Source organism: Rhodovulum imhoffii (assembly GCF_003046545.1).
GTDB lineage: Bacteria > Pseudomonadota > Alphaproteobacteria > Rhodobacterales > Rhodobacteraceae > Rhodovulum > Rhodovulum imhoffii.
On the sequence record NZ_QAAA01000012.1, the window covers coordinates 1 to 55,738 of the forward strand.

A 55,738-nucleotide genomic window follows, 5' to 3' on the forward strand; every position below is an offset into this window, starting at 1 on the left:
TGCCCTCAGCGACGCAAGCGCAAATCCGTTCCCGAAGGTCCAAAGAGTAAGGTTTGCCCATGATCCACCTCCCAACAGAAGTGAACCGGAGAAAATCGGCCTGTGAATCCCAAGCCGAGTCAAATCAAACGCAAACCGCTTTAGTGGAGCGTTACCTCATACCTTGCGTTACAAAGTGGCAGCACAAATGTAACACAAAATGGTCAATAAGCCTCTGTTTTACTTGATTTTTATTTATCTCAGGGGACTGTGTTGGTGCGGTCGAGAAGACTCGAACTTCCACGGGAGTTACCCCACAGCGACCTCAACGCTGCGCGTCTACCAATTCCGCCACGACCGCACGTGATCAGGTAGTGGCCGGGTTCATAGCGAGTCAGAACGCGGTTGTGAAGGGGGAAGAACAGGGTTTTTTTCCTTTCCGCCAACTCGGTGCATAATACCGCCCGGACCCTTGCCCCCGCACCCCCGCCGAGAGAAAAGGGCAAGACAGGAAAATGAGGCAAAAATGGTGGAATGGCGCGTTTCAGAGGGGTTGACCCCTTACCCAGAGGCCGAAACCTGGATGGAAGATCGTGCTGCGGGCATTGCCGCCGGAGCAGCCCCGGAAACCATCTGGCTTCTCGAACATCCACCGCTTTACACCGCCGGAACATCCGCCCGGCGCGAGGATTTGACGGAACCGGATCGGTTTCCGGTTTTCGAAACACGCCGTGGGGGGCAATACACCTATCACGGCCCCGGACAACGCATCGCCTACACGATGCTGAATGTCGGCGTGCGCGGGCATGATGTTCGACGCTTCGTGTGGCAACTGGAAGAATGGGTCATCGCCACGCTCGCCGAATTCAACATCAAAGGTGAGCGTCGTCAGGGGCGCGTGGGGGTGTGGGTGGTGCGCACCGATAAACCCGCTTTACCCGACGGTACAGCGCGCGAAGACAAGATTGCCGCGATCGGCGTCCGGTTGCGCCGCTGGGTCAGCTTTCATGGCCTGTCCCTGAACGTTGACCCGAATCTCGAGCATTTCGGGGGAATCGTTCCCTGCGGCATCCGCGACCATGGCGTAACCAGCCTCGTCGACCTCGGCCTGCCCGTCACGATGGCGGACGCAGACCTCGCACTGAAGCGCAGCTTCACGAAGGTATTTGGTTAAACATTGATATTGTTCAGTTTTTAACCTGACATTCGCCGCATACTGCGGCATGCAAAAAAGCTTTGCGTTTGAGCGAAAGCTTTGCAACACTCCCCGTGCGACAACATGTTGCTACCTGTGGGAGGAAACCCGGCAGGAAGGGAGGCAAGCGCGCCGTCTGGCGCCATCCTGACGGGGATTGGCCACATCGGGTCGCACGACCAGGGAGAAGAACGCGGGACCGCCCCCATACGGCCCGCGTTTCTTTTTCCGAAGTCTTCGGGAAGGATTCAGCTTTTGTTGGTCTCCGGCGCCACTTCGGCGTCCGGGACATCTTTCATGACCCTCGCGCCCTCAATCATCAGATTGGGGTCCTGATCGGCATGGCGGACTTCCTGAAGCTCGTGCTCATACTCCTCGGCTTTCAGGCGGAAGAACCGCTGGGCGAGATCCTGGTACATTTCGCGCGCCACCAGCAACCCCAGCACCAGTGCGGTGATGAAAAAGATCGCGTGCTGGTAGATAAAAAAGGCGGTGAACAGATGCACCCCGATCAGGACAAGGGCCGCTCCGCGCAGGATAACGGCGGGCCATTCCTCAAGTTTTATGTTCTTCATCATGTTCAGCATCGGGAATCTCTGCATTGGGATCGGGACGGTTCTAGGCCTCAGCATAGGCCCGGCACAATACCATGTAGAGGGTATAAAGCGCCGCGCCGGAAATGATCTTGCGCAAAAACCACAAAAGGCGGGATTATCACCACATCACGACAGGCGTTTGCGGACCTGCGGCCCAACGGCGGCGAAATCCATCCTCCCGTTGTATTTTTCCTTCAGCACCCCCATGACCCGCCCCATGTCGCGGATGGTGCGGGCCTCTGTTTCCTCCAGCGCCTGCGTGATCGCCATCTCGACTTCCTCCTCGCCCAGCGCCCGCGGCAAGTATTCCTGAAGTACGGCGATTTCCGCGCGCTCACGCTCGGCCAGGTCCAGGCGCCCGCCCTCCTCATAGGCACGCGCACTTTCCTGGCGCTGTTTGACCATCCGGCCCAGGATTGCCAAGACATCTCCATCGGTCACACCGTCCTCGTTGCCCTCGGTACGCAGGGCAATATCCTTGTCCTTGATCGCAGCGTTGATCAGGCGCAGCGTGGAGAGACGCTCAGGCTCCCTGTTCTTCATCGCTTCTTTCAGAGCGGTGGAAATGCGGGCTCTCATGTCCATCGGGATCTCCTTTGATGCCGGTTGGGCACCATACTTTGCCCCGTGCCGCCATGCAACTGCCCGAAAGAATTGCAAGAGCCTGTTTTCAAATGGAAAGGCAATTTGCCTCTGCCCTTGAGTCTGACCGCGCACGGACATATTGTCCCGCAAATCCGAGCCGATGGAGAGCCGATGCCCGCCACCCCGCCCAAATCCCGCCCAACCGCCTGCCTGGCCCTTGCCGACGGAACCCTGTTCTACGGCCACGGGTTCGGCGCCACCGGTGAAACCGTCGCCGAATTGTGCTTCAACACCGCGATGACGGGCTATCAGGAAATCATGACCGATCCGTCCTATGCCGGACAGGTGGTGACCTTCACCTTCCCCCATGTGGGCAATGTGGGCGTCACCCCGGAGGATGACGAAGCCGCAGATCCGGTTGCGGCCGGAATGGTCGTGAAATGGGACCCGACCGCACCTTCCAACTGGCGCGCGGCGGATCACCTGGCAAGCTGGCTGAACAGACGTGGGCGCATTGGAATCGGCGGGCTGGACACGCGGCGCCTGACCCGGACGATCCGTCAGCAAGGCGCCCCCCACGTCGCGCTGGCCCATGACCCGGAGGGAAATTTCGATATTGAGGCATTGGTAGCAAAGGCCCGCGCCTTTCCAGGGCTTGTGGGGCTGGATCTGGCGAAGGACGTCACCTGCGCCCAAAGCTACCGCTGGGATGAAATGCGCTGGGCATGGCCCGACGGGTATGCAAGGCGCGCGGCCCCCGGCCACAAGGTTGTCGCCATAGATTACGGCGCAAAGCGGAACATCCTGCGTTGCCTCTCCTCCGCGGGGTGTGACGTCACCGTCCTGCCCGCCACCGCAAAGGCGGAAGATGTGCTGGCACTCACCCCTGACGGGGTCTTTCTGTCGAACGGGCCCGGCGACCCGGAAGCTACCGGCAAATACGCGGTTCCGATGATCCGCGGCATTCTGGAGACAGACCTGCCCGTATTCGGCATCTGTCTGGGCCACCAGATGCTGGCTCTGGCATTGGGGGCCAGAACGGTGAAGATGAACCACGGCCACCACGGCGCGAACCACCCCGTGAAGGATCTTGAAACCGGAAAGGTTGAAATCACCAGCATGAACCACGGCTTTGCGGTGGATAGCCAGACCCTGCCTGAAGGCGTTAGGGAAACTCACGTATCGCTGTTCGATGGCTCCAACTGCGGGCTGAGGGTTGAGGGCCGCCCGGTTTTCTCAGTCCAGTACCACCCGGAGGCCAGCCCCGGCCCCCAGGACAGCTTTTATCTGTTCGAGAGATTCTCTGAGGCCATGGCTGCCCGCGCCGGTTAACACCATATTAACCAAACTTGACCAGGGTCTGTGTGGCCAAACACACAGACCCTGTCATGCTACGCACTGTCCCCTCGCGAATCATCCCCGTCCCTGACACTGACAGGGATTGGCCTTCCCTTGCCGATACGCTGCTGTCTCTGGAACTGGTCGCGGCAGACGCCCTCTCCCGCGCGCGGGAGAAGGCCATGCTTTCCGGCCGGCCTCTGGCAGAGATCCTGCGCACGGGGGCGTTTTTGTCATCTGACGCGCTGGCCCAGGCGCAAGCCGCGCGCTGCAAGGCCCGCATCGTGGACCTGACAACCGAACCGCCCGACCCGCGGCTCGTCGCCCGGATGGGGGCTGTAACCTGTATGCAGCTGGGGCTTTTACCGTGGCGGCGGCAAGGCGGTGTAACGGTGATGGTCGCCCCGGAGCCGGACCGCCTTCCCCCCCATTTTCCGCGGCTGGAGAAAGTCTTCGGGCCGCTGACGCTGGCCATTGCGCCGCTTGAGGATATTCAGAATGCGCTTGGCCGTCAGTTCGGACCGGTTCTCGACGCGGCCGCGCGACTGCGAACGCCAGAGTCCGAAAGCTGCCGCAGCTGGCACCGTCGCACACCCGGCAGAATCCTCGCGCTGCTGTGCCTTGTCCTTGCCGTCGTCCTGCTGAGCGCACCGCTGGGCACACTGACCGTTCTTACGTTATGGGCTGTGGGCACGCTAACCTTGTCGATGGTCCTGAAGGCGGCGGCCCTGATTGCCTCTTGCCGCCCCTTTCCGCCCCCGCCCGAACTGCCGCCCGATATCCCCTCGATCTCCCCCCTGCCTGTCGTGTCTCTCCTGATTCCCCTCTACAAGGAAGCCGATGTCGCAGACCGGCTGATCCGGCGCCTGTCACGTCTCGATTACCCGCCGGAGCAACTGGACATCTGTTTCGTCACGGAATCGGACGATGACCTGACCCGCTTCATGCTGGCCCGTGCCGACCTTCCGCCCTGGATGCGCGTGATTACCGTACCCGACGGCCCCCTGCGCACCAAACCGCGGGCACTTAACTACGCGCTGGATATCTGCCGGGGCAGCATCATCGGAATCTACGATGCCGAAGACGCCCCCGAAACGGACCAGATCCGCAAAGTCGTGCGCCATTTCCGCTCAAGCCCGCCGGATGTCGTCTGTTTGCAGGCGGCGCTGGATTATTACAACCACAGCCAGAACTGGCTGGCACGGTGTTTCACCGCCGAATATGCGGGCTGGTTCCGGGTCATGATGCCGGGGCTGTCGCGGCTGGGCCTTGCGCTGCCGCTTGGGGGGACGTCGCTTTTCATCCGCCGCCCGGCGCTGGAAGCTCTGGGCGCCTGGGACGCCTATAACGTGACCGAGGATGCCGACCTCGGGCTGCGACTCGCCCGACACGGGTACCGGACTGCGATGCTTCCCTCCGCAACCCATGAAGAGGCCAACTGCAAACTCTACCCATGGGTGCGGCAACGCTCGCGCTGGCTGAAAGGCTATGCAATGACATGGACCACACTGATGCGCCACCCCTTGCGGCTGATCCGGCAATTGGGTGTGTGGCAGTTTCTTGGCGTGCAGGTTGTCCTGTTCTGCGCGCTGTCGCTGTTCTTCCTGTCGCCACTTTTGTGGTCGTTCTGGCTTTTGGCGCTGGGATTGGAGCATCCGCTTTCCCGGATACTCCCGACCGGCGCCCTGATCGGGATCGGGGGGCTGTTTGCATTGTCCGAGGTGCTCAACGTCACCATTGCCGCGATCGGGCTGCGCCGTGCCGAAAAGGCCTGGTTGTGGCCTTGGCTGCCAACGCTGCACCTTTATTTTCCACTGGCGAGCCTGGCCGCTTACAAGGCACTGCACGAGATGATCTTCAGGCCGTTCTACTGGGACAAGACCCACCACGGCCTGTCCGACACGACACGGGACCCTTGATCCGATTACAAGGGCTTGTCCGCGTAGGAGACGGCATCAAGCCGCAGGCGCGTCTCGAACGCGACCGAAATGTGGGATTTGAGCGCCGCGTAGGCCCCATCCCCATCCCCCGCTTCGATGGCGGAAACGATGGCATTGTGCTCGGCCAGGGCATTCTGGCCTCGCCCCTCGGCGGCCAGAGAGGTCGTCGCCATCAGGGCCATGGTCCGGTGCACCAGATCGAGCTGCTGCACAAGGTAACGGTTGTGGGAGGCAAGATGCACCTGCTTGTGAAAGCGGCGGTTCGCACGGGCCAAAGCGTGGGGATCGTTCAGAAGCGCGCGATCCTCATCGACCATTGCACGCAGGACGCGCACCTCTTCCTCGGTCGCGTGGCGCGCCGCAAGGCGCGCGGCCAGCCCCTCAAGCTCGGAGCGCACGACGTAAAGCTCCGCCATCTGATCGTGGCTGAGCGACGCGACGATGAGGCTGCGGCCGTCGCGCGTCAGCAGAGACTGGGTTTCGAGCCGTTGCAAGGCCTCCCGGATCGGGGTCCGCGAGACGCCGAACTGCTCTGCCAGTTCGCTTTCGACCAGCCGGTCTCCCGGACGATAGGTGCCAACATCTATGGCCTCCAGAATGAGGTCATAGGCATCCTTGTTCGGCAGTTTCGCGGGTTTCATCACGTGCTCCGGCATACGATGGTCTACAATAGTATTTACCGGATTCGGTTTTCAACCCGCGCCATTGAAGAACATGCTCGCCGGGCCTAATTTGATACCATGTCTGCTGCGGCATTTTCCCACGTGACCGGCTGGGTCTTCGACCTGGACAACACGCTTTACCCACCCGAAGCACGTCTGTTCGATCAGATCGAACAACGGATGACACGTTTTGTCATGACGGCGCTGGGAATCGATGCCTCGGCGGCGAATCGCCTGCGCCAGACCTATTGGGCGCGCTACGGCACCACGCTTGCGGGACTGATGGATCTGCACGGGGTCGATCCCGCCCCTTACCTGCACGAAGTGCACGATATCTCACTGGACAGCCTGATGCCCGACCCGGCCCTGCGGGTACGGATCGGGGCGCTTCCGGGGCGGCGAATCGTCTATACGAACGGCTCCGCCGAATATGCGGAACGGGTTCTCGCGGCACGCGGACTGGCCGGGCTCTTTGATGCGGTCTATGGCGTGGAACAGGCGAATTATCGCCCCAAGCCCGAACGCGCAGCCTTCGAAGCCGTGTTTGAAACCGACGGACTGCGCCCCGAAACCGCCGCCATGTTCGAGGACGACGCCCGCAACCTTGCCGCTCCGCATGCGATGGGGATGCGGACCGTGCACGTTTCGGAACAGCCGCGGGATGCCCCCCATATTCACTTTCATACCCGTGACTTGAAGGCATTCCTGGGACGCCTTCAGGACTAGCTTAAAGTGCGGCAGTTTGACGCATTACGCACTTTGCCGCACCCGGATAGGCAACCGAAAACGGAGGTTCCGCATGCAAACGAATACTATCGCATCCCGCCCGCTCTGGCTCCGCACCATACTTGCCACCCCCTTTATAGGGTGGATTCTGCGCGACCTGATGTTCGGCGACAAGAACAACATCTGGTACCTGCTGGGCGCGCTGGCCTGCCTGTGGGCCGTGGCCATCCTGACCTGGGGCGTGCCGGCACTGTACCTGCCCGCCGTGGCCGCCGTGCCGGTCATCATGCTGATCCTTATCCTCATCACACGCGGGTGATGCCTTGCCGCCTTGCGCCATGCGGCCTATGGCTTAGCTCAAACGCAAGGAGGCTTCGGGATGACGCGCATCACCACTGATATTCTGATTTCCGGCGGCGGGGTGGCGGGCCTCGCCGCCGCTGCGGCTTTTGGCAGCGCCGGGTTCAGCATTTTGTGCGTCGATCCGGCCGCCCCTGTAACCGAAGAGGCGGCAGAAGGTGCAGATCTCCGCACCACCGCCTTCCTGCAACCCTCACGAGAGGTGTTGGAGGCTGCCGGGCTTTGGGCGCGGCTTGCCCCCCATGCCAGCAACCTTCAGATCATGCGAATCGTCGACGCGGGCGGGAAAACCCCCGCCCCGCGCCTGACGCGGGATTTCAACGCCTCGGAAATTTCCGACCAGCCTTTCGGCTGGAACCTGCCAAACTGGCTTTTGCGGCGGGAAATGCTGGCCCGGCTGGAAGAATTGCCCAACGTCACGTTCCGCGCCGGCGTCGGCACGCGCGATGTCCTGACCCGGACAAGCGAAGCGCGCATCACGCTGACGGACGGCACACAGGTTTCCGCCCGGCTTCTGGTGGCCGCAGACGGGCGCAACTCCCCGGTGCGGGAAACCCTCGGCATCGGGATACGCACGATGCGCTACGGGCAGAAGGCGCTTGCCTTCGCCGTCACGCACCCGCAGCCACACGACAATATCTCGACCGAGATCCACCGCTCCGGCGGGCCATTCACCCTGGTTCCCCTGCCCGATCGTAACGGCAAGCCCTGCTCCGCCATCGTCTGGATGGAACGCGGCCCGCAGGCCCTGCGCCTGGCCGCCCTCCCAGAGGCCGAATTCAACGCCGAAATGACGGCCCGCTCCGGCGGCGTCTACGGACCGCTGGTACTGGCCTCCCGCCGGACAGTGTGGCCGATCATCAGCCAGATCGCGAAAACCTTCCACGGACAGCGCACAGCACTAATCGCGGAAACCGCCCATGTCGTTCCCCCGATCGGCGCACAGGGGCTGAACATGAGCCTGGCCGATATCCGTGTGTTGCTGGAGCTGGCGCAGGCCAATCCCGCCGGGCTGGGCGACGAACGCATGCTGGAAACCTATACCCGTCGCCGCCGCCCCGAGGTGCTCGCCCGGGTCACCGGCATCGACATGCTCAACCGCGCGTCGATGCGGGGGGAACCCGTACTGCGCAACATGCGCGCAACGGCGATTGCCGCATTGTATTCCCTGCGCCCGGTCCGCAAGACATTGATGCGCGCCGGGCTGGGGGCCAAGGGGGCCTAAAGCACAACGTCCAGCGCGGCTTCCAGCCGCGTGACCGTGCCCTCCACGTCCCGGAGCTTGTCAAATCCGAACAATCCGAGCCGGAAAGTGGAAAAACCCTCCGGCTCATCGCATTTCAGCGGAACGCCGGCAGCAATCTGAACGCCCTGCGCCGCAAAGGCCCGACCAGACTGGATTTCCGGGTTGTCGGTGTAGCTGACCACGACACCGGGGGCGCCGAATCCTTCTGCCGCGACCGGGGCGACCCCGCGTGCCGCCAGCGCCGCGCGTACGCGATGGCCAAGTTGCCACTGGGCATCGCGCAAGGCCTCAAGACCGAACGCCTTCATTTCCATCATCGTGTCGCGGAAAACACGCAGGGCATCGGTGGGCAGGGTGGCATGGTAGGCGTGCCCTCCGGCCTCATAGGCCGCCATGATGTTGCGCCAGGTTTTCAGGTTCAGGGCGAAACTGTCGGATTCCGTCTGCTCGAGCTTTTGCGCCGCGCGCTCCGACAGCATCACCAACCCGGCAGAGGGCGGGGCGGACCAGCCCTTTTGCGGGGCAGAGATCAGCACATCCACCCCGGTCTTGCCCATGTCCACCCACGCACAGCCGGAGGCAATGCAATCAAGCACCATCAGCGCGCCCACTTCGTGCGCCGCTGCGGCAAGCGCGGCGATGTAATCTTCCGGCAGGATAACCCCGGCAGAGGTTTCCACATGCGGGGCAAAAACGATCTCAGGGCGCTCATCGTGGATCCGGGCGATGACCTCTGCAAGCGGGGCGGGGGCAAAAGGCGCCTTGGGCGCATTGCCCGCCCGGCGGGCCTTCATCACCGTGGCCTCGGCGCTGATCCCGCCGGTTTCCAGGATCTGGCTCCAGCGGTAAGAAAAGAACCCGTTGCGCACCACCAGCACGCGACGCCCGGAAGCGAACTGCCGTGCGACGGCTTCCATCGCATAGGTGCCACCGCCCGGAACCACGGCCACGGCAGACGCTGCATAAACCTCACGCAAGGTTTCGGAAATGTCGTACATCACGGCCTGGAAGGCGGAACTCATGTGATTGAGCGAGCGATCCGTGAACACCACCGAATATTCCAGCAAGCCTTCGGGATCGATATCGTCACGCAGGGCGGGCATATAGGTCTCCTCTCCGAACTGTCGGGGAGAGTTTCCAGATATCGACGCGGAGAGCAAGGCACGGCTTAGCCAAGCGGACCGGGGCGACGCTCCTCGGAAAGCATTACATTGGCCTCGACATGGCCAACCCCCGGCAAGGTCATGATCCGGCGGCGCAGGACACGCTCGAAATCCGGCAGATCGCGGGCCACGATGCGCAGGCGGTAATCGTAAATCCCCAGGACATGCTGCACCGTCTGCACTTCGGGAATCGCGGTAACCGCACGCTCAAACGCATCGAGGCTGACCTGCCCCTTGGTCGCAAGCTTGACCCCCAGAAAAACCGACACGCCAAACCCAAGCGCCTCCTGATCCAGAGTCAGCCGGCGCCCCGCCAGAACACCCGCCTCTTCAAGCCGGCGGATGCGCCGCCACGCCGCGGGCTGCGACAGACCAAAACGCCGCCCCAGCGCCCCCGCGCTTTGCGTTGCATCCTCGGCAAGGGCACGCAAAATCTTGCGGTCGGTTGCGTCAAGATCGGTCACAGCGGCAGCACCTCCTGGCGCCGGATGTCGGCCACATGCATCAGGGCCTCGATATCCGCGATATGCGGCAGGGTCAGGATACGGGTTCGATAGAGATCCTGATAATGCGCCATATCACGGGCCAGAAGCGTCAGGCGCAGGTCCACCCGGCCAAGAAAGGTCTGAATCTCCAATACCTCGGGAACCTCACGCGCGGCCGCGATAAATTCATCGAATGCGCGCGGGTCGGTCTTGTCGAGGGTAAAGCGCAGGCTGACCTCCACAGAATATCCCAGCGCACGCCAGTCTATTACCGCCTGCACCCCCCGGATGATCCCGCGCGCACGCAGCTTTTCAAGCCGCCGCCAACAGGTGGCGGGCGTAACCCCTGCCTTCTCCGCGAGTTCGGCCGTAGCCATCGCGGGATCTGTCTGCAAATAGCGCAACAGCCGGCGTTCCGTATCGTCAATATGAATTGTCATCTCGATTTAGTGCCTTATGACGAATTATTCTTTTCATCTTCTCGCAAAAAAATCAAATATTGAAAACCTCCTCTGCGATTTTGCCCTATTCTGCCCCGGTAACAACCCGAAAGGACGACCGATGCGCGTGTATTACGACCGCGACTGCGACATCAACCTGATCAAGGACATGAAGGTAGCGATTCTGGGCTATGGATCCCAAGGCCACGCCCATGCGTTGAACCTGCGCGATTCGGGTGCGAAGAACGTTGTCGTGGCATTGCGCGAAGGCTCCGCCAGCGCAAAGAAGGCCGGAGCCGAAGGTCTGGCCGTGATGGGCATTGCCGAAGCTGCCGCCTGGTGCGACCTGATCATGTTCACCATGCCCGATGAACTGCAGGCCGAAACCTACAGGAAATATGTCCATGACAACCTGAAGGAGGGCGCGGCCATCGCCTTTGCCCACGGGCTGAACGTGCATTTTGGCCTGATTGAACCCAAACCCGGCGTCGATGTCATCATGATGGCGCCGAAAGGTCCGGGCCACACCGTGCGCGGCGAATACACCAAGGGCGGCGGGGTGCCCTGCCTTGTGGCCGTTCACAACGACGCCACCGGCCGCGCGCTGGAGCTGGGCCTGTCCTACTGCTCGGCCATCGGCGGCGGGCGTTCGGGCATCATTGAAACCTCCTTCCGCGAAGAATGTGAAACCGACCTGTTCGGGGAGCAGGCCGTGCTGTGCGGCGGCCTTGTGGAACTCATCCGCATGGGCTTCGAAACGCTGGTCGAGGCCGGCTATGCCCCTGAAATGGCCTATTTCGAATGCCTGCATGAAGTGAAGCTGATCGTGGACCTGATCTATGAGGGCGGCATTGCCAACATGAACTACTCGATCTCCAACACCGCGGAATACGGGGAATATGTTTCCGGCCCGCGCGTGTTGCCCTATGATGAGACAAAGGCCCGTATGAAAGCCGTTCTGACCGATATCCAGACCGGCAGGTTCGTACGCGATTTCATGCAGGAAAACGCCGTGGGGCAACCGTTCTTCAAAGGAACGCGCCGCCTCAATGACGGGCACCAGATCGAACAGGTTGGGGAAAAGCTTCGCGCCATGATGCCGTGGATCACCGCCGGCAAGATGGTCGACAAATCCAAGAATTAGGCCAAAGTTTCCGCTTGCCTGAATCACCCGGCGCGGCCAGCCTTGGCCGCGCCTTTTTTCGAGCCCCCGATGCCCCATCCTGCCCCACCCGACATCACCCGCGCCGACTGGCTGATGGTTGCGACCCTGGGCCTTGTGTGGGGTGCGACCTTCATGGTGATCGAGATTGCCCTGCGCGGCATTACCCCCTTCTGGCTGGCTGCCGGACGTGTCGGCTTTGCCGCGTTGCTCAGCGGCTTTGTCTGGGCCCTGCGCGGCGGGCCTGTATTTACTGGCGCAGAGCGAAGCCGGGCCGCGCTTATCGCCATCGGCGCGCTCAGCACCGCAATCCCGTTCATCCTGCTCAGCTGGGGGCAACAATACGTGACATCGGGCTTTGCAGGCGTGTCGATGGCGGCTATCGCCCTGATGGTCCTGCCGCTGGCCCATTTCTTCGTGCCGGGGGAGGAAATGACCCTGCGCCGCATGCTGGGCTTCACAGTCGGCTTTTGCGGGGTCGTGATCCTGATCGGCGGACAGGCGTTTTCCAGCAGTGGCGCCGCGATGGAACCGCTCGGCCGGGCGGCCTGCCTTGGCGCGGCGGCCTGCTATGCCTGCGGATCGGTCCTGACACGGCGGTTACCCCCGGCAGACCCGATCGCGCTGTCGGCGGTGCTGCTGATCGTGGGGGCGGCAATCGTGGTCCCCGCCGCATGGCTCACCGAAGGCCCCCCGCCCCTGCCTGACGGCCCCACGCTGGCCGCCATCGCGATTCTGGGACTGATTCCAACGGCGGGAGCCAACCTGCTACGCGTACTGGTCATCCGCAGCGCCGGGCCAACCTTCATGACCCTGACAAACTACCAGGTACCGCTCTGGTCGGTGCTGTTCGGCGCGGTTTTCCTGGGCGAGTCGCTCCCCCCCACCTTGCTGGGCGCCCTGCTGCTGATCCTTGCCGGGGTCGCCCTCAGCCAATGGGGGGCCCTGAAAAGGCTTTTCGGTCAGAGCGCAGCCTGAACCGCCGCGACCACACTCCCGACAGTCTCTCTCATCAGGGCCTCGTCCTCGCATTCGGCCATGACACGGATCAGCGGCTCAGTCCCCGACTTGCGGATCAAAAGCCGCCCTCTCCCGGCCAGTCGCGCCTCTGCCCCGGAAATGGCCTGCTGGACGGGCGCCATGTCCAGCGGCGTTTGCCCCGGCGCGAAGCGCACATTCTCCAGCAACTGCGGAACCGGATCAAAGCTGCGCAGCAGCACACTGGCAGGCTGGCCCGTTTCGACCATCGCCATCAGGAAATGCAGCCCTGCCAACAGACCGTCCCCAGTGGTGGCATGATCCGACATCACGATATGACCGGATTGCTCACCACCAAGATTCCAGCCGCCCCGGCGCATCGCCTCGACGACATGGCGGTCACCAACCGGCGTGCGCTCCAGCCGCAAGCCCTGCCCCTGCAAGAACCGCTCCAACCCGAGATTCGACATCACCGTCGCCACCAGTGCGCCGCCTTTCAACCGCCCGGCCTCGGCCCAGCGGCGGGTCAGCAGCGCCATGATCTGGTCTCCGTCCCCGACGGTCCCCCTCTCGTCGACCAGGATCACCCGGTCCCCGTCGCCATCAAGGCAGATCCCCACATCGGCCCCATGCGCGCGCACCGCCTCGGCTGCCGCCACCGGATGCGTCGACCCGCACCCCTCGTTGATATTGCGTCCGTCCGGATCCACGCCAATTGGCACCACATCCGCACCCAATTCCCACAGAACCTCCGGGGCGACACGGTGGGCTGCACCGTTGGCACAATCGACGACCACCTTCATCCCCCCCAGCCGGGTCCCGGACAAGCTGGACTTGATGCGCTCATTATAACGGAAACGGCCATCGTCTATCCGCTTGGCGCGGCCGATATTCTCGGCCTTGGCAAGGCTGACCCCCCCGTGTACCAGCGCCGCGATCTCGGCCTCGGCGTCATCGGACAGCTTAAAACCATCCGGCCCGAACAACTTGATGCCGTTGTCATGGTGGGGATTGTGACTGGCGGAAATCATCACCCCCACATCAGCGCGCAACGACTGCGTCAGCATTCCGACCGCAGGAGTGGGTACCGGCCCCAGAAGAAACACGTTCATACCGGTAGAGGTAAACCCGGCGGTCAGCGCGTTCTCGAACATGTAACCCGACAGGCGTGTATCCTTCCCGATCACCACCCGATGATCGGCCTTGCCGTCCTGGCGAAAGAAGCGCCCGGCAGCCGCGCCAAGACGCATCACCAGATCGGGAGTCATCGGGTAGCTGTTGGCCTTGCCCCTTACGCCATCTGTCCCAAAAAGCTTATCACTCATCACGAATCCTCGTCTTTCCAAATGGCTTGGGTCACGGTCAGCGCCTGCCGCGTCTCCCCCACATCATGGACGCGCAAAATCTGGACCCCCTGCGCTACCCCCGCGAGCGCCACAGCGACGGATCCGGGCATCCGCTCCCGCGCCTGGGGAAGATCGGCCAGCGCCCCGATAAACCGCTTGCGTGACGCGCCCAGCAAAACCGGGCACCCCAGAGCGTGGAAAAGACTCAGCCCCCGCAACAGTGCCAGATTGTGCGCAAGCGTCTTTCCAAACCCGATTCCCGGATCCACCACGATACGCGCCCGATCTATACCGGCAGCCTCTGCATCGGCCACGCGGGTCGCGAGAAAATCGTAAACATCCAGAACGACATCGTCATAGCGGGGGCTTTCCTGCATGGTCGCCGGGGCGCCCTGCGCATGCATCAGGCAAACCGGAACATCGGCATGCGCGGCCAGCGCAGCCATACCCGCATCGTAGCTAAAAGCCGCAACGTCGTTAAGAAAATCAGCCCCCGCCGCCAGCGCAGCGCGCCCCACTGCCGCCTTGCGCGTGTCGACAGAAATCGGCACACGTACCCCCTGTGCACGAAGGTCGGCAATAACCGGCGCGGTACGGGCGATTTCCTCATCCTCCGGAACATCCGCCGCACCGGGGCGGGTGGATTCCCCGCCGATATCCAGAATATCCGCCCCCGCCGCGCACAAGGCCCGGGCATGGGATACAGCCGCCTCGGGGCAGTCGAACAGCCCGCCGTCGGAAAAGCTGTCAGGCGTGACATTCACGATTCCCATGACCACCGGGCGTGCCATCGACACCCCCGCCACGGGGGCACGCGGCGCCGTCAGGACTGCGCGCACATCCTCCGGCAGGCTGGCAGCCGGAACAAGACGGCGCGGTCCCCCACGTGCGATCTCCTCAACTTCCGAAAACCAGCACCACCCCCCGGCCAGCGTCAGCGCCTCTTCGGGACGAGGCCCATGCGGGCGAACAATCGGTCGATAGTATTTCATACACGGTTCATTCGACATCCGCCTGCGCTTTGCAAGGGGTCAGAGCCGCTCCAGCGCCTCATCGGCCATGAGACGCTCAACCGGCAGGTCGCAAGCTCCGGGCACCTCCCCCCCGATCACGACCATGCGCGCGGCATTCAGTTGTCCGGCAAACCACAGCGCCAGCGCCAGCGCATCGCGCATCGCAACACCCGGACCTTCGACCGCGTCCAGCACGATCTTGGAAGGCGCCCAGACCGTTATCCGGCCATGTTTCATGGCCCAGTCGATCTCCGTGCGAGTCCCGGTGACCACGCAGCGCGGGTCCTGTCCGGCCAGCACCCAGGCGTTCTGCTCGATGGCCAGAAGATCGATACGGCGCTGGGCCAGGGCAACCTGCGATCGCGGCGCCGGGCACGCGGGCGCCCCGACACAAACCACGACCGGTACATGCGCCTCCTCCAGCCGGTCCAGCCAAAGCGGAAGCTGCGGCGCGCCGATGGCTTCGTTCGTCAGGTAAAGAACCACCGGGCGCGGCACCTGCTGCACCTGCACTGCGGGAACAACCAGCCGGGGCGCATCGGCGGCACGGGCACGCACGATCTCCACACCCAGCGCACCGGGACCGCGATCGAGCTTCTCGATCCGGACAAAGGCGCGTACGGCCTGCGGCTCATTCAGGATACGCTCCGCAATTCGCGCGGCAAGCGTTTCGAGAAGATTCAGCCGTTCTTCCGACAGTTCCGCCGCGATGGCCTCGGTCAGGGTGTCGTAGGAAAGCACCTTGTCCACATCGTCTTCCAATGGCGCCGTTCCGGGCCGGACCTCGACCACGATGTTGAATCGGACACGCTGTGTCGCGCCCCGCTCAGCCTGGAACGCCCCGATCTCGACATCGACCACGTGGTCACGCAGGGATATCCTGTCCAGCACCTCTCCGGGATGTTCCATAGCCCTGGACCGTTCGCTGGGATGCGCGAAGGCAAGGCTCACTTCGGTTTTCATAAGTGCCTCCGGTCGGGCGGTTCAGCGGCCACCATACCCGCAGCCGGGCTCCAAATACAGGTCCAACGCGGCACAGCGCCTTTCGGACACGACATGCTACCGGGTCTGGCGATAGAAATGGTGCACACCGATCGTGGCCGTGCGGGGGAAACTGCGCGCCCATGACGGACGGACGGCCTTGGTGTGATAATGGGTGGCGCCTGCGGTCAGATGGCGCGGTGCACCATCCAGCATCAGCCGGGCGATCTTGCCAACCCGCCGCCAGGCACGGGGTTCGTTGATCGTCTCGGGCAGGCCGTCGCAGGTATAGGTGAACTGGCAGGCATATTTCCGGCCGGTCCCCTGGTTGACCACGCCACAGACCGTATCGGGATAGGATTTGGAGGCGACGCGGTTCAGGATCACCTCTGCCACGGCAAACTGACCCTTGACGCTTTCGCCGCGGGCTTCGAAATAAAGCGCCTCGGCCAGACACTCCCATTGCTTGCCGCCGGACGCCTCGGGCAAACCTGCCAGCCACGCACGGTCATAGCGGATTTGCGAGGGGGCGGCCGCCTCCGGGGAGTCCGCGCGGGCCAGATCCTCGACATGGTCAGGGCTGACCGAGGCCAGGGCCTCACGCTCCCCGCGCAGGAAGGTTGACAGATCGTAGTAGAGCACCGCAGCCGGATCAGACGCCGAAGAGGCCGTCATGTCAGCGGGCGCACCGCTTGCGCACAAGCCGAGTAGGGCAGCAGAAACCGCCGCCTTGCCTAGACGAGAAAACATGACTGACCTTCACGGTTGCACCGAGCGCAGACTACCCGGCAGCCAGCAGATACCCCAATTCCCGTTCAGGGTCCACCCGTGTGACATTTTTGCGCCTATCGGCTGTGCCCACTTGTGGCCCATTCCCCACATTCGGAGCGGAACACCCCCAGCACAGCCTGCCAAATACCTGAAAAAACAGCCTCAGCCCGGCATCCGGTCGCGCAGTGCAAGCTGGGCCGCCGCCAGCCGCGCCACCGGCACCCGGAAGGGCGAACAGGAAACATAGTCGAATCCAACACTACGGCAAAACGCGATGGATTCGGCATTCCCGCCATGCTCACCACAGATGGACAGGGTAATTCCTTTTCGTGCCTGCCGCCCGCGCTCCGCCCCGATGCGCAGCAATTCTCCAACGCCCTCGGTATCCAGGGAATGAAACGGATCCTCGTGGAACACATCCTGCTTGACGTAGGACCCCATGAACCGCCCGGCATCGTCGCGCGACAGACCATAGGTCATCTGCGTCAGGTCGTTGGTGCCGAAACTAAGGAACGCCGCGTTCTGGGCGATGTCGCCGGCCCGCAAGGCCGCGCGCGGCGTTTCCACCATCACGCCAAGCCGGTAGTCGAAATCCGCCCCGCGCCGGCTGCGCAACCCGGCCGCGACGGAATCAATGCGGGCCTTGACAAGCTCGACCTCCCGCATCGCGGAAACCAGCGGGATCATGATCTCGGGAACCACCGGCGCACCGGACCGATTCACGGCGATGGTCGCCTCGAAGATGGCCCGGGCCTGCATGTCGTAGATCTCCGGCACGGTAATGCCCAACCGAACCCCGCGCATCCCCAGCATCGGGTTGAATTCGCTCAGCGCCCGCACCCTGTGATTGACATCCGAAACGGGCAGCGACAACGCTTCGGCCAATTCCCGCACACCCTCGCGGGAATGGGGCAGGAACTCATGCAGAGGGGGATCGAACAATCGGATACAGACCGGCAGCCCCTGCATGATCTCAAACAGGCGGGTGAAATCCTCCCGCTGCATGGGCAGCAAACGCGCAAGCACGGCGGCGCGGTCTTCGGCCTTGTCGGCAAAGATCATCTCGCGCATTACCGTAAGGCGGTCGTGATCGAAGAACATGTGCTCGGTCCGGCACAGCCCGATGCCATCCGCCCGGAACAACCGCGCCGTCTGGGCATCGGCCGGCGTGTCGGCATTGGCGCGTACGCTGATATCGCAAACGTCTTCAGCCCAGCCCATGAAAGCATGGAACGCCTCGTCCAGGGCGGGCTCCAGCATCTGGACCTCCCCCATCAGGGCCTGCCCGCGGGTGCCGTCAACGGTCAGGATATCCCCCTCGCGCAGCTTGCGCCCGTCGGCCAGCACAAGCACCCCGTCGCGCAGGTTCAGCCGCATATCTGACACCCCGACCACGCAGGGCAAACCCAACCCCCGCGCGATCACGGCAGCGTGGCTGGTCATGCCGCCGCGTTCGGTCAGGACCGCGCTGGCGGCATGCATCCCCCGGATATCCTCGGGGCTGGTCTCCCGCCGCACGAGGATACACGGCTCCCCCCGCGCGGCGCTGGCCTGTGCCGCGGCCGACCCGAACACGATCCGCCCCGAAGCCGCCCCCGGACTGGCCGCGATCCCGGTGGCCACGACATCGCGCACGCCCCTCGGGTCCACCTGGCTGTGCAAAAGCTCACTCACGGCGCGGGGTTCGACCCGCATCAGGGCCTCCTCACGCGGGATGATCCCATCCTCAACCAGGCTGACGGCCACCCGCACCGCCCCGCGCGCGCTGCGCACCACCCGCACCGCATCGAGAATGCGCAGGGTATTGGCCTCGATCGTGAATTCGATCTGCATTTCCTCGCGCAGGCCCTCCCGACAGATTGCCCCGTAACGGCAAAGCGCCCCATAGATTTCAGGACAGCTTTCCTCCAAAGACCGGCCGCGCGCATCCCGCATCAGATAAAGCGCACCCTGCCCGCTGCCCAAAGCCTCACGCCCCTGGCTTTGGCTGAGATAGCGCCCGGTAATGCGCCTTTGCCCCGTTGCGCTATCGATGAACTGAATCACGCCCGAACCACTCTCAAGCGGCCCCAGGCCCAGCGCCATGGCCTGTACCACCAGCCCCAGCCCCGCATCGGCCGGAGCCCCGCGGGCCTGCCGCAAAAGCCGCGCGGTCGTCCCTTCCCACGCCCGCGCCCGGGAACGCAGGACCTCCGCCAACTGGCGGCCGGGATCTTGCGGGAACGGCGTATCGGTTTCCTCCTCATAGGCGGCAAGGGCGGCGCGCAGCGTCTCGGGCGTTGCCTTTTCATCCTCGAACATGTCCGGATCCAGCCGCGCAACATGAACAGCATAAGCCTGGACGAACCGCAGGTAGAGCGCAGTCGCGGCGCCCTCCCCGTGGGTGTCGCACAAGGCGGCGTGGCGGGCATCGTTCATGCCGATATTCAGGATCGCCCCCGGCCCGCCCCAGTCAGGATCTTCGGAACTGGGCCGGACAGACACCAAAGGCGCTGCCCCAAAACCCTCCAGCAACGCCGCCATGTCGGGCATCTGGCCCTGTGCGATGCGATGCACCGCCTCAAACGAGAGCGCCACCGTGCGCGGAACCGGAAGATCCAGACGGATCAGGCGCTGCAAACACTTCGCCCGCCCGCCATGGAGCCCGGCGGCGATGTCCGCTTCCTGCGTGATCTCTGTGAACGCGGCAAACCCGGAAAATTTCTGCACTGCGGCGCCTTTCCAACTTGGTGCAGAATACGCCGAAAGCCTCCGCAGGCAAGCGCGGCGTGCGCACTAGCCCGTAATTCTTGTCAGGTCTGCAACTTTCAGACAGGTTTCGCTGATCCGGTACAGCAGATTCAGCCGGTTGCGGCGGACGATCTCATTCCCGGTGTTCACCTGAACGGTATCGAAAAACGCATCGATACGCGCGCGCAGCGCGGCCATTTCCGCCATCGCGGCGGCGAAATCTTCTGCCTCCAGGGCCGGGGCAAGCGCGGCTTCTGCCGTATCGAGCGCCTTGAAAAGCGCCGTCTCGCTCGCATCCGCAGCGAACTTTACATCCGCGCCAAAGCGGTATTCCACTCCGTCCTTCTCCTCGGCCTGGACAAGGATGTTGTAGGCTCGCCGGAAGCCTTGCAAAAGGTTTTCGCCATCCTCGGTCGCCAGGAACGCCTCCAGCGCGCGAACCCGCCTGACCAGCAATGTCAGGTCATCGGTTCCCGGCATGGCAAGGCAGGCATCGATCACGTCGTGGCGGATACCTTCCCCCTTCAGGTGCACCTTCAGTCGATCATGGAAAAACGACAGCAAATCGTCACGCACCGCGACTTCCGCCTGCGCACCAACCTGCGCCAGCCCGGCGTCGCAGACCGGAGCGAGCCGCAACCTCAGGTCGTTTTCCAGTAACAGCCGGATCACTCCCAGCGCGGCACGGCGCAGGGCGAACGGATCCTTGGAGCCGGTGGGTTTTTCGTCGATCGCCCAAAATCCGGTCAGCGTATTCAGCTTGTCCGCCAGTGCAACGGCAACCGAAACCGGTGCGTCGGGCACATCGTCGCCAGGGCCAAGCGGGGCATAGTGCTCTTGCGCGGCACATGCAATGTCGCCGGGCAGGCCGGCGGCCTGCGCATAGTAACGCCCCATCAGCCCCTGAAGTTCCGGGAATTCGTAGACCATCTCGGAACTGAGATCGACCTTCGCCCAGCGCGCGGCCTGTTCGGCCAGGTCGGCATCGGCCCCGACGACAGGGGCGATACGGCGCGCCAGCATGGCAATTCGCCCGATCCGCTCCGCCTGAGACCCCAGCTTGCCCTGAAAGGTGACATGGCTCAGGGCCGCCCCCCATGACGCTCCCCCCGCCCTTGCCTCTCGCAGGTCGTTTTCCCAGAAGAACCGGGCATCGGACAGCCGCGCGGACAGCACCTTGCCATTACCGGCAAGGATAGTCGCCCCCCGGTCTTCGGTTTCACGGTTCGCCACAGTGATAAAACGCACGATCTTTCCGGTTTTCGGGTCACGGACCGAGAAGAACTTCTGGTGCTCCTTCATCGAGGTTTGCAAGACCTCCGGCGGCAGGTGGAGAAACTCTTCCCCGATCTCCCCCATCAGCACCACGGGCCACTCGACCAGGCCGGCCAACTCCTCCAGCAGGCCCTTGTCCTCGACCACCTCCAGCCCCTGCGCGAAAGCGAGATTGGTCGCGTCGTGCCAGATCCGGGCGGCGCGGTCGGTCTGATCCAGAACCACACGGGCACGCATCAGCTTCGCGGCGTAGTCATCGAAGGATACAACCGAAAACGGTTCCGGGGCCATGAAACGATGGCCGCGGGTCTCATCCCCGGCGCGCAACCCGTCCAGATCCAGCGGTACGACACGTGCGCCCTGATCATCGCGCAACAGGCACAGGATGGAATGCAGCGGGCGCACCCAGCGCAGGCTGCCCCGGCCCCAGCGCATGGATTTCGGCCACGGAAAAGACCGGATCGTCGCCTCCAGAACCTCGGCAACGAGGTCATCGGCCGGGCGGCCGGGCTTGTCGATCACGGCGAACCAGAACCGTCCTTTCTTGTCGTCGCGGGTCTCAAGCCGATCCCTGGACAGGCCCGTGGCCCGGACGAACCCCTCCAGCGCCTTCTCGGGCGCGTCCACGCGGGGGCCTTTACGCTCTTCACGCAGGTCGGGGCTGCGGTCGGTCAGGTCTTCGACGGTCAGCGCCAGGCGGCGGGGGGTAGAAAAGGCCGCGGCAGACCCGTAGGTCAGACCCGCCTCAACCAACCCGCCGGTCACCAGCTTTTTCAGGGCTTCACGGGCATGCGATTGCATCCGGGCCGGGATTTCTTCGGAAAACAGTTCGATCAGAAGATCAGGCATTTCAAGCTCCTTGCGGCGCGGCGGGCTCAGCCCTGCCAGCCCCCGGCTTCGGTTTGCACGAAAGCATCGGCACAGCGTTTGGCCAGCGCCCGCACCCGGCCGATATAGGCCTGACGCTCAGTCACCGAGATCACCCCCCGTGCATCCAGCAGGTTGAACACGTGGCTGGCCTTGATGCACTGGTCATAGGCCGGGTGCACCATGATGATGCGCTTGCCGGTTTTCGGGTCTTCGTCGGGTGCATCCAGAATGCGGGCGCATTCGGCCTCGGCATCCCTGAAATGGGCGAACAGCGTGTCGGTATCGGCGACGTCGAAATTCCAGCGGGAGTATTCCTGCTCCGTCTGGCGGAAGATATCGCTGTATTTAAGGGCGATCGGGGCGTCCGGGTCGTTGTAGGGCATGTCCATTACGTGGTCGATCCCCAGGACATACATCGCCAGCCGCTCCAGCCCGTAGGTCAGTTCCCCCGAGACGGGGTGACAATCATGGCCGCCGACCTGTTGGAAATAGGTGAACTGGCTGACCTCCATGCCGTCGCACCAGACCTCCCAGCCCAGCCCCCAGGCGCCAAGCGTCGGGCTTTCCCAGTCATCCTCTACAAAGCGGATGTCGTGCAGATCCATGTCGATGCCGATGGCGGCAAGGCTGCCCAGATAGAGATCCTGGAAGTCCGGCGGGCTGGGTTTGATCAGCACCTGGAACTGGTAATAATGTTGCAGGCGGTTCGGGTTCTCGCCGTAACGCCCGTCCGTCGGCCGACGGGAGGGCTGAACATAAGCCGCCGCCCAATCGCGCGTACCGAGGCTGCGCAGCGTCGTGGCCGGGTGAAAGGTGCCCGCGCCCACCTCCATGTCATAGGGCTGAAGCACGGCGCATCCCTTTGCGGTCCAGTAGGTCTGAAGCCGCAGGATGATCTCCTGGAAACTGCGCGGGTTAGCCTTGGTCATCGCGTCTTGCCCTGATGGTGGAAAACAGCGCCTCAATAGGCAAGCCGCGCCGAGGGGTCAACGGGGCGGGAAGGTTTGGCGTGCATTGCACCACGGCTTTGATAGGTTTCAAAAGGAATCAGACCGGGGTTGGGAATGACAAGATTGATTGCGGCGGCCATGCTTTACGTACTGGCCGCCCTCGCCGCCGCCGCGCAGCAAAGCGCCTGGGTCCAGATCGAGGCGCACCCGACGCTGCGCCAGGCCGAGGACGCCGCCCGCGCCTATGCCGGACAATTCGGGGATGTGAACGCCTTCGACCTTGGCGCGGGATGGTACGCCATCGCGCTTGGTCCTTACAGCGCGGAAGGCGCCCGCACCCGCCTGCGTGAACTGAGGCGCGAACGCGCCATCCCGCCCGACAGCTTCGTGGCCGACGGCACACGCTATCACCAGCAGGTCTGGCCCGCGGGCGGCGCGGCGCTGACCGCCCCCGCCCCGCAACCGCCCGCACTCCGGCCAGCCGCCGAAGAAACCGCTGCCGAAGCCCATAGCGCGGAGCGCGCGCTCGACCGGGCGGCGCGGGAAAACGTGCAAAAAGCACTGCAATGGGAAGGGCATTACACCGGCACCGTCGATGGTTCCTTTGGCCCCGGCACCCGGAACGCAATGGCCGGCTGGCAGCGCGAATCCGGCCACGATCCCACCGGCATCCTGACCAGTGCCCAGCGCACCGCCTTGCTGGACGGCTATCGCGCGACCCTTGACCGCCTTGGCATGGCCACGGTCGAAGACCTCCGCGCCGGCATCCGCATCGATCTGCCCGCCGGACTGGTCGCCTTCGACCGTCATGAACTGCCCTTCGCCCATTACACCGCGAAAGACGGCGGCGCACTGCGCGTCCTGCTGATCAGCCAGCCCGGGGACCGGGACACGCTGGCAGGGCTTTACAACATCCTCCAAACGCTGGAGATCGTGCCGATGCACGGCGCGCGGGAACTCAACCGCGACTTTTTCATCCTGACCGGTCAGGACAAAGATATCCACGCCTACATCTACGCCCGGGCCCAGGACAGCGCCGTCAAGGGATTTGCCCTGGTCTGGCCGACAGGGGATGCGGCCCTGATGACCCGCGTGGCACAGATGATGCGCGACAGCTTCACCCCCCTGCCCGGCGTCCTGGAGGACAGCACCGATACCGTCCCCGAAACCCAAAGCATCGACCTGATGGCCGGCCTCGAAATCCGCCGCCCGGCGCTGACACGCAGCGGCTTCTACGTCGATGACGCGGGCAGCGTGCTGACCACCCCAGACGGGCTGGACCAATGCTCCCGCGTGACAATCGGGGAGGAGCAGGAGGCAACGCTCACCGCGATCGACATGCGGCTGGGGCTGGCTCTGCTTAAACCGCGTACACCGATCAGCCCCATCGCCTATGCCCGCTTTCGCGAAACGCCCCTGCGGCTTAACAGCGAGGTCGCCGTGGCCGGGTTCTCCTATGGGCATGTGCTGGGGCTGCCCGCCCTGACCTATGGCGAACTGGCCGATACCCGCGGGCTGGACGGGGACACCGCCCTGCGCCGGCTGGCCATCTCGACCCTGCCGGGAGACGTGGGCGGGCCGGTACTGGATGGTTCGGGCACGGTTTTGGGGGTCCTTCTCGCCTCCCCCGGCGGGACCCGCCGCCTGCCCCCCGATGTCGGTTTCGCCGCCAGTGCCGAATCTGTCGCGAAATTCCTGCAAACCGGTGGACTCGCCGCCGCATTCACGGCGCCCGGCCCCTCCCTCGTCCCCGAGGATATTGCCGCCCATGCCGCCGATTTCACGGTCCAGGTGTCGTGCTGGAACTAGGTCACACGCGCCAGAATTTTACCGTCAGGATGGCATAGACCGCCAGAAGCTCCAGCCGCCCGATCAGCATCGTGGCTGACAGAATCCACTTTGCGGTATCATTCAGAGAGGCGTAGTTGCCGGCGGGGCCGATGATATCGCCCAGCCCGGGCCCGATATTGGCCAGTGCCGCGGCCGCCCCCGAAAGCGCGGTCGTCGGGTCCAGACCGGTCGCGCCCAGCAACACCGAACTCGCGCCCAGAGTAACGACGAAATAGACGAAAAACGACATGACAGAAGATAGCACATCTTCAGCCACCGGCTGGCCGGCATAGCGCGGCTGAAACAGCCCGTGGGGCGTGTGAATCTTCCGGACCTGACCCCGGATCGAGGCGAACAGCAACTGGTAGCGGAATACCTTGATCGAACAGGAGGTCGAACCGGCGCAGCCCCCGATCAACCCGATGAAGAAAAACAGGGTCACCGGGAAAGTCCCCCAGAGCATGTAGTCATCGCTGGCATACCCCGTACCGGTCAGAATCGACACCACGTTGAATAATGCCTTGCGGAATGCCTCCTCCTGCGGGAGGGGCGAATTGAACATCTTCCAGACCGCCACCGTCAGCACCAGACCTACGGCCAAGGCAAAAAACACCCGGATCTGGCTGTCACGCCACAGCGGCCGGGCATTGCCCGCCACGAACTGCACGTAACGCACGAAAGGCAACGCCGCGAGAAACATGAACAGCGCCCCCACGTATTCCGCCCCCGCGCCCAGTGCGCCGAAGGAACTGTCGTAATTGGCGAACCCTCCGGTCGCCAGCGTGGTCATCGCATGTACGATGGCATCGAACGGGCTCAGCCCCACGGCAAGATACGCCATCGCGCAAGCCCCTGTCAGCGCCACATAAACCCCGGAAATACGGGATGCGATCTGGGTGGCGCGCGGCAGGATCTTGCCGAACGTGTCGAAGGATTCAGAGCGGAAGATCTGCATGCCCCCGATGCGTAGCTCGGGCAGGAACACCATCGCAACGACGATGATCCCGATGCCCCCATACCACTGCAACAACCCCCGCCACAGCAACAACCCCTTGGGCATGGTATCCAACCCCGCGAACACCGTCGCTCCCGTGGTCGTCAGGCCCGACATCGCCTCGAAGAACGCATCGACATACCGCGCCTCTGTCGCACCCAGAACGAAGGGAATGGCCCCGAAAACCGGCAGCGCCAGCCAAACCCCTGTGGTCAGGAAAAAGGTCTGCTGAATCGAGAGGCGTGCCTCTACTCCATTGGCACATGCCAGCGCGATCAGCCCTCCGGTCAGCCCCGTAATCACGGCGCTTTCCAGAAACGCGGGCCAATGGTCATTGCCATAAAACAGATCGACGGCCAATGGCACCAACATGGTCGCGCCCAGAACGGCGACCAGCAGGCCAATCACATATCCGACGGGGCGCAGGTCAAACATGGCCGCAAGGCTTGTCTGCACTCCCGCGTGCTGTCAAGCTCAGCCGCCGTGGTACAGGGATTGGAACAACCGCGGGTCGAGGCTTTGGGTTGCGAAAGTTTCGCCCTCGCTCAGCACGCTGACGGCATCGTGACTGTGAAGGCTTTCCTGGTGGCTGGCCACGACACGGAAATCGCCCACACGCGGGTCGTTCTGCAACCCCTCACAAAAAAGCCGCGCCGCATCCTCCACGAAAACCGGATGGGCGGCGTTCAGTTCGGCGAATGCCTGTTCGTCCTCCCGCTTGACCATCACCTGCGTTTCCGTGGGCACGGCCGCGCGGCAAATGTCGATCAGATCCTCGAACCACAGGCATCCGCCGGTTTCGTCAAGCACCACGGAAAGACGCGCCACAGAGCGTTGGGAATGCGGCGTTGCAAGCTGCCCGCGCATTTGCCGGGCGTGTTCCGACAGCTCCAGCGAACACGGGCAGGTTGAAGAGTAGACATAATCCAGATGCATGATCTTCCTCGAAACGCCTGCCTGCTCCACCAGTTCCAGTGCGATATCGTAATACTGGTATCCCTCCAGCCCCGAGCGCAGCGACGGCACCTTCACCGGGAAGGAAAAACGCATCATGATCCGCGCGTCGAAACTGTCCAGATCCGCCTTGTAGCTTTCCAGCGCGGCTTCGATCACCTCAAAGCTGAAGGTACGCTCCGCGTGGCCGTAAAAGCTGCGGATAATACGCGACATGTTGATGCCTTTCTTCTCGGCCTCCAGGCTGACCGTGCCGGTGACCGATGTCTCCAGCGTCAGGTCCCCGTTGTCGCGGGTATGAAACCGGATCGGCAGGCGGAAATTCGAAATGCCGACATGCTGAATCTGCTGACGTGCGCCCCGGATCAGGCTGGCAGGGCCGTTCTGCAGGTCTGGCATGGTGTCCTTATAGGCCGAATCGGCCACGAACTCCTCCGGATAGCGTCGGCTGAGCGGCGGATAGTTCGTTCCCCGCCCCGGTAAAATATTCCTCAGCGCCGGATCGAGCATTCCCCGCTCATCCTCGGTAGCCGCTGCGGCCCAACTGCGCAAAAGTTCCAGCGCGTCTCGGGCCTCGTCGAGGCTTGGCAGGCGGTCCGGATCCCGGTCATGCATGTTCATCCGGTCGTCCTTTTTGCGTCGTCCTTCCCCTCAAGATGGGGCTGCGGCACGATAATTCCAATTCAAATTACCAGTGTTACGCAAACCGGCGCCGGTCGGATCACCCGTCAGACCCTTTGCAAGGCCCGTTCGAGGTCGTCCAGCAAATCCTGCGGATCCTCCAGTCCGACGCTAAGCCGCAGCAGTCCCGGCGTAATGCCCAGATGGGTTTTGGCAGCCTCGGGCAGGCGCTGATGCGTCGTCGTCGCAGGATGGGTTATGATGCTTTTCGCATCCCCGAGATTGTTTGAAATCTTCCAGATTTTCAGGGCATTGAGAAATCGGAATGCCGCCGCCTGCCCCCCTGCGACATCAATGGAAAAGACCGTGCCGCCCTGGGGGAACAGGGCGTGTTGCGGATGAGAGGTCAGGCCAGGATAAAGAACCCGCGCCAGGCCCGCGCGCCCCTCCAGGGCCTGTGCTAGAATCCGCGCGCCCCTGGTTTGGGCCCGCACACGCAGATCCAGCGTCTCCAGCCCCTTCAGCATGATCCAGGCGTTGAACGGGCTGATCGCCCCGCCGGTATGTTTCATATAGGTCTCTACCGGGCCACGCACGATGTCCCGCGGACCAAGGATGACCCCGCCAAGGCAACGCCCCTGCCCGTCGATATGCTTGGTCGCGGAATAAACCACAAGATCCGCCCCCATTTCGACCGCGCGGGAAAAGACCGGCGTGGTAAAGACATTGTCCACCACCACCAGCGCCCCGGCCGCATGGGCGATGTCCGCAACGGCGCGCGTGTCGATCACTTCCAGTGTCGGGTTGGAAACCGCCTCGAAAACCACCAGCCTGGTCCCCAAACGGATCGCCGCGCGCCACTGATCGAGGTCGGTCCCATCGACGAAGGTGACCTCGACACCAAAGCGGGGCAGGATTTCTTCAAGGATATAAAGGCAGGATCCGAACAGGGCCCGCGCGGCAACGACGTGATCCCCCGCCGCGACCAGTGCCGTCAGCGCCCCGTTGACCGCCGCCATGCCCGACGCCGTGGCAAAGGCGGCCTCCATCCCCTCCAGGCCGGCGATACGGTCTTCGAACATCGCCACCGTCGGGTTGCCGTAGCGTGCGTAGATGAACTCATCCGGGCCGGCCTGCTCAAACCGGGCCTCTGCGGCCTCGGCATTGGGATAATCGAACCCCTGGGTCAGGAAAATCGCCTCTGACAACTCTCCGTACTGGCTTCGGCGTGTGCCCCCGTGCACGGCCTTGGTGCACCGTTTCCAGTTTTCGGACATATGCGCCCCCTTTCGCGCAAAACCCCCACCGTCCGCAAGACGCCGGGGGTTTCAGCCCTGACCTCTTTAGCGGTTTCTTTATCGTGGCCCGCAATCCGGTAAACAAATCGCCACGTGCCCCTGCGATAGCCAAGCGGGCTGTTGCCGTCAAGCCGCGTCACGCTTCTGTAACCTGGTCTTCACCGCGCTGTCGCATGGCTGACCTATCCCCTGCCACAAGATGTAGTAGGAGAAACCCCATGCCCCTGCTTCCAGTCAACACGACGGACCCGGATATCGACCGGGCGCTGACACCTCTCCTCGCCCGCCTGCCCCAGGACGCGCCTGTAATGGTCCTGATTCACGGTTTCAAGTTTTCGCCCGCCACGCCGCACAGCAACCCGCACAGTCACATCCTGTCGCTGAACCCGAACCCGGATTGCCGCAAGGCCCTTTCCTGGCCGCGCGCCCTAGGGTTTACCGGCACACGGGACGAAGAGGGCCTGTGCCTCGCCTTCGGGTGGGAGGCGCGCGGCACGATCTGGCAAGCCTATCGCCGCGCAAAAGACGCCGGGCAAGTGCTTGGCGGGCTGGTGGCGCATATGGCGGCGCAGCGGCCCGACCGGCCCGTACATATCCTGGCGCATTCGCTGGGCGCGCGCGTGGCGCTGAACGCGCTGCCCCATCTGCCGCCCCGTTCGCTGGGGCAGATCATCCTGATGGCCCCGGCGGAAATGTCCCACCGGGCGGATCCGCTGCTGGGCGCGCCCGCTGCACGCACGGCCCGTTTTCTGAACGTTACCAGCCGGGAAAACGATATCTTTGACTGGATGCTGGAACGGGCCCTCACCCCCCATCGCCGGAAGGCGCGTACCCTTAGCCACGGGCTGGAGCACCCTCCGAAGAACTGGCAGGATCTACAGATCGACCACCCCGAAACCCTGGCCGCACTGAACCGCCTGGGGTTTGCAATCGCCCCGCCGGAACGCCGCATCTGCCATTGGAGCCCTTACCTGCGCGACGGCATGTTCGCACTTTACGCTGCCCTGCTGCGGGGAACACTGCCCTTTGGCGCGTTGCAGGCACAAATTCCGCATGTGCACAGCCCGCGCTGGTCGCGCCTTCTGGCGGTACCGGACAGTCCCGCACCGTTCTCCCTTGTGCGCGACGCACCGTCCTGAGGGTCAGTCCTCCCCGATGCCGTATTTCTTGAACAACCCGCCCTGCGCCATGAAAAAGGCAAAGATGCCGATGGTCAGACCGAAGGTCTTGAAATTCACCCACGCATCGGTGGACATAGTACGCCAGACGATCTCGTTCACCACCGCCAGCGCGAGAAAGAAGAAGGTCAGACGCCGTGTCAGGATCATCCAGCCCTCGGGACGCAACGGCATGATCTCTTCCATCACGTATTGCAGGTAGGACCGCCCGCGTAAAAGCCCTGCGCCAAGGAGCCCACCGAACAGAAGATAGATGATCGTGGGTTTCATCTTGAAAAAGCGGTCGTCGTTCAGCCACACGGTCAGCCCCCCGAACAGCACCACCAGGACGGCCGTCGCGACCTGCATCCTGGAAAGATGCCCGGTCAGCGCCCAGAGGATGCCGGTACAAAGCAGCAAAAGCGGGATAAATCCGGCAGTGACGAGTATGAACCCCTCGTACTCCGTGCCACCGATGGTGAAGGCACGCTCCCTCAGGCGAAGATAGGCCACGAAAAAGGCAAGGACCGGTCCCAGTTCCAGCGCGGTCTTCAGCCACGGGTTGATTTTGCGTTTCGACATCCTATCCCCCTGTTTCCACGATCACCGCGCCCAGCGCGATCAGGGCCATCAGCGTCAGACGCCGCGGCCCGACCTTTTCGCCCAGAACCAGCCACCCGATCAGAGCCGCGAAAACGGTCGAGGTTTCGCGCAGCACGGCCGCCTCTCCCACCTTGTCCAGCCGGGTTGCCAGCATGATGGCCCCGAACGAAAAAAACGCGACGAACCCGCCAACCAGACCGCGCAGCATCAGCGGCCCCGGCGCAGGCCGATGCGCCATGTTCAGCCACCGCAACGCCGCCAACCACGGCATGACGGTCAGCCCGTCGATCAGGAAAAACCAGGCAAGAAACGTGAACGGGTCCGCCGTGGCGCGGATACCGTAGGCATCATAGGTCGTATAAAGCGCCACGAAAATGCCCGTCAGTACAGCCAGCGCCAGCGCAGGCTTCAGCGTATGGCGGTCCATCTCCCAGTGGATCAGGTTATAGGCGGCCAGCCCGAAAATCCCCACCAGCAGCACCATGACCCCCATCCATTGCACCGGTGCGAAGGTCTCACCGAACAGCAGCCACGCCCCGATCACGGTAAACAGCGATCCCATCCCCCGCACCACCGGGTAAACGACCGTGTAAGCCCCCTTGGTATAGGTATAGCCCTGAGCGATCTTGTAGCCGAGGTGGATGAGAAACACGATGCCGAAGATCGGCCACATGTGCGGCTCGGGCCAAGGTACAACGAACAGCGCAAAAGGCGCGGCCATGAGGCCATAGCTGAAATCAATCGCCCCACGGGACAGCCACGGGTCATGGCGCCCTTTCTGCAAGGCCCCGAACACCGCATGAAGCAATGCCGCCAGCAGGGCAAGCGCCAGCGCCAGCGCATGTCCGGTCTCTGTCCCCTCGATGGAGATCAGCCATTCGCTCATACGCCGGCCCGCTCAGGCATCCAGGCCTGCCAGGGCCTTGGCGAACTCCTCCGGGTCGAAGGGGGAGAGATCGTCGATCTGTTCCCCGACACCGATCGCGTGGATCGGCAAGCCGAACCTGTCGGCCAGCGCCACCAGAACCCCGCCCTTGGCAGTCCCGTCCAGCTTGGTCATCACCAGCCCCGACACGTCCGACAGCTTACGAAAGGCGTCCACCTGGCTCAGCGCATTCTGGCCGGTGGTTGCATCGAGAACCAGAAGGGTGTTGTGCGGGGCGCTCTCGTCATGCTTGCGGATCACGCGTACGATCTTGGCCAGTTCCTCCATCAGGTCGGACCGGTTCTGAAGACGCCCGGCCGTGTCGATCATCAACAGATCCGCCTGATCCGTTCTGGCACGCTGCATCGCATCATAGACAAGACTGGCCGCATCGCTGCCTTCCGGGGCGGTCAGTACCGGTACACCGGCGCGCTCTCCCCAAACCTGAAGCTGCTCGACCGCGGCGGCGCGGAAAGTATCCCCCGCGGCGATCACCACCGTCTTGCCCGCAGCGCGGAACTGGCTGGCAAGCTTGCCGATCGTCGTCGTCTTTCCCGATCCGTTCACGCCCACCACCAGAACCACCTGCGGTTTTTGGGGATAAAGCGGCATCGGGCGCGCAACCGGCTCCATGATCCGGGCGATCTCATCGGCAAGAAGGGTCTTGATCTCTTCGACCGACAGGCGCTTGCCCAGCCGCCCTTCGGCCATGTTGGCGGTGACACGCAGGGCCGTATCCACGCCCATATCGGCGGTTATCAGAAGCTCCTCCAGACTTTCGAGCATCTCGTCGTCCAGTTCGCGCCGGATCACCGGCTTGCGGTCGCGCCCCAGAACGCGCCCGAAGAATCCCCGGCGCTCTCCGGGCTCCGGGTCTTCCGCATCAGGCGGCGGAGCCTCCCCCGACGGGGCCGCAAGAGGGATCTGCGACAGCCCGGCGCCCTGGGGCGGGTACGCCGTCCCGGTCGGTTCCGGCTCCGGATTCGCCAGAAGAGGGTATGGATCGGACCCCGGCTCGACATCCGGTTCCCCGACGCGCGGCGCGGGGTCTTCATCCGGATCGGGGACTGGCGCTGGCGGCGGCGGAGGCGGCGCCTCCGGTGCCACTGCGGGCAGATCCGGCACGGAGCTCTGCGGGGCTTCGGGATAATCCGCCAGGGGTTCGGGCGGCGGCATAAATTGCTGCGCCGGAGCGGCTTCCCCCACATCCCGCCCCCCCTCCAGGGGGTCGGGCCGCACTCCATCGGGGTCTTCCGTCCCGCCATCCTCCACGATTGCCTCCAACCCCGCCTCAATTTTCGACGAGGACTTCCGCAACCGGTTTCTGAGCTTCGAAAAGAACGCCATTCTGCCTCCTGCCAGGGCTGTCCCTGACCTATGCGCATTTTGTCCCGGATGGAAGGGCTTGGATTGCACCACCCCTTTGCGCCATTGTGGCAAGGGGCGCAAACACCTTCCAGAGCGCGCGCCGCCGCACCTTTGCAGGTTACAGGTCTTGACATGAAATCTTTTGCCATTGCCACGCTGATCCCACTTCCCCTGCTGCTGTTCGGGGCGCTTTGGGGTGGGGGTTGGATACTCGCAGCCCTGCTTTACCTGACCGCGATCGCCTATCTGCTGGACGCCCTTGTCCGCCGCATCACGCCGAATGCGCCCGACGGGGCGGAATTCCCGGCCGCAGACACCCTGTCCGTCGTTCTGGCGCTGGCGCATTTCGCGGCGCTGCCGCTGGGGGCGTGGTGCGTGGCAGGGGGCACCGGACTGGGCGCGGCGGAGCGCATTGCCGCCTTCTTTTCCTTCGGCCTTTTCTTTGGGCAAATCAGTCACCCCAATGCGCATGAACTGATCCACCGGGCACACCGGGGCCTCTTCCGGCTGGGGAAGTGGGTTTATATCTCGCTGCTGTTCGGGCACCACACCACAGCCCACCGGCTGGTGCACCATGTCTGGGTCGCCACGCCGGAAGATCCGAACTCCGCCCGCCTCGGGGAAAGTTTCTACCACTTTGCCCCACGCGCATGGATCGGATCTTTTCGAAAAGGGCTCGAGGCCGAAAATCGTCGCGCCAGGGACAAGCCGCGCCTCCAACACCCCTACATCGCATATGTGGGCGGCGGGTTGGCGATTGCACTGGCGATGGGGCTGACACTGGGGGCGGACGGTCTGCTGGCCTATCTGGCGCTGGTGCTTCATGCGCAGACACAGCTTCTGGTGGCGGATTATGTACAGCATTACGGGCTGAGCCGAGCGCGCGGGGAAGATGGCAGGTATGAACCCGTCACGCCCCGCCATTCCTGGGATGCGCCGCACTGGTTTTCCAGCTACCTGATGCTGAACGCGCCGCGCCATTCGGACCACCACGCCCACCCGGCACGCCCCTACCCGGCCCTGCGCCTCTCCCCCGAGGGATCGAGCCCGACATTACCCCTGAGCCTGCCCGCGATGGCGACGCTGGCTTTTCTGCCACAGAGATGGCGGCGCAAGATGGATCACCGCGCCCGCCGCTGGGCACCGGGCTGATCCGACATGCGCCTTTTTCTCGTCATGATCCTTCTGTGCTCCGCCGCCCAGGCAGATCCTCCGCTGAGCGGGGCCAGGTTCGAAGCCCATGTGATGGGCAAAACGCTATACTACAAAGCCGAAGGCGAAACCTACGGGGCGGAGCAATACCTGACCGATCGCCGGGTGATCTGGGCATTCCTGGGCGGCCCCTGCACACAGGGGTACTGGTACGAAGATGCGGAGAAAATCTGTTTTCTCTACGAGCACGCCCCAAAAGACCCGCAATGCTGGCGATTCTATCTCAGGGACGGCGTGCTGAGCGCCCGGTTCGATGGCGAACTTTCGGAGTCTCTGATCGAGATTTTCAAAAGCCGCCACCCGCTGAGATGCGCCGGGCCGCAAGCGGGCGTCTAGAGCAGCGTCCCCTGTCCGGAATCGTCCTTGGGCGCCCGGCGGCGCGGCTGACTGGCTCCAAGCGCCAGCCGACCGTCCTGAAACTCGACCTCGAGGGTCCCGGCCTGCTGCGCCTGCGTCCGGGTGGTCACTACCGTCGTCCCCGCACGCACCACGGCATAGCCCCGGCGCAGGGTCTCGGTATAGCCCAGCGTCTGGCGCATCCGCTCCAACGCGGTCAGCTTCTCCTGCCAACGGGCAATCTGCGTTTGCGATACCGTCGAAAGCCGCGTGCAGAGACGCTCCAGATCACCTGCTGCCCTGCCGGCATCGCGGCGCAGGGCCTCCGCACGCAGCGGTCTGCGCGCAAGCCGGTCTCTGCGGTCGCGGATCAGACGCTCCAATGCCGGGACCAAGCGCGCAGCCCATGCGTCACGGGTCTGCCGGGCCTCGGCAACGCGGTGGCGCAGGGCGGCGGGCCGCAAGGCGGCACCGACCTCGGACAGGCGCAGGCGCCGGGCCTGGGTGGTGCTGCGCAGCGCGGCAGGCAGGCGGTCCTCCCACACATCCAGCCGCTGACGCGCCTGCGCCACAAGGGATTCCGGCCGGGGCAAGGCGCGTGCCATATCGGACAGTCGCTGGCGACGATGACCCAGCGCCTGCGCGGTTGCGTGGCTCAGCCGCGCCTCCTGGCTGTCAAGCCAGGCCAACAGTTCCATCCGCACCGGCACGGCAAGCTCCGCCGCCGCGGTGGGGGTTGGCGCACGACGGTCTGCGGCATGATCGATCAGGGTTGTGTCGGTTTCATGCCCCACCGCCGAAATCAACGGGATCCGAGACTCCGCCGCCGCGCGCACGACGATCTCCTCGTTAAAGCCCCAAAGATCTTCAAGGCTGCCGCCGCCGCGCGCCACAATCAACAGATCGGGCCGGGGCAGCGCACCGCCGGGCTCCAGCGCGTTGAAGCCCCGGATGGCATTGGCGACCTCGGGGGCGCATTTCGCGCCCTGGACAGCAACGGGCCAGATCAGCACCTTGCGCGGGAACCTGTCGCGCAGGCGGTGCAGGATATCCCGAATCACCGCCCCCGAAGGGGAGGTAACAACCCCGATCACCTCTGGCAGGTAGGGCAGCGGCTTCTTCCGTTCCGGTGCGAAGAGTCCCTCCGCCGCCAGCGCGGCCTTGCGCTTTTCCAGCATCGCCATCAGCGCACCGATACCGGCCGGGGCGATATCTTCAATCACGATCTGGTACTTCGACTGCCCGCCAAAGGTGGTCAGGCGACCGGTCGCGATCACTTCCATGCCTTCCTCCGGTTGGGTCGCCAGCCGCGCGGTAACGCCTTTCCAGATCACGCCCGACAGAACGTTCCGGTCATCCTTGAGGTCCAGGTAGACATGCCCCGACCGGGGGCGACTGACACGTCCGACCTCTCCCCGGACACGGATATGGGCGAACTCGCCTTCGATCACGCGCTTCACGGCACCGGAAATTTCGGAAACGGTGAACTCCGGCGCATTACCGGGGGCGGCATCTTCGATCAGGTCGGGCATGGGCTCTCGCTTGTCATGGGACGGGACGCAGCCTAGAACGCCCGAAACCAAAGGCCAAGCGGGGACGACAATGAATATCCTGATACTGGGCGGCGGCGGGCGCGAACATGCGCTGGCCTGGGCCATCTTGCAAAACCCCAAATGCGACAGGCTGATCGTGGCGCCGGGCAATGCGGGCATCGCCGAAATCGCCGAAATCGCGGCGCTGGACATCGAAGATGGCGGCGCGGTGGCCGGTTTCGTCGAGGAGAACGCCATCGACTTTGTCGTGATCGGGCCCGAGGCCCCCCTGGCCGCCGGCGTGGCGGACCGGCTGGCAGATACCGGCGTTGCCTGTTTCGGGCCCTCGCAGGCTGCGGCACGGCTGGAAAGCTCAAAGGCGTTCACCAAGGAGATCTGCGACGCGACCCATGCCCCCACCGCCGCCTATGCCCATTTCACCGACGCCGAAACCGCCCGGGCATATGTACGGGCGCAAGGCGCCCCCATCGTCGTCAAGGCCGATGGGCTGGCCGCCGGCAAGGGCGTGATCGTCGCGCAAACCGTGGCCGAGGCCGAGGCCGCGCTCAACGACATGTTCGGGGGAACCTTTGGCGGCGCGGGGGCCGAGGTGGTGATCGAGGAGTTCATGGAAGGTGAGGAGGCCTCGTTCTTCGTGCTGTGCAATGGTGAGACGGTGCTGCCCATCGGCACGGCACAGGACCACAAGCGCGTGGGCGAAGGCGATACCGGCCCCAACACCGGCGGCATGGGCGCCTACTCCCCCGCCCCGGTGATGACGCAGGCCGTGTGCCGCAAGGCGCTGGAGGAAATTGTCAAACCCACCGTAGCCGAAATGGCCCGCCGGGGTACGCCCTATACGGGCGTGCTTTATGTCGGGCTGATGATCCGCGACGGTCAGCCCAGACTGGTGGAATACAACGTCCGCTTCGGAGACCCGGAATGCCAGGTGCTGATGATGCGCCTTGGCGGGCAAGTGCTGGACCTGCTGCTGGATTGCACCAACGGCACGCTGGACTCAGCGCGCGTCAACTGGGCCGACGATCACGCGATAACCGTTGTGATGGCGTCCAGGGGCTATCCGGGCATCTGCGGGAAGGGCTCCGAAATCCGCGGCCTCGACACCCTGCCCAAGGACAGCCGCCACATGGTTTTCCACGCCGGCACGAAAGAGGTGGGCGGAAAGGTGACAGCCGCCGGCGGACGTGTTCTGAACGTCACCGCACGAGGCGCCACACTGGCCGAGGCACAGGCCGAGGCCTACCACATGATCGACGCCATCGACTGGCCAGAAGGATTCTTCCGCCGCGACATCGGATGGCGGGCTTTGTAAGGCGGGAAAAAGGGGCCGGGGCCCCTTTCTGTCAGATCTGCTTTTCCGGCATCTGCACGATCAACCCGTCCAGATCGTCCGTCACCTTGATCTGGCAGGTCAGGCGGGAGCGCGCCGGATCGGTGGCGTAGGCGAAGTCGAGCATATCCTCTTCCATCGCCTCTTTGGCAGGCAGTTTTCCGACCCAGTCCGGGTGAATGTAGGCGTGGCAGGTTGAGCAGGCGCAGGCCCCGCCGCAATCGGCATCGATGCCCGGAATACCGTTGTCGCGCGCGCCTTCCATCACGGTCAGGCCCTTGGCCACATCCACGACATGTTCGGTGCCGTTATGCTCTATATAGGTGATCTTTGCCATTCTTGCCTCGCTCGATTAGCCATTCGGAGGGGGAATAAGCCAAGGGGGCAGTCTTTTCCAGAGAAAAGGGGGCGCCCTAACGACGCCCCCTTCAAAAAGCCCGCCCCGGAGCGATCAGTCGACCGACAGCGCCACGAAGCGCGGCTCCCCGTTCCGGCGAATGAGCAACAACAAGGATTTACGCCCGGCCTGACGCGCATCCTCCACACGTGCCTCCAGTTCCGTAACGGTGGAAACCTTTTGCTGTCCGGCCTCGGTGATGACGTCGCCTGCACGCAGACCCTTTTCATAGGCCTCGCCCATTTCGTCTATATCCAGTATGGCCAGCCCCTCACTCCCTCCGGGCAGGTCAAGCTGGTCGCGCAGCGCATCGTCCAGCGGACGCAGGGTCATACCCAGAAGTTCCGATTCAACGGGTTTGCTTTCTTCCGCCTGCGGGGAATCGGCGCCTTCGGCGGTTTCCCGGCGACCCAACGTCACCATCAGAGTTTGAGTCTTGCCATCGCGGAACACCACCACGCGAACGGTCTTGCCCACCTCGGACCCCGCAACCTGCCGGACAAGCTCACGCGTGTCGCGAACGTCATGACCGTCAAACGACAAGATCACATCGCGGGCCTTCATCCCGGCCTCGGCGGCGGGGCCTTCGGGCACATCGGTCACCAGTGCCCCCCGGGCCGCCTCCATGCCCAGCGCCTCGGCCATGTCCTCGGTCATGTCCTGAATACGCACCCCCAGCCAGCCACGCCGGGTTTCCCCAAATTCCTTGAGTTGATCCACCACGGTTTTGACAACCGTGGACGACATCGCAAACCCGATCCCGATGGAGCCGCCATTGGGAGACAGGATCGCGGTGTTCACGCCAACAACCTCACCATCCATGTTGAAAAGCGGGCCGCCCGAGTTGCCCCGGTTTATGGCGGCATCGGTCTGGATATAGTCGTCGAACGACCCGGAAAGCGCCCGGTTTCGGGCCGAAACGATCCCGGCGGAAACGGAAAAGCCCTGCCCAAGAGGGTTTCCCATCGCCATCACCCAGTCGCCCACGCGCATGATGTCACTGTCGCCGAACGGGACATAGGCCAGCGGCGTCGGGCTTTCGACCTTCAAAAGCGCAATATCCGTGTTCGGGTCCGTGCCGACGACCTTGGCCTCCAGCGTATCGCCCGAGAAGAACTCGATCTCGATCTCATCGGCCTTTTCGATCACATGGTTGTTCGTGACGATGTATCCATCCTCGGAAATGACGAACCCCGAGCCCAGCGCCTGGCTTCGGCGCGGCGTCGTGGGGCCGTCGCCATCGGGATTTAGAAAATCGCGGAAGAAATCCTCGAACGGGGACCCCTCGGGCACGATCGGATTGATGCCGGGGCGGCCCGCGACCACCGTCGAGGTGGTGATGTTCACGACTGCCGGGCTGACCTTGTCGGCCAGGTCGGCAAAGCTTTGCGGCGCATTGCGGGCCAGCGCCACGCTGGCCTGCGCGAGAATCAGCGCCACGCCCAGCAAAAGCGCCCACATGAAGCGCAAAGCAGCAGACGATTGCACCGGAACGGAGATGGCCTTGGGTTTCACGGGACGATGTCCTCCTGATTACAAATCACTTCTGACCATGTAAGCCACGGCATTTATCGAACGTATGGCGATGGTGGATCAACTCACTGCCCGTCTCATCGCGTCACATGGGTGTGATGGCATAAGTCTTTCAGGGAAGACGCGTCTGGGCAAGCCAGATCAGCACTGTTCCCAGCGCCACCGCCCCCAGCCCGATCATCCTGCGCATTTCGGGCGGCAGGCGGCGCAACGTCTCGACGATGTCGTCGAGGCGCGAAGGGGCCAGCGCAAAAACCAGCCCCTCCAGAACAAGCACAAGGCCAAGGCCAAGAAGGAGAAAATTCATTCCCCTCTTTCACCCTTGATGTAATCGAAGAACTCGCTGTCCGGCGTGATCACCAGCGACGAGTTTCCACTCCGCAGGGAGGTCTCATAAGCCTGCAAAGATCGATAAAAGGCAAAGAACTCCTTATCCGCGCCATAGGCCTCGGCAAAGATGCCGTTGCGCCGGGCATCGGCCTCGCCGCGAATGACCTGCGCCTCGCGTTCGGCTTCGGAAACAAGTTCCACCACCGTGCGGTCTGCCAGGGCGCGCACCCGCTGGGCGGCCTCATTCCCGCGTGCAATCTCGTCTGCGGCTTCGCGCTCCCGCTCGGCCCGCATCCGGGCAAAGGTCGCCTCGAGGTTCTGGGCCGGCAGGTTGGTCTGTTTCAGGCGCACGTCCACCACATCCAGCCCAAGGCTGCGGGCGCTGGCGCGGGCCTGGTCGCGGATACGGGTCATCAGTTCACGCCGGTCCTCCGACAGGATCGTATCCGACGTCACCTGATCCGCGCCCAGGACTTCGCGGATCTGGGCGTTGAGAATAGAGGACAACCGGTCCTCCGCCAGCCGCAGCCCGCCGACCCCCACGGCCTGACGGAACTGCACCACATCGGCGATGCGATAACGGGCGAAAGCGTCCACGACGAGGCGACGGTCATCCGACGGCGTCACCTCGATCACGTCGGTATCGAGTGACAGGATCCGGTCATCGTATTTCACCACCTGCTGGATAACCGGGACCTTGAAGGCCAGGCCGGGTTCTTCCTTCACCGCCTTGATCTGCCCGAACTGTAGCACAAGCGCCTTTTCCCGCTCATCCACCACGAAGATGGAAGACAGAAACGCAATCAGCGCGACGAACAGGACAGGCAGCAGAACCACAAGTTTTTTCATCGCTCAGTTCCCTTCCTGCGTACGGCGCAACTCGTTCAGCGGCAGGTAGGGCACAACGCCCGATCCGCCCTCTCCACCGATGATGGCCTCGTCGAGGATGGTCTTGTCCACCTCCCTCATGACTTTTTCCATGGTTTCGATATAAAGCCGCTTCCGGGTCACTTCGGGGGCCTTGCGGTATTCTTCCAGCACCGAGGAGAAACGGCTTGCCTCCCCCAGCGCATCGTTGACGACGCGGGCGCGGTAGCCCTCGGACTCTTCGACGATCTGGGCGGCCTTGCCGCGCGCCTCCGCCACGACACGGTTGGAGTAGGCATCGGCCTGACGCTGCAGGCGGTCCCGCTCCTGTTCGGCGGCCTGCACCTCGCGGAAACTGTCAATCACTTCCTGCGGCGGGTCGGCCTTGTCGAGGTTGACGCGCACGATGTTGATACCGCTGTCATATTCGTCCAGCGTGGCCTGGATGTTGGCCTTTGCGGTATCCGCGATCACGCCCCGGTCACGGTTCAGGATCGGCGCGAGGTTGGTCGCGGCGATGATTTCACGCATTACCGATTCCGAAACCGCCTGAACGGTCAGTTGCGGGTCACGGATGTTGAACAGAAGCTTCGCCGGATCGTTGATGTTCCAGACGACCTGGAAATCGATATCCACAATATTGGCATCCGTCGTCAGCATCAGACCGGTGTCCTGCCCCCCACGGCGCACGCCGATATCCTCGGTCCGTTCGGAGGTGACATTGACCACCGCCGCAGTAACCACCGGCCAGGGGGCAAAGTTCAGGCCCGGGTTCCCGGTATCGTAGTACTTGCCAAGGAAAAGCTCTACCGACTGCTCTTCCGGCTTTACGGTGTAAAAGGACATGAAGACCCACAACGCCGCCACCGCGAAAACGCCCAGCGCCACCGCGCCCCGTCCGATCCTGGGCGGACCGCCGCGCCCGCCGCGCCCGCCCATCAGCACGCGCAGCTGTTCCTGCCCGCGCTTCATCAGCTCATCAATTTCAGGGATCTGGGGGGGTTCGTTCCCCCCCGGGCCGCGCCCGCCACCGCGATTGCCACCCTGGTTGGAACCGCCACCCCACGGCCCGCCGTTGTTACCTGACATCTGGGTTACCACCTCTCCGTTATCTGTGCCTGCCGGGTTCCCCTTCCGAATTGGGGGCCACCGGCGGGAAATCAAGCCGAGCGAACAGGCGCCTTCAGGGTCACGAGTTCCTCAGCCATGGTCGGATGCACCGCAACAGTGCGGTCGAAATCTTCCTTGGTCGCCCCCATCTTGACGGCCACGCCCGCCAGCTGGATCATCTCACCCGCATGGTCGGCCACGATATGACAGCCCAGCACCCGACGTGTTTGTGCACAAACGACCAACTTCATCAGCACCCGGCTGCTGCGCCCCGCAAAGCCCGACTGCATCGGACGAAACGCCGTGGAATAGATTTCGACGGGGCCCTGCTCCCGGGCGTCTTCCTCGGTCAGGCCAACGGTCCCAAGTTCCGGCTGGGTAAAGACAGCGCCGGCCACAAGATCATGATCCGGCATGGTCGGGGTGCCCTTGAAGACCGTTTCCACGAAAGCCGCACCCTCACGGATGGCAACCGGGGTCAGGTTCAAACGGTCGGTCACATCCCCCACCGCGTAAATCGACGGCACCGCTGTCTGGGAATAGCCGTCCACCTCCACCGCGCCGTTTCCTGCAAGCTTCACGCCAAGATCTTCCAGCCCCAGCCCCGCGCTGTTGGGCCGCCGGCCGGTAGCGTACAGCACCTGGTCATACACGGCATCATGGCCATCGGAGGATTTCACCCACAACCCCTGGGGCACCTTGTCGATTTTCAGGACATCGGTGCCACAGCGCACATCCACGCCCTGGTCGCGCATGGCTTCGGCGATATGGCCGCGCGCTTCGTCATCGAATCCCCGCAGGATCTGCGCGCCACGGTAATACTGGGTGACCTGCACCCCCAGCCCGTTGAGGATACAGGCAAATTCACAGGCGATATAGCCACCGCCCACAATCAGGATACGCTTGGGGAGTTCATCCAGTCTGAAAATATCGTTCGAAGTCAGACAATATTCGGCGCCGTCCACCTCCGGAACGAAAGGCTGCCCGCCAGTCGCCAGCAGGATGTGCCGGGCCGTTTTCACGGTGCCGTCGGCAAGGCGCACGGTATGGGCGTCTTCCAGGACGGCGCGGCTGTGATAAACGTCCACCCCGGCCTTCAGCAGATTGGTGCGGTAGATATTCTCCAGCCGGTTGAGTTCCGCATCCAGCCGGGCCCGGAACCCCGGCCAGTCGAACGCGCCGGCCTGCACCTCCCACCCATAAGCACGGGCATCCTCCAGCGCACCGCGATAGCCTGAGGCGAAGACCATCAGTTTCTTCGGCACGCAACCGCGAATGACACAGGTGCCACCCATACGGTATTCCTCGGCCAGGCCCACATGGGCCCCCGCCTCACTGGCGGCCAGGCGGGCGGCACGTACGCCCCCGGAGCCCCCTCCGATAACAAACAGGTCGAAATCAAAGTCCATACGGTCCTCTCAGAGGTCGGCAATCAGGCTCTCGGCGTCGGCAAGATCGATCCGTCCGGTTTCCTCCTTGCCCGCGCGTCCGATCAGCCTGACCGTCCCATCCGCGTGACCGACCACGACGGTGTCACAGATATCCATGAACAGCCCGTTTTCAACCACACCGGCGATCTGGTTGAGGTGCAGCGCCAGATCGCGCGGCGCGCCGATGCGGCCCAGATGCAGATCCAGCACGTAGTTGCCCTCATCGGTACGGAAAGGGGTATCCCCTGCCATGCGAAGGGTGGCCGTCCGACCGTCGACATCCATCCCTGCCAGCAAACGCTGTACGAGTTTCTGCGTGGCCTGCCAGCCGAAGGGGATAACCTCCACCGGCAGCGGAAAAGCGCCAAGCCGGGCGACATCCTTGGCCGGGTCCGCGATGACGATCATCCGGTCCGAAGCGGTCGCGACGATCTTTTCCTGCAAATGGGCCCCGCCACCGCCCTTGATCAGGGTCAGATCGCGGTCAAATTCATCCGCACCGTCGATCGTCAGATCCAGCCAGCCGGCGTCCTCCAGCGTGACGACGGCGATCCCGACCTTCCGGGCCAGTTCCGCCGTGCGTGTCGAGGTCGGAACGCCGGCAATCTTCAACCCCTCCTCCCGCACGCGGCGGCCCAGGCAACGCACCATCCACGCTGCGGTCGACCCCGTTCCCAAACCCACGCGCATGCCGTCCTCGACAAAGTCGACGGCTCGGCGCGAAGCCACGAATTTCGGTTTGTCAGCATCGGAAAGCGGGATCATGGCAAGGTCTCCTTGGCGGTTTGGCCCCGTTATAGGCAAGTTCCGCAGTACCTGCGAGGGTCAATCGCCCCAATTCCGGCGCATCGCCCCGACGACCTTGTGCATCAACGCCATGAGGTGCGCCCGCTCCGCGTCGCTCAACGACGCAAGGGCGGTCTCATTCTGATCCTGCGCGGCCCGGATCGCGGCGGCTTGCAGGGCGCGGGCCTTGTCTGTCAGGCAGATCCGGCGGGCGCGACGATCATGATCATGGGCACGGCGGACAATCAGGCCGTCACGCTCCATGCGGCGCAGGGTGTTGGACATGGTCGCCTGCTCCACATCCAGGCGGGTGACAAGATCGTGCTGGGTCAGCCCGTCTTCCTGCCAGAGTTCCAGCAGCACCATGAACTGCGCCGGCGCCAGCCCCAGCGGCGCGATACGCCGCGCCAGTCCATGGGCGAAAAGCCGGGCCATATGGTTGGCCACGAATCCGGCGGAGTGCTCTTTCGAAAATGTCATGCCACGTCCTAGCACTTGCATAGCATACTATTCAACTGCATTATGCATAGCATGCTATCTGATTCGCAGGAGATTTCGATGACCCCAAAAACCCATGCCGCCGCCGGCGCCCTCGCGCTTGGCCTGATCGCCCTCTTCTGGGTATCCAGCTTCATATCCGAGATGCTCGGCGGGCAAGAGCGTATCACCGCCGTCAAATCGGCTATCCTTTACGGCCTGGTGCTGCTGGTACCCGCCATGGCCTGGGTCGGCGCCAGCGGCTTCCGGCTGGCCGGCGCGCACCGTGGCCCGGTGATTGCGCGCAAGACCGCCCGCATGCGTCTTATTGGGGCGAACGGGCTGCTGGTTCTGGTCCCCTGTGCCATCGTCCTGGCCCAACGCGCCACAGCCGGGCAGATCGACGGCACCTTCTACGCGATCCAGTTGGTCGAATTTCTCTCAGGGGCGGTCAACATCACCCTCTTGTCGCGCAACATGCGCGACGGGTTGGCCATGCGGGCCGCCCACACCTGAGCGATGCTGTAAAAGCCGCACGTTCCGTCGCTTTCGGCCTTGCCGAAGGCGGCGGTTCGGGCAATCTGACGGAAGGGAGCACATATGTACCTTTCCGTTTTCGACATCTTCAAAGTGGGCGTCGGCCCGTCTTCCTCACATACGATGGGGCCAATGGTGGCCGCTGCGCGCTTTCTTGACATGCTGCGCCAATCGCCCTTCCAACCGGAGGGGTTGCGCGCCTCACTACACGGGTCGCTGGCCTTCACGGGGGTCGGACACGCCTCCGACCGCGCGACGATCCTTGGCCTTGCCGGATTCCGTCCAGACACGTACGACGCCGGGGCGGCAGAGGCGGCACTGGCACGGATCAGAACCGAAAAACACGTGTCGCCCGAAAACCTGCCGCCCCTGCGCTTCGACCCGCAAACGGACCTTGAATTCGACTTTGGCCCGCCCCTGCCCGGTCATGCGAATGGCATGATCCTGCGCGCCACCGACGCACAGGGCGACGTTCTGTTACAGGAAACCTTCTATTCCATCGGCGGCGGGTTCATCCGGACCGAGGCCGAACTGGCGCAGGACGAGCCCCCCGATTCCGGCCGCCCGGTCCCCTACCCGTTCGGGACCGCCGCACAGATGCTGGAAATGGCTGGGCACAGCGGCAAAAGCATTGCCGCGATGAAGCGCGCGAACGAACTGGCCCGCATGCCGCGCACCGCGCTGGAGGAAGGGCTCGACCGCCTCTGGCGCACGATGGAGGCCTGCATCACCCGCGGCCTGACGGTGGACGGCACCCTGCCCGGCGGTCTGAACGTCCGCCGCCGCGCCCATGGCATCCATACCGCCCTGCTGGCCGAGCGCGGCATGAACCTCAGCGCACCCCATACCATCAACGACTGGATCAGCGTTTACGCCATGGCGGTAAACGAAGAAAACGCCGCCGGAGGGCAGGTCGTCACCGCCCCCACCAACGGTGCGGCGGGGGTGGTGCCCGCAACGTTGCGCTACTGGCTGGATCACGTACCCGGCGCGACCCCCGCAAAGATCGGGGATTTCCTGCTGACCGCCGCCGCCATCGGCGGGCTGATCAAGCGCAACGCCTCGATCTCGGGCGCCGAATGCGGGTGCCAGGCAGAGGTCGGCAGCGCGTCGGCCATGGCGGCGGCGGGGTTGGCCGCGGTTCTGGGCGGAACCCCACAGCAAGTTGAGAACGCAGCGGAAATTGCGCTTGAACACCATCTGGGCATGACCTGCGACCCGGTGAAAGGCCTTGTTCAGGTCCCCTGCATTGAGCGTAACGGCCTGGGCGCGATCAAGGCCGTCTCCGCCGCGTCCCTGTCCCTGCGCGGGGACGGGCGGCATTTCGTGCCGCTCGACGCCTGCATCGAAACCATGCGCCAGACCGGCACCGACATGAGCGAGAAATACAAGGAGACCGCGCTGGGCGGTCTGGCGGTGAACGTCCCCAATTGCTAAGGCCGAGACATGCCCCAGGACAGAATTCTCCTCGGTGTCGCCCTCATGCTGGGCTTCGCCGTGACCGCCCCCATCATGGACAGTTTTGCCAAGCTGGCCTCGGACACGATTCCGGTCGGGCAGATCGTGGCGGCCCGGTTCGTGTTGCAGGTCGTCGTGCTTTTGCCCCTGGCCTGGGCCGCGGGGGAACTCTTCCGTCCCGGCCTGCGCGACACGGGGCTGCACCTGTTGCGGGCACTGGCACTCCTGGTGGCGACAACCGCTTTCTTCGCCGCGCTGAAAACGCTGCCGCTGGCCGAGGCCATCGCCATTTTCTTTGTCGAGCCCTTCATCCTGACTTTGCTGAGCGCGGTTTTGCTGGGCGAAACCGTCGGCTGGCGGCGGGTACTGGCCTGTATGGCAGGGTTTTCCGGCGCGCTTCTGGTGATCCGGCCCAGCTTTGCCGCCTTTGGCACTGCGGCACTGTTGCCGCTGTGCACGGCGTTCTGCTTTGCCTGCTACATGGTCCTGACCCGGCGGATTGCCCGCCGCGTCCCGCCCGTGGCGCTTCAGGGCTGGACGGCGCTGGCGGCCTGTATGCTGGTGCTGCCGCTGCTGGTGCTGTTTCAGGGGTCCGGCGTCGCCGGGCTGGACCCGGTGACGCCCGCCGGGCGCGACTGGGGCTTGCTTCTGGGCGTCGGGGTGGCGGCCACGGTCTCGCACCTGTTCCTGAGCGCAGCACTTCGCTTTGCCCCGGCCAGCACCATCGCACCGCTGCAATACATGGAAATCGTGACCGCCACGATCCTGGGCTATGTCCTGTTCGGGGACCTTTTCGACGCCCAGGCGCTTTTGGGCGTCGCGATCATCACGGGCTCCGGGCTTTATGTCTTCCTGCGGGAACGCAAGCTCAGCCGTGCGCCGGTTCCGCCGCCATAAGCCCCGCAACCGCCGCCGCCAGCGCCGCCCGCGGCAGGATCACCAGCATCGCAGCGGCGGTGACAACCATCTCCACCCTCGGCGCAACGGTGATATTGGACGTCCCCACGCGCCCATCGGGCGCAAAAACCAACCCGTCAATGGGCCAGCGCAACCCGGTGCTGTTCCCGCTCGCCGGCGCAAGCGGGAACAGAGAGAGCCGGGTCCCCTCCGGCAAGTCCAGACCAAGACGCGGCGGGCAAAGAAAACAGATGTCCCGCTCCCCCAGCAAAACGATACGTTTCGCGGGGAAACGAGCCAGCGCGTTCAGCGCCGCCATCTGGTGATCCAGCCGCGCCCCCAGAACACCCAGCCCAAGGATCAGCGGGGCAGAGACCGAGCGCAGGCATTTTTCGAAATCGGTGCTGTCCTGCTCCGCAATCGGACAAAGCCGGTCGGGCGGGATGGCGGCCCGAGTAGCCTCGGAGATCGAATCGAAGTCCCCGATCACCTTTCGCGGGATGAGCCCCTGGGCAAGCGCCGTATCCGCCCCGCCATCGGCCGCAACCAGTTCCGGCGCCAGCCGAAGCGCCTCGGACAGATCGCCGGGGGCAACCGCGCCCCCCCCGAGAATGGTGATGTTGCGCCGGGACTGCATCACGGCTCAGTCATCCTCCGGCGGTGCATCCGGGTCGGCCCGGCCGACCCCCTTGAAGACGAACTTGAACGGCAGCGCCCAGGCGATACCCAGCACCACATAGACCGCAAGCTCCACAAGAAACGACGGACGATCCAGCCAGTTGAATACCGTCACGGCGGCAACGATGTAAGCCGGCAACCCGACAAGCAGGATGACAAGCGACCAGCGGCGGCGGGCTTTGTAATCAAGAGGCATCAGTCTGCGAACGGGTCGGTGACAAGGATGGTGTCTTCGCGCTCGGGCGAGGTGGACAACAGCGCGACCGGGCACTGGATCAACTCCTCGACCCGGCGGACATACTTGACGGCCGCGGCGGGCAGGTCGGCCCAGCTGCGCGCCCCGGCGGTGGAATCGCTCCAGCCCTCCAGTTCTTCATAAACCGGGGTGACGCGGGCCTGCTGGTCGGCGGCGGTGGGCAGATAATCAAGAACCTCCCCGTCCAGGTCGTAGCCGGTACAGATTTTCAGTGTGGCGAACCCGTCCAGCACATCCAGCTTGGTCAGCGCGATCCCGGAAACGCCGGAAATCGCGCAGGTCTGACGCACGAGAACGGCATCGAACCAGCCGCAGCGGCGCTGCCGCCCGGTGACGGTCCCGAATTCATGGCCGCGCTCACCCAGGCGCTTGCCGTTCTCGTCGTTCAGTTCGGTCGGGAACGGGCCTTCGCCCACGCGCGTGGTGTAAGCCTTGACGATCCCCAGCACGAAATCCACCGCGTTCGGCCCAAGACCGCTGCCGGTGGCCGCCATCCCCGCCGTGGTGTTCGACGACGTCACGAACGGATAGGTCCCGAAATCGATATCCAGCAATGCGCCCTGCGCGCCTTCGAACAGGATGCGCTTGCCCGCGCGACGGTCTTCGTTCAGCACCTTCCAGACCGGGGCGGCAAACGGCAGAATTTTGGGCGCGATCTCCCGCAGCGCGGCCAGCAGCGCGGCACGATCCACCTCCGGCAAGCCCAGGCCACGGCGCAGCGCATCATGGTGGACCAGCAGGCGATCCACACGGCGCTCCAACGTTTCGTCATCGGCCAGATCGGCCACGCGCACGACACGGCGGCCCACCTTGTCTTCGTAGGCGGGGCCGATGCCACGTCCGGTGGTGCCGATCCGCGCGACGTCGATCGCTGCCTCGCGGGCACGGTCAAGCTCCCCGTGCAAGGGTAAAATCAGGGGGGCATTCTCCGCAATCATCAGGTTTTCGGGCGTGATCTCAACGCCCTGCGCGGCAAGCTTGTCGATCTCAGCGATCAGTGCCCAAGGGTCCAGTACCACACCATTGCCGATCACCGAGCGCTTGCCCTTGCGCACGATTCCAGAGGGCAGAAGCGAAAGCTTGAACACCTCCCCGTCGATCACCAGCGTATGGCCGGCATTGTGGCCGCCCTGAAAACGCGCGATCACATCGGCCCGTTCGGACAGCCAGTCGACGATCTTGCCTTTTCCTTCGTCACCCCACTGGGCGCCCACCACGACGACATTGGCCATGACATTTCCTTGTTCCGATTTGCAAACCCGCGCCGGTATAGCCCCCTGCGACGATGAGGCAAACTACTTTTCGTCGCGCCCCCCCCCGACCCGCGCTAATGTCGGGGCGGAAACGCGCCAATTAACTGGAGACTGCCAATGTTGGGCTTCTTCCTGCGGTGGGTTTTTGCATTCGTGCTTCTGGCCGTGACCTATAACCCCACCCAGTACAACTTCGTGACCTGGGCCATGGGCGCCTGGGAGGGACAGCTTCCCTTCGTCGTGCTGGGCAGCCTTCTGCTGCTCGTGTGCTACGTGATCTATCTGCGGGCGACGCTGCGCTCGATCGGGATTCCGGGAATGCTCCTGATTCTGGCCATCATGACCACAGTCGCCTGGGTCCTGATCGACCGGGGCGTGCTGGTGATGGAACTTTCCAGTCTCAACACCTGGCTGATCCTTGCCGGCCTGTCACTGGTGCTGGGGATCGGCCTGAGCTGGAGCATCATCCGGCGCCGGCTTTCCGGACAGGCCGATGTGGACGACGTCGACGAGTGAGGGGTTGCGGGCCCGCCGCTTAGGCCCTAGATAGGCGCCCAAGCAAGACGGGGCCGCAATGGAAAACGTCATACTCATCGTCCACCTGATCCTTGCACTATGCCTTATCGGCGTAGTGCTGTTGCAGCGTTCCGAAGGGGGCGGCCTTGGCATGGGCGGAGGGGGCGGCGTCATGTCCGGACGCGCCGCCGCAACGGCCCTGGGAAAGGTGACATGGCTGTTCGCCATCGCCTTTATCGGAACGTCGTTGACGCTGACCGTCATCGCCGCGGAGAACGCCGCCGGCAGTTCGGTAATCGACCGCCTGGGAGGCTCCCCGCCCGTCAGCGAGACCTCGCAAGAGGCCCCCTTGCCGGACGCGCAGGACCTGCTGCCACCGCCGCCGGTTGACGCACCGCTGACGCCGCCGCGGGCGGAGTGAAGTCTATCACTACCATTTGTTAGGGGCGGCGCGGCCGCCCCCATTATATTGCGGTCTGGTTGCAGCCCGGGGCCGAATCCTGTATAGGTTAAACCCCGTGATGCGGCGGCGCTGGCCGTGCGAATCGAGCAGCCGAAATACAGAAAGTCACGGGGGATTCCAGGTCATGGCGCGTTACATCTTTATCACGGGCGGGGTTGTCTCTTCGCTGGGAAAAGGGCTGGCCTCCGCTGCGCTCGGGGCGCTGCTTCAGGCGCGCGGCTTCACCGTCCGTCTGCGCAAGCTGGACCCTTACCTCAACGTCGATCCCGGCACCATGAGTCCCTTCGAGCATGGCGAGGTCTTTGTCACTGACGACGGGGCCGAGACGGATCTCGACCTGGGCCATTACGAGCGTTTCACCGGCGTTGCGGCGCGGCGGACGGATTCCGTTTCATCCGGGCGCATCTATTCCAACGTACTGGAGAAAGAGCGCCGGGGGGACTACCTTGGCAAGACGATCCAGGTGATCCCCCACGTCACGAATGAAATCAAGGACTTCCTTTCCATCGGCGACGATGAGGTCGATTTCATGCTTTGTGAAATCGGCGGAACCGTGGGCGATATCGAAGGGCTGCCCTTCTTCGAGGCGATTCGCCAGTTCAGCCAGGATCATCCCCGCGGCCAGTGCATCTTCATGCACCTGACCTTGTTGCCCTACATTGCCGCCTCGGGGGAACTGAAGACCAAGCCCACCCAGCATTCGGTGAAGGAATTGCGCTCCATCGGCATCGCACCGGACATCCTTGTCTGTCGTTCCGAGGGTCCGATTCCCCAGAAAGAGCGGGACAAGCTGGCGCTTTTCTGCAATGTCCGGCCCGATGCGGTGATCGCGGCGCAGGATCTGTCTTCGATCTACGAGGCGCCGCTGGCCTATCACCGCGAGGGGCTGGACCAGGCCGTTCTGGACGCATTCGGCATTCAGCCCGCACCAAAGCCGGATCTGACCAAGTGGGAAGACGTCAGCGACCGGATCTTCAACACCGACGGCGAAGTCAGGGTGGCAATCGTGGGCAAGTACACCCAGTTGGAAGACGCCTACAAATCCATCGCCGAGGCCCTGACCCACGGCGGTATGGCCAATCGGGTGAAGGTACGCGCCGAGTGGATCGACGCCGAGATTTTCGACAGCGCGGACCCGGCGCCCAGCCTTTCCGGCTTTCACGCCATTCTGGTGCCCGGCGGGTTCGGTGAACGTGGCACCGAAGGGAAGATCAAGGCTGCCCAATATGCGCGCGAACACAAGATTCCCTACCTTGGCATCTGCCTTGGCATGCAGATGGCGGTGATCGAGGCCGCCCGAAACGTCGCCGACCTGTCCGACGCGGGCTCGGAAGAATTCGACCACGAAGCCGGGCAGAAACGGTTCACCCCCGTGGTCTACCACCTCAAGGAGTGGATTCAGGGGGCCCACAAGGTCGAACGCAGAGTCGAGGACGACAAGGGCGGCACAATGCGGCTTGGGGCCTATGTCGCGCACCTGAAGGAAGGATCGAAAGTGGCGCAGATCTACGCCACGACCCGCATAGAGGAGCGCCATCGCCACCGCTACGAGGTGGACATCAAGTACCGGGACAAGCTGGAAGGGAAGGGGCTGATCTTCTCGGGGCTTTCGCCGGACGGCCGGCTGCCCGAAATCGTGGAGTGGAAAGACCATCCATGGTTCATCGGCGTTCAGTTCCACCCGGAGCTGAAATCCAAGCCATTCGATCCGCATCCCCTGTTTCGCGACTTTGTGCGCGCGGCGCTGGAAACATCGCGGCTTGTGTAAAAGAGTGGCAGACAGCCCAAAGCAGGATATATCTGAGGCATGTTCGGAGATTTCCTGACCCGGTTGCTGGCCCCTGACCCCCGGGCCCTGTCCGATGGCGATGCGCGGCTGGCTCTTGGTGCGCTTCTGGTCCGGATCGCGCGCGCAGATGGAGACTATGCCAGGGAGGAGGCCGAGCGGATCGAGCGCATCCTTGCCAGGCGTCATGCCCTGACGCCGCAAGGGGCGCGAACCCTGCGTGAACAGGCCGAGGCGCTGGAGGCCGAAGCCCCGGACACCGTGCGCTTTACCCGCGCCATCAAGGAGGCGGTGGCCTACGAGGACCGGATCGCGGTGATCGAGGCGCTGTGGGACGTGGTCCTGGCCGACGGCATCCGCGACAGTGAGGAAAACGCGCTGTTGCGCCTGACCGCCAATCTTCTGGGGGTGAATGACCGTGACAGCGCCCTTGCACGCCAGAGGGTCGAGGCGGGGCGCAACGGGTAATATGCCTAAAACCGGCGGCAACCTGTTTGACACAGTTGCAATATCGCGCAATTTGCGCCCTACTCCTGCAACCGGACAACGACAACAGGCACCGAATTGACCGACGCAAGAGAACCGCCTGTCCTTGAAATTCGCGATCTCCACAAAAGCTACGGCCGGCTGGAGGTTCTCAGGGGCGTGGATATCACCGCCCGAAAGGGTGACGTGGTATCCCTGATCGGCTCTTCCGGGTCGGGGAAATCCACGCTGCTGCGCTGTGCCAACCTGCTGGAAGACAGTCAGCAGGGCGATGTCCTGTTCGAGGGCGAACCGGTGCGCTGGAAAGGCACGGGCCCCGCCCGCCAGCCGGCGGACCGCAAGCAGGTGATCAACATCCGTACCCACCTTTCCATGGTCTTCCAGCAGTTCAACCTGTGGTCCCACATGACCGTCCTGCAAAACGTGATGGAAGCGCCCGTCACCGTTCTGGGGGAAAATCGCGACGAGGTCGAGACCCGCGCCCGCGACCTGCTGGAGAAAGTCGGAATAGGCGACAAATGCGGGGCCTACCCGGCCCAGCTCTCGGGGGGTCAGCAACAGCGCGCAGCCATCGCGCGGGCCCTGGCCATGCAGCCGCGGGCAATCCTGTTCGATGAACCCACCTCTGCCCTTGACCCCGAGCTTCAGCAAGAAGTCGTACGCGTCATCAAGGTGCTGGCCGAAGAGGGCCGGACCATGCTGCTGGTCACCCATGACATGCGGCTTGCGGCGGATGTGTCCGATAGCGTCGTCTTCCTGCATCAGGGCCTGATCGAAGAACAAGGTCCGCCCGAAACCCTTTTCGGGGCACCCCGCTCCGAACGTCTCAAACAATTCCTAAGCGCAACCGGCGCGGCCTGACCGCGCGATACTACGGGAGAAGAAGATGAAAAAGCTGATCCTTGGCACCGCAGCACTGGCGTTGAGCGCCGGCATGGCGCTGGCGCAGGATGTCGTCCGCCTTGGGACCGAAGGGGCCTATCCTCCGTACAACTTCATCAACGACAACGGTGAGGTCGATGGGTTTGAACGCGAACTGGGCGACGAGCTCTGCGCCCGCGCCGCACTGACCTGCGAATGGGTCACCAACGACTGGGATTCGATCATCCCCAACCTCGTCTCCGGCAACTACGATACCATCATCGCCGGCATGTCGATCACCGCCGAACGGCGGGAAGTCGTCGACTTTACCCAAGGCTACACCCCCCCCTCGCCCTCGGCCTACGCCGCGCTGAGCGACGATGTCGACCTGACCGGCGGCGTCATCGCCTCTCAGACCGGGACGATCCAGGCCAACTACGTGGTCGATACCGGCGCGACCCTTGTCGAGTTTCCAACTCTGGACGAAGCCCTGGCCGCCGTCCGCAACGGCGAAGCCGATGCCGTCATCCTCGACAAGGATTCCCTGGCCCCCGCGGTCAATGAATCGGGCGGGGAAATGATGTTCGTGGGCGAAGACATCGCCCTTGGCGAAGGGATCGGCATGGCATTCCGCAAGTCCGACCCGGATCTGCGCGCCACCTTCGACGCCGCCATCCAGAGCATGAAGGATGACGGCACGCTCAACGACCTGATCACCAAGTGGCTGGGCGAAGATTCGCCCCGCTTCTGACCGGCACGGGCGGGGTCCGACCGGACCCCGCCCGGTTTTCCCATGTTTGGTTATTGTTCCGATCCCTCTGCCCTTGACGGGCTTGTCTGGCTGTCGTGCTACCTGACCAGCGGCAAGCACATGGCGTTTTATGCCTCGTTCGGCACGGTGATGCTGCTGCTTGCGATCACGGCACCGGCCGCTTTGCTGTTCGGCTTTGGCGGTGCTGTGGCGGCACGCTCGGCGTTCTGGCCGCTGCGCATCCTGGGCAAGGCATATTCCGCGATGGTGCGGGGCATTCCCGATATCGTGTTTTTCCTGTTCGTTCCCATCGCGCTGGACCAGGCGTTCGAGTGGATGCGCCACAAGGCTCTCTGCCCGGAGTGGGAGGCACCGGTGCGCCAGGGAAACGACTTTGTCGTCTGCGTCGAAGCCAAGCTGCCGCTTTCGGCCAGTCCGCAATGGGTCCATGAGAGTTACGGTTTCGCACTTGCGGTCCTGGCCTTCTCGATCGTGTTCGGCGCCTTTGCTGCCAACGTGTTTTACGGCGCGATGCGCACCGTCCCACGTGCCCAGCTTGAGACCGCCCAGGCTTATGGCATGACCGAACGGCAGAGTTTCTGGCGCGTTCTGATCCCCCAGATGTGGATCTATGCGCTTCCCGGTCTGTCAAACCTGTGGATGATCCTCATCAAGGCCACGCCGCTGCTGTTTTTGCTGGGGGTGGAGGATATCGTCTACTGGGCGCGGGAACTTGGCGGATCCAAGACCAGCATTTACGCCTACCCGCACCCGGACTGGCGGCTTTACTACTTTCTGGCGCTTTTGGTGTTTTACCTCGCCCTGACCCGCGTCAGCGAGATTGCGCTGGCGCGGCTGACCGCGCGGCTTAGCCGTGGCCAGGCGACGATGGCGGGCGAAGCCCTCAGAAAGGCGGCGGTATGAGTTGCGTTCAGACGATCCAGGATTACGGCCTGCGCGCCCTCGGCATCGGGGAGCGTGTTCTGCCCCGCGCCGACATCACTCTGTGCGACCAGTTCACGCTGATCGGATCGGGGCTGATCTGGAACATCTACTTCGGGACGCTCGCGTTGATCGCAGGGTTTTTCCTGGCCACCGGGCTGGCTCTGGCGCGCGGCAGCCGCAATGTCCTTTTGCGCAAGCCCTCGGAGTGGTTCATCTTCGTGTTCAGGGGCTCCCCGCTTTTCATCCAGTTCTTCGTCGCTTATCAGGCTTTCGTGCTGCTGCCCAAGAACGGTATCGAAATCGACCTGATATTTACGCAGATCACTGCTGAAAGCCGGTGGCTGGCACGGGCGGCGGCAGGGGCGCTGATCGTGCTGTTTCTCAACACTGCCGCCTATACCGCCGAGATATTCTACGGCGCGCTGCGCTCCATCCCGAAAGGCGATGTCGAGGCCGCCGACGCCTATGGCATGAGCGGCTGGACCAAGTTCCGCCGGGTGGTCTGGCCGACGATGCTGCGGCTTGCCTGGCCCGCCTACACGAATGAGGCGATTTTTCTGTTCCACGCCACGACGCTGGTATTCTTCAGCGGATTTCCGGCGTGGCAGCAGAAAGGCGATGCCCTGTACTATGCGAACTATTTCGCTGACAAAACCTTCAACCCCTTTGTTCCCTATCCGATCGTGGCCGGGTATTTCATCTTGCTTACACTGGTGGTCATCGGGATCTTCGGGCTGGTAAACCGACAACTGAACCGCCACATTCCCCAGGCCCGCCCGAAGCTGCGGCTCCGCCCACAGGTGACCCGATGACAGACTGGTTGCGCGATCATCCCGAAATCCGGACCGTACGCGTCGCCGCCTGCGACCTGAACGGCCAGGCCCGCGGCAAGAGTATGCCGGCCCGCTTTGCCGGCAAGGTCGAGGATGAGGGGACGCGCTTTCCCCTT

The 55,738-nt window shown here is 63.7% G+C and carries 56 protein-coding genes, 1 tRNA gene and 1 riboswitch (1 of these 58 cut by a window edge); of the genes, 25 read left to right on the forward strand and 32 right to left on the reverse strand.

All coding sequences use genetic code 11. From position 1 onward, the window contains the following. Positions 1-253 precede the first annotated feature (253 nt). Positions 254-340 (reverse strand) — tRNA-Leu (locus tag C8N32_RS10225). A 111-nt stretch (positions 341-451) separates the two neighbouring features. Here C8N32_RS10225 and lipB point away from each other — a divergent pair. Beyond that, entirely contained in the window at positions 452-1,153 is a 702-nt protein-coding gene (lipB, locus tag C8N32_RS10230) for a lipoyl(octanoyl) transferase LipB (protein ID WP_274610728.1), read from the forward strand. Positions 1,154-1,422: 269 nt separating this feature from the next. On the opposite strand, the gene C8N32_RS10235 is transcribed toward lipB, so the two are convergent. Then, positions 1,423-1,749 carry a hypothetical protein gene (locus C8N32_RS10235; RefSeq protein WP_207186913.1) on the reverse strand — a complete coding sequence of 109 codons (327 nt, stop codon included), beginning with the start codon at positions 1,747-1,749 and terminating at the stop codon, positions 1,423-1,425. Positions 1,750-1,896: 147 nt separating this feature from the next. Continuing rightward, a complete protein-coding gene (locus C8N32_RS10240) occupies positions 1,897-2,355 on the reverse strand; it encodes a GatB/YqeY domain-containing protein (RefSeq protein ID WP_107892897.1) in 459 nt (152 codons plus the stop codon). A 171-nt stretch (positions 2,356-2,526) separates the two neighbouring features. Between C8N32_RS10240 and carA the strand changes: the two genes are divergently transcribed. Further along, the gene (carA, locus tag C8N32_RS10245) at positions 2,527-3,687 is read left to right on the forward strand and encodes a glutamine-hydrolyzing carbamoyl-phosphate synthase small subunit (RefSeq protein ID WP_107892898.1); all 1,161 of its coding nucleotides are present in this window, start codon (positions 2,527-2,529) and stop codon (positions 3,685-3,687) included. A 56-nt stretch (positions 3,688-3,743) separates the two neighbouring features. Further along, the gene (locus C8N32_RS10250) at positions 3,744-5,612 is read left to right on the forward strand and encodes a glycosyltransferase family 2 protein (RefSeq protein WP_107892899.1); all 1,869 of its coding nucleotides are present in this window, start codon (positions 3,744-3,746) and stop codon (positions 5,610-5,612) included. Between the two features lie 5 nt (positions 5,613-5,617). Here the strand turns inward: C8N32_RS10250 and C8N32_RS10255 are convergent, their stop codons facing one another. Continuing rightward, positions 5,618-6,274 carry a GntR family transcriptional regulator gene (locus tag C8N32_RS10255; protein WP_107892959.1) on the reverse strand — a complete coding sequence of 219 codons (657 nt, stop codon included), beginning with the start codon at positions 6,272-6,274 and terminating at the stop codon, positions 5,618-5,620. 99 nt (positions 6,275-6,373) lie between these two features. Between C8N32_RS10255 and C8N32_RS10260 the strand changes: the two genes are divergently transcribed. From C8N32_RS10260 to C8N32_RS10270, 3 genes are all read left to right on the forward strand, one after another. Next, positions 6,374-7,021, forward strand: a complete 648-nt coding sequence (locus C8N32_RS10260) for a pyrimidine 5'-nucleotidase (RefSeq protein WP_107892900.1) — start codon at positions 6,374-6,376, stop codon at positions 7,019-7,021. A gap of 73 nt (positions 7,022-7,094) precedes the next feature. Continuing rightward, positions 7,095-7,340: a hypothetical protein gene (locus C8N32_RS10265; RefSeq protein ID WP_107892901.1), complete on the forward strand. Its 246-nt coding sequence runs from the start codon at positions 7,095-7,097 to the stop codon at positions 7,338-7,340. Positions 7,341-7,400: 60 nt separating this feature from the next. Beyond that, the gene (locus tag C8N32_RS10270; RefSeq protein ID WP_107892902.1) at positions 7,401-8,606 is read left to right on the forward strand and encodes a UbiH/UbiF family hydroxylase; all 1,206 of its coding nucleotides are present in this window, start codon (positions 7,401-7,403) and stop codon (positions 8,604-8,606) included. Here the strand turns inward: C8N32_RS10270 and C8N32_RS10275 are convergent. The 3 genes from C8N32_RS10275 to C8N32_RS10285 form a co-directional block, all read right to left on the reverse strand. Further along, entirely contained in the window at positions 8,603-9,730 is a 1,128-nt protein-coding gene (locus C8N32_RS10275) for an aminotransferase class V-fold PLP-dependent enzyme (RefSeq protein ID WP_107892903.1), read from the reverse strand. The genes C8N32_RS10270 and C8N32_RS10275 overlap by 4 nt on opposite strands. Positions 9,731-9,795: 65 nt before the next feature. After that, the gene (locus C8N32_RS10280) at positions 9,796-10,254 is read right to left on the reverse strand and encodes an Lrp/AsnC family transcriptional regulator (protein ID WP_107892904.1); all 459 of its coding nucleotides are present in this window, start codon (positions 10,252-10,254) and stop codon (positions 9,796-9,798) included. Beyond that, positions 10,251-10,715: an Lrp/AsnC family transcriptional regulator gene (locus C8N32_RS10285; RefSeq protein ID WP_107892905.1), complete on the reverse strand. Its 465-nt coding sequence runs from the start codon at positions 10,713-10,715 to the stop codon at positions 10,251-10,253. Before C8N32_RS10285 ends, C8N32_RS10280 begins: the two co-directional genes overlap by 4 nt. A gap of 121 nt (positions 10,716-10,836) precedes the next feature. Here C8N32_RS10285 and ilvC point away from each other — a divergent pair, with 121 nt between their 5' ends. Together ilvC and C8N32_RS10295 are read left to right on the forward strand one after the other, a co-directional pair. Then, positions 10,837-11,859 (forward strand): ketol-acid reductoisomerase, encoded by a 1,023-nt coding sequence (gene ilvC / locus C8N32_RS10290; protein WP_107892906.1) that lies wholly within the window; start codon positions 10,837-10,839, stop codon positions 11,857-11,859. Positions 11,860-11,928: 69 nt separating this feature from the next. After that, the gene (locus C8N32_RS10295; protein ID WP_242509525.1) at positions 11,929-12,855 is read left to right on the forward strand and encodes a DMT family transporter; all 927 of its coding nucleotides are present in this window, start codon (positions 11,929-11,931) and stop codon (positions 12,853-12,855) included. On the opposite strand, the gene glmM is transcribed toward C8N32_RS10295, so the two are convergent. The 7 genes from glmM to C8N32_RS10330 form a co-directional block, all read right to left on the reverse strand. Next, positions 12,840-14,180 (reverse strand): phosphoglucosamine mutase, encoded by a 1,341-nt coding sequence (glmM, locus tag C8N32_RS10300; RefSeq protein ID WP_107892907.1) that lies wholly within the window; start codon positions 14,178-14,180, stop codon positions 12,840-12,842. The two genes, C8N32_RS10295 and glmM, sit on opposite strands and share 16 nt — an antisense overlap. Then, positions 14,180-15,193 carry a dihydropteroate synthase gene (gene folP / locus C8N32_RS10305; RefSeq protein ID WP_107892908.1) on the reverse strand — a complete coding sequence of 338 codons (1,014 nt, stop codon included), beginning with the start codon at positions 15,191-15,193 and terminating at the stop codon, positions 14,180-14,182. The genes glmM and folP overlap by 1 nt, the downstream gene beginning before the upstream one ends. A 39-nt stretch (positions 15,194-15,232) precedes the next feature. Next, complete coding sequence (locus tag C8N32_RS10310) at positions 15,233-16,177, reverse strand: dihydroneopterin aldolase (protein ID WP_107892909.1); 945 nt, start codon at positions 16,175-16,177, stop codon at positions 15,233-15,235. A gap of 96 nt (positions 16,178-16,273) precedes the next feature. Beyond that, positions 16,274-16,945 (reverse strand): cell wall hydrolase, encoded by a 672-nt coding sequence (locus C8N32_RS10315; protein ID WP_242509524.1) that lies wholly within the window; start codon positions 16,943-16,945, stop codon positions 16,274-16,276. 183 nt (positions 16,946-17,128) lie between these two features. After that, entirely contained in the window at positions 17,129-19,675 is a 2,547-nt protein-coding gene (locus C8N32_RS10320) for a putative PEP-binding protein (RefSeq protein WP_201132383.1), read from the reverse strand. 66 nt (positions 19,676-19,741) lie between these two features. Further along, positions 19,742-21,820 carry a glycine--tRNA ligase subunit beta gene (gene glyS, locus C8N32_RS10325; protein ID WP_107892912.1) on the reverse strand — a complete coding sequence of 693 codons (2,079 nt, stop codon included), beginning with the start codon at positions 21,818-21,820 and terminating at the stop codon, positions 19,742-19,744. Positions 21,821-21,846: 26 nt separating this feature from the next. Continuing rightward, on the reverse strand, positions 21,847-22,770 hold the full coding sequence (locus C8N32_RS10330) for a glycine--tRNA ligase subunit alpha (protein WP_107892913.1): 924 nt from the start codon (positions 22,768-22,770) through the stop codon (positions 21,847-21,849). A 135-nt stretch (positions 22,771-22,905) separates the two neighbouring features. Between C8N32_RS10330 and C8N32_RS10335 the strand changes: the two genes are divergently transcribed. Beyond that, the gene (locus tag C8N32_RS10335) at positions 22,906-24,600 is read left to right on the forward strand and encodes a serine protease (RefSeq protein WP_107892914.1); all 1,695 of its coding nucleotides are present in this window, start codon (positions 22,906-22,908) and stop codon (positions 24,598-24,600) included. Position 24,601: 1 nt separating this feature from the next. On the opposite strand, the gene C8N32_RS10340 is transcribed toward C8N32_RS10335, so the two are convergent. The 3 genes from C8N32_RS10340 to metZ all read right to left on the reverse strand — a co-directional run bounded on the left by C8N32_RS10340 (position 24,602) and on the right by metZ (position 28,467). Continuing rightward, entirely contained in the window at positions 24,602-26,050 is a 1,449-nt protein-coding gene (locus C8N32_RS10340; RefSeq protein WP_107892915.1) for a TrkH family potassium uptake protein, read from the reverse strand. A gap of 39 nt (positions 26,051-26,089) precedes the next feature. Continuing rightward, positions 26,090-27,190, reverse strand: coding sequence for a GTP cyclohydrolase FolE2 (folE2, locus tag C8N32_RS10345; RefSeq protein WP_107892916.1), 1,101 nt, complete (start codon positions 27,188-27,190; stop codon positions 26,090-26,092). Positions 27,191-27,297: 107 nt separating this feature from the next. Next, positions 27,298-28,467, reverse strand: coding sequence for an O-succinylhomoserine sulfhydrylase (gene metZ / locus C8N32_RS10350; RefSeq protein ID WP_107892917.1), 1,170 nt, complete (start codon positions 28,465-28,467; stop codon positions 27,298-27,300). A 45-nt stretch (positions 28,468-28,512) separates the two neighbouring features. Further along, a riboswitch (SAM riboswitch) is annotated at positions 28,513-28,591 on the reverse strand. 115 nt (positions 28,592-28,706) lie between these two features. On the opposite strand from metZ, the gene C8N32_RS10355 reads away from it, so the two are divergent. After that, entirely contained in the window at positions 28,707-29,627 is a 921-nt protein-coding gene (locus C8N32_RS10355) for an alpha/beta hydrolase (RefSeq protein WP_107892918.1), read from the forward strand. A gap of 3 nt (positions 29,628-29,630) precedes the next feature. Here the strand turns inward: C8N32_RS10355 and C8N32_RS10360 are convergent, their stop codons facing one another. Genes C8N32_RS10360 through ftsY form a run of 3 tightly spaced genes read right to left on the reverse strand, consistent with a single transcriptional unit; the run spans position 29,631 to position 32,520 of the window. Continuing rightward, positions 29,631-30,227: an inner membrane-spanning protein YciB gene (locus tag C8N32_RS10360; RefSeq protein WP_107892919.1), complete on the reverse strand. Its 597-nt coding sequence runs from the start codon at positions 30,225-30,227 to the stop codon at positions 29,631-29,633. Position 30,228: 1 nt separating this feature from the next. After that, positions 30,229-31,134 carry an EamA family transporter gene (locus C8N32_RS10365; protein ID WP_107892920.1) on the reverse strand — a complete coding sequence of 302 codons (906 nt, stop codon included), beginning with the start codon at positions 31,132-31,134 and terminating at the stop codon, positions 30,229-30,231. A 12-nt stretch (positions 31,135-31,146) separates the two neighbouring features. Beyond that, positions 31,147-32,520 (reverse strand): signal recognition particle-docking protein FtsY, encoded by a 1,374-nt coding sequence (gene ftsY, locus C8N32_RS10370; RefSeq protein ID WP_107892921.1) that lies wholly within the window; start codon positions 32,518-32,520, stop codon positions 31,147-31,149. A gap of 153 nt (positions 32,521-32,673) precedes the next feature. Between ftsY and C8N32_RS10375 the strand changes: the two genes are divergently transcribed. Both C8N32_RS10375 and C8N32_RS10380 read left to right on the forward strand, forming a co-directional pair. Beyond that, on the forward strand, positions 32,674-33,693 hold the full coding sequence (locus C8N32_RS10375; protein WP_107892922.1) for an alkane 1-monooxygenase: 1,020 nt from the start codon (positions 32,674-32,676) through the stop codon (positions 33,691-33,693). A gap of 6 nt (positions 33,694-33,699) precedes the next feature. Next, entirely contained in the window at positions 33,700-34,089 is a 390-nt protein-coding gene (locus C8N32_RS10380; protein ID WP_107892923.1) for a hypothetical protein, read from the forward strand. Here C8N32_RS10380 and xseA read toward each other — a convergent pair. Beyond that, the gene (gene xseA, locus C8N32_RS10385; RefSeq protein ID WP_107892924.1) at positions 34,086-35,621 is read right to left on the reverse strand and encodes an exodeoxyribonuclease VII large subunit; all 1,536 of its coding nucleotides are present in this window, start codon (positions 35,619-35,621) and stop codon (positions 34,086-34,088) included. The genes C8N32_RS10380 and xseA overlap by 4 nt on opposite strands. A gap of 70 nt (positions 35,622-35,691) precedes the next feature. On the opposite strand from xseA, the gene purD reads away from it, so the two are divergent. Beyond that, positions 35,692-36,954, forward strand: a complete 1,263-nt coding sequence (purD, locus tag C8N32_RS10390) for a phosphoribosylamine--glycine ligase (RefSeq protein WP_107892925.1) — start codon at positions 35,692-35,694, stop codon at positions 36,952-36,954. Between the two features lie 31 nt (positions 36,955-36,985). On the opposite strand, the gene C8N32_RS10395 is transcribed toward purD, so the two are convergent. From C8N32_RS10395 to C8N32_RS10430, 8 genes are all read right to left on the reverse strand, one after another. Next, positions 36,986-37,309: a 2Fe-2S iron-sulfur cluster-binding protein gene (locus C8N32_RS10395; RefSeq protein ID WP_107892926.1), complete on the reverse strand. Its 324-nt coding sequence runs from the start codon at positions 37,307-37,309 to the stop codon at positions 36,986-36,988. A 114-nt stretch (positions 37,310-37,423) separates the two neighbouring features. Continuing rightward, positions 37,424-38,884 (reverse strand): DegQ family serine endoprotease, encoded by a 1,461-nt coding sequence (locus C8N32_RS10400; protein WP_420853805.1) that lies wholly within the window; start codon positions 38,882-38,884, stop codon positions 37,424-37,426. Positions 38,885-39,014: 130 nt separating this feature from the next. Next, positions 39,015-39,209: a DUF2065 family protein gene (locus tag C8N32_RS10405; RefSeq protein WP_107892927.1), complete on the reverse strand. Its 195-nt coding sequence runs from the start codon at positions 39,207-39,209 to the stop codon at positions 39,015-39,017. Beyond that, positions 39,206-40,081, reverse strand: a complete 876-nt coding sequence (gene hflC, locus C8N32_RS10410; protein WP_107892928.1) for a protease modulator HflC — start codon at positions 40,079-40,081, stop codon at positions 39,206-39,208. Before hflC ends, C8N32_RS10405 begins: the two co-directional genes overlap by 4 nt. A 3-nt stretch (positions 40,082-40,084) precedes the next feature. After that, on the reverse strand, positions 40,085-41,188 hold the full coding sequence (gene hflK, locus C8N32_RS10415) for an FtsH protease activity modulator HflK (RefSeq protein WP_107892929.1): 1,104 nt from the start codon (positions 41,186-41,188) through the stop codon (positions 40,085-40,087). 71 nt (positions 41,189-41,259) lie between these two features. Continuing rightward, positions 41,260-42,618, reverse strand: coding sequence for a glutathione-disulfide reductase (gene gor, locus C8N32_RS10420; protein ID WP_107892930.1), 1,359 nt, complete (start codon positions 42,616-42,618; stop codon positions 41,260-41,262). Positions 42,619-42,627: 9 nt separating this feature from the next. Further along, positions 42,628-43,404, reverse strand: coding sequence for a ribose-5-phosphate isomerase RpiA (rpiA, locus tag C8N32_RS10425; RefSeq protein WP_107892931.1), 777 nt, complete (start codon positions 43,402-43,404; stop codon positions 42,628-42,630). Between the two features lie 60 nt (positions 43,405-43,464). Next, entirely contained in the window at positions 43,465-43,905 is a 441-nt protein-coding gene (locus C8N32_RS10430; RefSeq protein ID WP_107892932.1) for a MarR family winged helix-turn-helix transcriptional regulator, read from the reverse strand. A 78-nt stretch (positions 43,906-43,983) separates the two neighbouring features. Between C8N32_RS10430 and C8N32_RS10435 the strand changes: the two genes are divergently transcribed. The 3 genes from C8N32_RS10435 to C8N32_RS10445 all read left to right on the forward strand — a co-directional run bounded on the left by C8N32_RS10435 (position 43,984) and on the right by C8N32_RS10445 (position 46,794). Beyond that, the gene (locus C8N32_RS10435; protein ID WP_107892933.1) at positions 43,984-44,418 is read left to right on the forward strand and encodes a hypothetical protein; all 435 of its coding nucleotides are present in this window, start codon (positions 43,984-43,986) and stop codon (positions 44,416-44,418) included. 84 nt (positions 44,419-44,502) lie between these two features. Next, positions 44,503-45,876 (forward strand): L-serine ammonia-lyase, encoded by a 1,374-nt coding sequence (locus tag C8N32_RS10440; protein WP_107892934.1) that lies wholly within the window; start codon positions 44,503-44,505, stop codon positions 45,874-45,876. A gap of 9 nt (positions 45,877-45,885) precedes the next feature. After that, positions 45,886-46,794, forward strand: a complete 909-nt coding sequence (locus C8N32_RS10445; protein WP_107892935.1) for a DMT family transporter — start codon at positions 45,886-45,888, stop codon at positions 46,792-46,794. On the opposite strand, the gene C8N32_RS10450 is transcribed toward C8N32_RS10445, so the two are convergent. Genes C8N32_RS10450 through C8N32_RS10460 form a run of 3 tightly spaced genes read right to left on the reverse strand, consistent with a single transcriptional unit; the run spans position 46,766 to position 48,960 of the window. Then, positions 46,766-47,431 (reverse strand): thiamine diphosphokinase, encoded by a 666-nt coding sequence (locus tag C8N32_RS10450; protein ID WP_107892936.1) that lies wholly within the window; start codon positions 47,429-47,431, stop codon positions 46,766-46,768. The genes C8N32_RS10445 and C8N32_RS10450 overlap by 29 nt on opposite strands. Positions 47,432-47,437: 6 nt before the next feature. After that, positions 47,438-47,668 (reverse strand): DUF2842 domain-containing protein, encoded by a 231-nt coding sequence (locus C8N32_RS10455; protein WP_107892937.1) that lies wholly within the window; start codon positions 47,666-47,668, stop codon positions 47,438-47,440. Then, positions 47,668-48,960, reverse strand: coding sequence for an adenylosuccinate synthase (locus C8N32_RS10460; protein ID WP_107892938.1), 1,293 nt, complete (start codon positions 48,958-48,960; stop codon positions 47,668-47,670). The genes C8N32_RS10455 and C8N32_RS10460 overlap by 1 nt, the downstream gene beginning before the upstream one ends. 138 nt (positions 48,961-49,098) lie before the next feature. Between C8N32_RS10460 and C8N32_RS10465 the strand changes: the two genes are divergently transcribed. The 9 genes from C8N32_RS10465 to C8N32_RS10505 all read left to right on the forward strand — a co-directional run. Beyond that, positions 49,099-49,497: a DUF6524 family protein gene (locus tag C8N32_RS10465; RefSeq protein ID WP_338110833.1), complete on the forward strand. Its 399-nt coding sequence runs from the start codon at positions 49,099-49,101 to the stop codon at positions 49,495-49,497. A 58-nt stretch (positions 49,498-49,555) separates the two neighbouring features. Further along, complete coding sequence (gene secG, locus C8N32_RS10470; RefSeq protein ID WP_107892939.1) at positions 49,556-49,918, forward strand: preprotein translocase subunit SecG; 363 nt, start codon at positions 49,556-49,558, stop codon at positions 49,916-49,918. A gap of 166 nt (positions 49,919-50,084) precedes the next feature. Next, positions 50,085-51,728, forward strand: a complete 1,644-nt coding sequence (locus tag C8N32_RS10475) for a CTP synthase (protein WP_107892940.1) — start codon at positions 50,085-50,087, stop codon at positions 51,726-51,728. Positions 51,729-51,767: 39 nt separating this feature from the next. Next, the gene (locus C8N32_RS10480; protein ID WP_107892941.1) at positions 51,768-52,214 is read left to right on the forward strand and encodes a tellurite resistance TerB family protein; all 447 of its coding nucleotides are present in this window, start codon (positions 51,768-51,770) and stop codon (positions 52,212-52,214) included. Positions 52,215-52,310: 96 nt separating this feature from the next. Continuing rightward, the gene (locus C8N32_RS10485) at positions 52,311-53,093 is read left to right on the forward strand and encodes an ABC transporter ATP-binding protein (protein ID WP_107892942.1); all 783 of its coding nucleotides are present in this window, start codon (positions 52,311-52,313) and stop codon (positions 53,091-53,093) included. 25 nt (positions 53,094-53,118) lie between these two features. After that, positions 53,119-53,844, forward strand: a complete 726-nt coding sequence (locus C8N32_RS10490) for a transporter substrate-binding domain-containing protein (RefSeq protein WP_107892943.1) — start codon at positions 53,119-53,121, stop codon at positions 53,842-53,844. A gap of 42 nt (positions 53,845-53,886) precedes the next feature. Beyond that, a complete protein-coding gene (locus C8N32_RS10495) occupies positions 53,887-54,768 on the forward strand; it encodes an ABC transporter permease (RefSeq protein ID WP_107892944.1) in 882 nt (293 codons plus the stop codon). Then, positions 54,765-55,601: an ABC transporter permease gene (locus C8N32_RS10500; RefSeq protein WP_107892945.1), complete on the forward strand. Its 837-nt coding sequence runs from the start codon at positions 54,765-54,767 to the stop codon at positions 55,599-55,601. The genes C8N32_RS10495 and C8N32_RS10500 overlap by 4 nt, the downstream gene beginning before the upstream one ends. Continuing rightward, positions 55,598-55,738, forward strand: partial view of a glutamine synthetase family protein gene (locus tag C8N32_RS10505; RefSeq protein ID WP_107892946.1) — the 5' end (the start) only. It continues 1,191 nt past the right edge of the window; 141 of the gene's 1,332 nt are visible here — the first part of the coding sequence; it begins with the start codon at positions 55,598-55,600; the stop codon falls past the right edge of the window. The genes C8N32_RS10500 and C8N32_RS10505 overlap by 4 nt, the downstream gene beginning before the upstream one ends.

Bases quoted from the DNA above. Each gene is read 5' to 3' on its own strand.
- C8N32_RS10445 (WP_107892935.1), top strand. From the start codon at position 45,886: ATGCCCCAGGACAGAATTCTCCTCGGTGTCGCCCTCATGCTGGGCTTC.
- ilvC (WP_107892906.1), top strand. From the start codon at position 10,837: ATGCGCGTGTATTACGACCGCGACTGCGACATCAACCTGATCAAGGAC.
- C8N32_RS10265 (WP_107892901.1), top strand. From the start codon at position 7,095: ATGCAAACGAATACTATCGCATCCCGCCCGCTCTGGCTCCGCACCATA.
- metZ (WP_107892917.1), bottom strand. From the start codon at position 28,467: ATGTCCGAAAACTGGAAACGGTGCACCAAGGCCGTGCACGGGGGCACA.
- C8N32_RS10330 (WP_107892913.1), bottom strand. From the start codon at position 22,770: ATGACCAAGGCTAACCCGCGCAGTTTCCAGGAGATCATCCTGCGGCTT.
- hflK (WP_107892929.1), bottom strand. From the start codon at position 41,188: ATGTCAGGTAACAACGGCGGGCCGTGGGGTGGCGGTTCCAACCAGGGT.
- C8N32_RS10250 (WP_107892899.1), top strand. From the start codon at position 3,744: ATGCTACGCACTGTCCCCTCGCGAATCATCCCCGTCCCTGACACTGAC.
- hflC (WP_107892928.1), bottom strand. From the start codon at position 40,081: ATGAAAAAACTTGTGGTTCTGCTGCCTGTCCTGTTCGTCGCGCTGATT.
- C8N32_RS10395 (WP_107892926.1), bottom strand. From the start codon at position 37,309: ATGGCAAAGATCACCTATATAGAGCATAACGGCACCGAACATGTCGTG.
- C8N32_RS10285 (WP_107892905.1), bottom strand. From the start codon at position 10,715: ATGACAATTCATATTGACGATACGGAACGCCGGCTGTTGCGCTATTTG.
- folE2 (WP_107892916.1), bottom strand. From the start codon at position 27,190: ATGAACATGCATGACCGGGATCCGGACCGCCTGCCAAGCCTCGACGAG.
- C8N32_RS10255 (WP_107892959.1), bottom strand. From the start codon at position 6,274: ATGAAACCCGCGAAACTGCCGAACAAGGATGCCTATGACCTCATTCTG.
- folP (WP_107892908.1), bottom strand. From the start codon at position 15,193: ATGAAATACTATCGACCGATTGTTCGCCCGCATGGGCCTCGTCCCGAA.
- C8N32_RS10315 (WP_242509524.1), bottom strand. From the start codon at position 16,945: ATGTTTTCTCGTCTAGGCAAGGCGGCGGTTTCTGCTGCCCTACTCGGC.
- C8N32_RS10240 (WP_107892897.1), bottom strand. From the start codon at position 2,355: ATGGACATGAGAGCCCGCATTTCCACCGCTCTGAAAGAAGCGATGAAG.
- C8N32_RS10365 (WP_107892920.1), bottom strand. From the start codon at position 31,134: ATGAGCGAATGGCTGATCTCCATCGAGGGGACAGAGACCGGACATGCG.
- C8N32_RS10295 (WP_242509525.1), top strand. From the start codon at position 11,929: ATGCCCCATCCTGCCCCACCCGACATCACCCGCGCCGACTGGCTGATG.
- C8N32_RS10465 (WP_338110833.1), top strand. From the start codon at position 49,099: ATGTTGGGCTTCTTCCTGCGGTGGGTTTTTGCATTCGTGCTTCTGGCC.
- C8N32_RS10260 (WP_107892900.1), top strand. From the start codon at position 6,374: ATGTCTGCTGCGGCATTTTCCCACGTGACCGGCTGGGTCTTCGACCTG.
- C8N32_RS10455 (WP_107892937.1), bottom strand. From the start codon at position 47,668: ATGCCTCTTGATTACAAAGCCCGCCGCCGCTGGTCGCTTGTCATCCTG.
- C8N32_RS10340 (WP_107892915.1), bottom strand. From the start codon at position 26,050: ATGTTTGACCTGCGCCCCGTCGGATATGTGATTGGCCTGCTGGTCGCC.
- C8N32_RS10450 (WP_107892936.1), bottom strand. From the start codon at position 47,431: ATGCAGTCCCGGCGCAACATCACCATTCTCGGGGGGGGCGCGGTTGCC.
- C8N32_RS10480 (WP_107892941.1), top strand. From the start codon at position 51,768: ATGTTCGGAGATTTCCTGACCCGGTTGCTGGCCCCTGACCCCCGGGCC.
- C8N32_RS10500 (WP_107892945.1), top strand. From the start codon at position 54,765: ATGAGTTGCGTTCAGACGATCCAGGATTACGGCCTGCGCGCCCTCGGC.
- C8N32_RS10460 (WP_107892938.1), bottom strand. From the start codon at position 48,960: ATGGCCAATGTCGTCGTGGTGGGCGCCCAGTGGGGTGACGAAGGAAAA.
- C8N32_RS10490 (WP_107892943.1), top strand. From the start codon at position 53,119: ATGAAAAAGCTGATCCTTGGCACCGCAGCACTGGCGTTGAGCGCCGGC.
- C8N32_RS10475 (WP_107892940.1), top strand. From the start codon at position 50,085: ATGGCGCGTTACATCTTTATCACGGGCGGGGTTGTCTCTTCGCTGGGA.
- C8N32_RS10495 (WP_107892944.1), top strand. From the start codon at position 53,887: ATGTTTGGTTATTGTTCCGATCCCTCTGCCCTTGACGGGCTTGTCTGG.
- C8N32_RS10310 (WP_107892909.1), bottom strand. From the start codon at position 16,177: ATGAAAACCGAAGTGAGCCTTGCCTTCGCGCATCCCAGCGAACGGTCC.
- C8N32_RS10355 (WP_107892918.1), top strand. From the start codon at position 28,707: ATGCCCCTGCTTCCAGTCAACACGACGGACCCGGATATCGACCGGGCG.
- C8N32_RS10405 (WP_107892927.1), bottom strand. From the start codon at position 39,209: ATGAATTTTCTCCTTCTTGGCCTTGGCCTTGTGCTTGTTCTGGAGGGG.
- xseA (WP_107892924.1), bottom strand. From the start codon at position 35,621: ATGCCCGACCTGATCGAAGATGCCGCCCCCGGTAATGCGCCGGAGTTC.
- C8N32_RS10380 (WP_107892923.1), top strand. From the start codon at position 33,700: ATGCGCCTTTTTCTCGTCATGATCCTTCTGTGCTCCGCCGCCCAGGCA.
- C8N32_RS10235 (WP_207186913.1), bottom strand. From the start codon at position 1,749: ATGAAGAACATAAAACTTGAGGAATGGCCCGCCGTTATCCTGCGCGGA.
- C8N32_RS10275 (WP_107892903.1), bottom strand. From the start codon at position 9,730: ATGCCCGCCCTGCGTGACGATATCGATCCCGAAGGCTTGCTGGAATAT.
- C8N32_RS10375 (WP_107892922.1), top strand. From the start codon at position 32,674: ATGAAATCTTTTGCCATTGCCACGCTGATCCCACTTCCCCTGCTGCTG.
- C8N32_RS10435 (WP_107892933.1), top strand. From the start codon at position 43,984: ATGACCCCAAAAACCCATGCCGCCGCCGGCGCCCTCGCGCTTGGCCTG.
- purD (WP_107892925.1), top strand. From the start codon at position 35,692: ATGAATATCCTGATACTGGGCGGCGGCGGGCGCGAACATGCGCTGGCC.
- C8N32_RS10430 (WP_107892932.1), bottom strand. From the start codon at position 43,905: ATGACATTTTCGAAAGAGCACTCCGCCGGATTCGTGGCCAACCATATG.
- C8N32_RS10360 (WP_107892919.1), bottom strand. From the start codon at position 30,227: ATGTCGAAACGCAAAATCAACCCGTGGCTGAAGACCGCGCTGGAACTG.
- secG (WP_107892939.1), top strand. From the start codon at position 49,556: ATGGAAAACGTCATACTCATCGTCCACCTGATCCTTGCACTATGCCTT.
- rpiA (WP_107892931.1), bottom strand. From the start codon at position 43,404: ATGATCCCGCTTTCCGATGCTGACAAACCGAAATTCGTGGCTTCGCGC.
- ftsY (WP_107892921.1), bottom strand. From the start codon at position 32,520: ATGGCGTTCTTTTCGAAGCTCAGAAACCGGTTGCGGAAGTCCTCGTCG.
- carA (WP_107892898.1), top strand. From the start codon at position 2,527: ATGCCCGCCACCCCGCCCAAATCCCGCCCAACCGCCTGCCTGGCCCTT.
- C8N32_RS10270 (WP_107892902.1), top strand. From the start codon at position 7,401: ATGACGCGCATCACCACTGATATTCTGATTTCCGGCGGCGGGGTGGCG.
- glyS (WP_107892912.1), bottom strand. From the start codon at position 21,820: ATGCCTGATCTTCTGATCGAACTGTTTTCCGAAGAAATCCCGGCCCGG.
- glmM (WP_107892907.1), bottom strand. From the start codon at position 14,180: ATGAGTGATAAGCTTTTTGGGACAGATGGCGTAAGGGGCAAGGCCAAC.
- C8N32_RS10335 (WP_107892914.1), top strand. From the start codon at position 22,906: ATGACAAGATTGATTGCGGCGGCCATGCTTTACGTACTGGCCGCCCTC.
- C8N32_RS10440 (WP_107892934.1), top strand. From the start codon at position 44,503: ATGTACCTTTCCGTTTTCGACATCTTCAAAGTGGGCGTCGGCCCGTCT.
- gor (WP_107892930.1), bottom strand. From the start codon at position 42,618: ATGGACTTTGATTTCGACCTGTTTGTTATCGGAGGGGGCTCCGGGGGC.